The sequence below is a fragment of the Microcoleus sp. AR_TQ3_B6 genome, from assembly GCF_036702785.1.
Lineage (GTDB): Bacteria > Cyanobacteriota > Cyanobacteriia > Cyanobacteriales > Microcoleaceae > Microcoleus.
This window is the reverse complement of sequence record NZ_JAUBVJ010000070.1, coordinates 1-43,869: the sequence shown is the minus strand read 5'-3', so window position 1 is coordinate 43,869 and position 43,869 is coordinate 1. Positions and strand designations below refer to the sequence as shown.

At 46.3% G+C, this 43,869-nt stretch carries 31 protein-coding genes and 1 pseudogene; 21 read left to right on the top strand and 11 right to left on the bottom strand.

Annotated features, from left to right (window positions below):
* Positions 1–73: 73 nt before the first annotated feature.
* Both QUB56_RS26775 and QUB56_RS26770 read right to left on the bottom strand, forming a co-directional pair.
* Positions 74–1,039, bottom strand: a complete 966-nt coding sequence (locus tag QUB56_RS26775; protein ID WP_332959305.1) for a DMT family transporter — start codon at positions 1,037–1,039, stop codon at positions 74–76.
* A 97-nt stretch (positions 1,040–1,136) separates the two neighbouring features.
* On the bottom strand, positions 1,137–2,081 hold the full coding sequence (locus QUB56_RS26770) for a DMT family transporter (RefSeq protein WP_332959303.1): 945 nt from the start codon (positions 2,079–2,081) through the stop codon (positions 1,137–1,139).
* A 229-nt stretch (positions 2,082–2,310) separates the two neighbouring features.
* Here QUB56_RS26770 and QUB56_RS26765 point away from each other — a divergent pair, with 229 nt between their 5' ends.
* Positions 2,311–3,933: a mechanosensitive ion channel family protein gene (locus QUB56_RS26765; RefSeq protein WP_332959302.1), complete on the top strand. Its 1,623-nt coding sequence runs from the start codon at positions 2,311–2,313 to the stop codon at positions 3,931–3,933.
* Positions 3,934–4,000: 67 nt separating this feature from the next.
* Here QUB56_RS26765 and QUB56_RS26760 read toward each other — a convergent pair whose 3' ends face one another.
* From QUB56_RS26760 to QUB56_RS26750, 3 genes are all read right to left on the bottom strand, one after another.
* A complete protein-coding gene (locus tag QUB56_RS26760) occupies positions 4,001–4,276 on the bottom strand; it encodes a transposase (protein ID WP_332959301.1) in 276 nt (91 codons plus the stop codon).
* A gap of 281 nt (positions 4,277–4,557) precedes the next feature.
* Positions 4,558–4,683, bottom strand: coding sequence for a transposase (locus QUB56_RS26755; protein ID WP_332959299.1), 126 nt, complete (start codon positions 4,681–4,683; stop codon positions 4,558–4,560).
* Positions 4,649–5,170 (bottom strand): hypothetical protein, encoded by a 522-nt coding sequence (locus tag QUB56_RS26750; protein ID WP_332959298.1) that lies wholly within the window; start codon positions 5,168–5,170, stop codon positions 4,649–4,651. Before QUB56_RS26750 ends, QUB56_RS26755 begins: the two co-directional genes overlap by 35 nt.
* 1,018 nt (positions 5,171–6,188) lie before the next feature.
* On the opposite strand from QUB56_RS26750, the gene QUB56_RS26745 reads away from it, so the two are divergent.
* The 17 genes and pseudogenes from QUB56_RS26745 to QUB56_RS26670 all read left to right on the top strand — a co-directional run bounded on the left by QUB56_RS26745 (position 6,189) and on the right by QUB56_RS26670 (position 30,619).
* Positions 6,189–8,252: a histidine phosphatase family protein gene (locus tag QUB56_RS26745; RefSeq protein WP_332959297.1), complete on the top strand. Its 2,064-nt coding sequence runs from the start codon at positions 6,189–6,191 to the stop codon at positions 8,250–8,252.
* Positions 8,253–8,957: 705 nt separating this feature from the next.
* Complete coding sequence (locus QUB56_RS26740; RefSeq protein WP_332959295.1) at positions 8,958–10,355, top strand: hypothetical protein; 1,398 nt, start codon at positions 8,958–8,960, stop codon at positions 10,353–10,355.
* A 56-nt stretch (positions 10,356–10,411) separates the two neighbouring features.
* Positions 10,412–11,413: a DMT family transporter gene (locus QUB56_RS26735; protein WP_332959294.1), complete on the top strand. Its 1,002-nt coding sequence runs from the start codon at positions 10,412–10,414 to the stop codon at positions 11,411–11,413.
* A 710-nt stretch (positions 11,414–12,123) separates the two neighbouring features.
* Positions 12,124–13,635 (top strand): arginase family protein, encoded by a 1,512-nt coding sequence (locus tag QUB56_RS26730; RefSeq protein WP_332959293.1) that lies wholly within the window; start codon positions 12,124–12,126, stop codon positions 13,633–13,635.
* Positions 13,592–15,382 carry an urea transporter gene (locus tag QUB56_RS26725; protein ID WP_332959292.1) on the top strand — a complete coding sequence of 597 codons (1,791 nt, stop codon included), beginning with the start codon at positions 13,592–13,594 and terminating at the stop codon, positions 15,380–15,382. The genes QUB56_RS26730 and QUB56_RS26725 overlap by 44 nt, the downstream gene beginning before the upstream one ends.
* A gap of 69 nt (positions 15,383–15,451) precedes the next feature.
* Positions 15,452–16,516 carry a DMT family transporter gene (locus QUB56_RS26720; RefSeq protein ID WP_332959290.1) on the top strand — a complete coding sequence of 355 codons (1,065 nt, stop codon included), beginning with the start codon at positions 15,452–15,454 and terminating at the stop codon, positions 16,514–16,516.
* Positions 16,517–16,682: 166 nt separating this feature from the next.
* On the top strand, positions 16,683–17,702 hold the full coding sequence (locus tag QUB56_RS26715) for a mechanosensitive ion channel domain-containing protein (protein ID WP_332959289.1): 1,020 nt from the start codon (positions 16,683–16,685) through the stop codon (positions 17,700–17,702).
* Positions 17,698–17,970: a hypothetical protein gene (locus QUB56_RS26710; RefSeq protein WP_332959306.1), complete on the top strand. Its 273-nt coding sequence runs from the start codon at positions 17,698–17,700 to the stop codon at positions 17,968–17,970. Before QUB56_RS26715 ends, QUB56_RS26710 begins: the two co-directional genes overlap by 5 nt.
* Before the next feature lie 265 nt (positions 17,971–18,235).
* Entirely contained in the window at positions 18,236–18,553 is a 318-nt protein-coding gene (locus QUB56_RS26705) for a hypothetical protein (RefSeq protein WP_332959287.1), read from the top strand.
* Between the two features lie 129 nt (positions 18,554–18,682).
* Complete coding sequence (locus QUB56_RS26700) at positions 18,683–20,602, top strand: pentapeptide repeat-containing protein (RefSeq protein ID WP_332959286.1); 1,920 nt, start codon at positions 18,683–18,685, stop codon at positions 20,600–20,602.
* Positions 20,603–20,976: 374 nt separating this feature from the next.
* Positions 20,977–21,114 (top strand): hypothetical protein, encoded by a 138-nt coding sequence (locus QUB56_RS26695; RefSeq protein ID WP_332959285.1) that lies wholly within the window; start codon positions 20,977–20,979, stop codon positions 21,112–21,114.
* A 325-nt stretch (positions 21,115–21,439) separates the two neighbouring features.
* Entirely contained in the window at positions 21,440–21,733 is a 294-nt protein-coding gene (locus tag QUB56_RS26690; RefSeq protein WP_006632553.1) for a hypothetical protein, read from the top strand.
* Complete coding sequence (locus QUB56_RS26685) at positions 21,720–22,859, top strand: DUF6745 domain-containing protein (RefSeq protein ID WP_445243402.1); 1,140 nt, start codon at positions 21,720–21,722, stop codon at positions 22,857–22,859. Before QUB56_RS26690 ends, QUB56_RS26685 begins: the two co-directional genes overlap by 14 nt.
* A gap of 274 nt (positions 22,860–23,133) precedes the next feature.
* Positions 23,134–26,055: a leucine-rich repeat domain-containing protein gene (locus QUB56_RS26680; RefSeq protein WP_332959282.1), complete on the top strand. Its 2,922-nt coding sequence runs from the start codon at positions 23,134–23,136 to the stop codon at positions 26,053–26,055.
* A 38-nt stretch (positions 26,056–26,093) separates the two neighbouring features.
* Positions 26,094–27,662: pseudogene (locus tag QUB56_RS37420) on the top strand (leucine-rich repeat domain-containing protein); the annotation flags it as partial.
* 9 nt (positions 27,663–27,671) lie between these two features.
* On the top strand, positions 27,672–28,733 hold the full coding sequence (locus QUB56_RS37415) for a DUF6745 domain-containing protein (RefSeq protein ID WP_445243401.1): 1,062 nt from the start codon (positions 27,672–27,674) through the stop codon (positions 28,731–28,733).
* A gap of 38 nt (positions 28,734–28,771) precedes the next feature.
* The gene (locus QUB56_RS26670) at positions 28,772–30,619 is read left to right on the top strand and encodes a leucine-rich repeat domain-containing protein (RefSeq protein WP_332959278.1); all 1,848 of its coding nucleotides are present in this window, start codon (positions 28,772–28,774) and stop codon (positions 30,617–30,619) included.
* Positions 30,620–31,217: 598 nt separating this feature from the next.
* On the opposite strand, the gene QUB56_RS26665 is transcribed toward QUB56_RS26670, so the two are convergent.
* From QUB56_RS26665 to QUB56_RS26650, 4 genes are all read right to left on the bottom strand, one after another.
* Positions 31,218–32,063 carry a nitrate ABC transporter ATP-binding protein gene (locus QUB56_RS26665; protein WP_332959276.1) on the bottom strand — a complete coding sequence of 282 codons (846 nt, stop codon included), beginning with the start codon at positions 32,061–32,063 and terminating at the stop codon, positions 31,218–31,220.
* A 167-nt stretch (positions 32,064–32,230) separates the two neighbouring features.
* The gene (locus tag QUB56_RS26660) at positions 32,231–34,231 is read right to left on the bottom strand and encodes a nitrate ABC transporter ATP-binding protein (RefSeq protein ID WP_332959274.1); all 2,001 of its coding nucleotides are present in this window, start codon (positions 34,229–34,231) and stop codon (positions 32,231–32,233) included.
* 255 nt (positions 34,232–34,486) lie between these two features.
* Positions 34,487–35,332 carry a nitrate ABC transporter permease gene (ntrB, locus tag QUB56_RS26655; protein ID WP_332959272.1) on the bottom strand — a complete coding sequence of 282 codons (846 nt, stop codon included), beginning with the start codon at positions 35,330–35,332 and terminating at the stop codon, positions 34,487–34,489.
* Positions 35,333–35,396: 64 nt separating this feature from the next.
* Positions 35,397–36,782, bottom strand: coding sequence for a CmpA/NrtA family ABC transporter substrate-binding protein (locus QUB56_RS26650; RefSeq protein ID WP_332959270.1), 1,386 nt, complete (start codon positions 36,780–36,782; stop codon positions 35,397–35,399).
* A gap of 810 nt (positions 36,783–37,592) precedes the next feature.
* Between QUB56_RS26650 and QUB56_RS26645 the strand changes: the two genes are divergently transcribed.
* Together QUB56_RS26645 and QUB56_RS26640 are read left to right on the top strand one after the other, a co-directional pair.
* Positions 37,593–38,012: a hypothetical protein gene (locus QUB56_RS26645; protein WP_332959268.1), complete on the top strand. Its 420-nt coding sequence runs from the start codon at positions 37,593–37,595 to the stop codon at positions 38,010–38,012.
* 271 nt (positions 38,013–38,283) lie between these two features.
* The gene (locus QUB56_RS26640; RefSeq protein WP_332959267.1) at positions 38,284–39,873 is read left to right on the top strand and encodes a leucine-rich repeat domain-containing protein; all 1,590 of its coding nucleotides are present in this window, start codon (positions 38,284–38,286) and stop codon (positions 39,871–39,873) included.
* Positions 39,874–39,954: 81 nt separating this feature from the next.
* On the opposite strand, the gene QUB56_RS26635 is transcribed toward QUB56_RS26640, so the two are convergent.
* The gene (locus tag QUB56_RS26635) at positions 39,955–42,720 is read right to left on the bottom strand and encodes an HAD-IC family P-type ATPase (protein ID WP_332959266.1); all 2,766 of its coding nucleotides are present in this window, start codon (positions 42,718–42,720) and stop codon (positions 39,955–39,957) included.
* Positions 42,721–43,042: 322 nt separating this feature from the next.
* On the opposite strand from QUB56_RS26635, the gene QUB56_RS26630 reads away from it, so the two are divergent.
* Positions 43,043–43,294, top strand: coding sequence for a hypothetical protein (locus QUB56_RS26630; protein WP_332959264.1), 252 nt, complete (start codon positions 43,043–43,045; stop codon positions 43,292–43,294).
* Between the two features lie 213 nt (positions 43,295–43,507).
* Here the strand turns inward: QUB56_RS26630 and QUB56_RS26625 are convergent.
* Positions 43,508–43,869: methyl-accepting chemotaxis protein (locus tag QUB56_RS26625; RefSeq protein WP_332959263.1), on the bottom strand; the 362-nt coding region annotated here is incomplete at its 5' end.

The following is a 43,869-nucleotide window of genomic DNA, read 5'->3' as shown; positions in this document are numbered from 1 at the left end:
GATGTTAGACAGGCGAAGGCCTGCAATTGCTGTCTGAGCTTAGAATCCCCCGTGCTTCAGCCGGGGGAGTATGTCAAGTTAATTCGCGGGTTTCTTTAACGGCAGATTGACTCGATTGAGCTACATAGATACCGCATAAAATCACGACAAACGCCATCAAGTCAATGAAAGTCAAGCGTTCAGAGAAAATTACCCAAGCCAAGATTGAGGCAAGGACTGGCTCGAAAAGCAGCGTGACGGCGACGAACCCTGACGACAGCCTGCTGAGGCTGTAAGCCAAAAGTCCTTGACCCAACACTTGGCACAAGATGGCTTGCAAAATTACGAAAAACCACCCCATCCAGGAATGGGGAAACAATGTTTCTTCGGCGAGTGCGAGGACGGGAAACGCAAACATAGTCGTGAATGCGCAGCGCCACAGCAATAAGGTTGCCGTGGTAAATCGTTCTCGCAGCAGTTCTAGCAGTATCAGATACGCAGCAAAACAAATCCCCGATAGCAAGGCGACGGCATTGCCTTGTACTTGGTTGGTGGCAAAGTGCACGTCATCCAATCCCATAGCGATCGCTCCCGCCACTGCCACGACCATGCCAATGATGAATCTGCTATTATAGCGCCTACCTAATAACAACCACCCCCCCAAACCGACAAAGAGTGGGTTCAAACCACAAAATAACGTAACGTTGGCAACGTTGGTTTGAGTCAGCGACAAAGACCACAGCAGGAAGTAGGTCGCTCCGAAAGTTCCCAATGCTACCAATAGCCCGAATTCTCGTCTCGTAAAAGGCTTCTGTTCTACGGGTTGGCGCTCGGATTTTTGGCGGTCCAAAGCCTCAACTGTGCTCAACAAGCCAAAGACGATGGCAGCGATCCAGCCGCGATGGAATGCTACGGCATTTGAACCTATTTCTCGTTCGCACAGTTTGACGAGGATTGGTGCTAAAGATAGGGGGATCAGGCTGGCAAATAATGAAGCAGTTGCGATCCAAGCAGGTGTTCTGGACGACGGTTGCTGTGCTAATTCCAGTTTGGCTGTCATACTTTCTTTTTAGCAAATGTGTTGACATCGAGTTGTGCTGATTTTTTGAGTCAAGTCTTTTTCAGTTGCTTACCGTTGAAACAAACAGTAATGGTGACTACCCGCTCTCTAGGCGATTTTGTGGGAGACGAACAGCAGCTTGGCTAGATACGGCTACGTATAGACCGATGAGAACTAGGGCAAAACCTACCCAATTCGAGAAACTTAACTTTTCCCAAAATATTGCCCAAGCCAAAATGCTGCTAAATACTGGCTCTAACAAATGTACTAAGGAGACAACCACTGAGGACAAGCCAGCAACGCTATATGTTAAAAGTCCCTGACCTAAAACTTGGCAGACGAGGGCGAGAAAAATGACGAACAGCCATCCATTCACTGAAGAAGGAAAAACCCGCTCTTGAGCGAACACAAGCATGGGCAAGATGGATAGGGTAGCGATCGCACAAACCCACAACTGAATTGTGATGGGGTCAAATTTGGTTCTCAGTTGTTCTACCACCAGCAGATATGCACCCATGAAAACCGCAGAGACGATGGCAGCTATGCCTCCTGTTACCTCACCAGTTGCCATGTGTATCTGCTCGATTTCAATGGCGATCGCTCCGCCAATGGCGACGACCATCCCAATCAGAAATTGGCGGTTAAAGCCTTGACCGAATAACAACCAAGCTCCTAAGGTGGTAAATATCGGGGTAAGATTATGTAGGATTGTCGAGACAGCGACGCTGGTTTGAGTCAGCGACCAAGCTACAAAGGCTAAGGTGGCAGCAAAAAAAATCCCAGCACCCACCAATAGCAAAAGCTCCTGACAGGTGTATGAATGCTGTGGAACGGGTTTGTCACCAGAAAGTCTCTGCCGTATTACCTTGTATGCTTGGGACAGCCCGAAGACGACACTACCTAGCCAAAAGCGATTAAATATTGTAGCATTGGGGCTGAGTTCAGATTCACTCCATCTAATGAAGATAGAGCCAAAAGATATGGCGACTACACCGACAAATAATGAGGCGATCGCCATCGTCGTTTTATTGGATTCATTCATCAGGGGTGAAACAAATATAAAACAGAAAAATCTATGATTTGCTCTGAAGCAACTGTGCTTCCTGGCGATCGAGAAGTCTTCTCTAGTAAATCCCGGAGCTAAATGCTTGTTTTAGTTTTTTTATATTTTTATTTTTGAAATATCGTCCCTTTATTAATTAACACTTATTTAAAACTATGTCAAGCACCATTTTTTACATACTTTACGGCTCTATGGAGTCGGTTTCCAAATGACGACGACCCGCAGTTATACGTTTCTGTTAGCCATTTTTTCGGCTCCAGGATGGGGTGCTTTTTTGCTTAACTTCGGCATTCTTGGTGTTGTCGTTATTGTTCTCTACCTACTGTTTGGTATTTTGCGGGGGGTTTTCCGTCAGTTTACCTCCGACCTGGCCTTAGTTGCACTCAACGTCTCACAAACGCCGCTGACACTCATTGTGCTGACGATCGGTTTCAAGTTGGCATTGCAGACGCTATCTATCACTCCTACAATTTACATTAGTTGGTTCCAACGAGGCTTGACCGCTTTTATTGTCCTTCTCGCCGCCTTTTGGGCGGTTCAATTGCTCACCGAGGTTGTGACCTATGGTTTTAGGCAGTATGCCGCACGCTCGGAGGCAATGTGGGATGATGTTCTGACTCCCATCCTACAAAATGTTCTCCCTTTAATTGTTTACTTAGTGGGTGGACTGCTGTTTCTCCAGGCATTCGGTGTTGACATCCAAGGTGTGTTAGTTGCAATCGGAGGAATCAGTTTTATCTTGGGGTTTGCGCTAAAAGACATTCTGGCAAACTTCTTCAGTGGGTTAGTCTTGCTCATCGATACACCGTTTCGCTTTGGGGATGTGATAGAGCTAGCCAACGGTAAAAGAGGCGTGATCAAACACATTGGGCTGCGATTAACCGAACTGTATCTCATTGACACGCACTCACTGATTTACATTCCCAATGCCGCGTTTGAAGGGCAGAACATTATTAACCTCAGCCGTCCGACCAATCATTACTACTACACGATCTCCATTCCCATCAAAGCAGATGTTGCCCCGGCCCTAGCCATCTCCATGATGGAAAAAGTCGTGCTGGGACACCCGGATACTATGGGCGAAATAAACAAGAAGTTAGAATTAGTTGACGAGTTTTATGGGTACTCTTTACCAGGGGTAAAAGCGCAACAGAAGCGAGAGACGGGACGGCAACGCTTGTTAGCTGAATCTGAGGTGAATACTGTACTAGCTGAGATTGAAATGGGTTTGGCGCACCTAGCCGATCTCATCTCCCAATTAGAAAAGAGCGGATTAGATGTAGAGGAGCGGCGAACAGTGCAAGCCTACTATGTGGAACTTTGTCAAAAGATTGGACTGGAATCAAAAAAGTCCGATCGACATGACCGTCGCAGACGCTTGCTCAGTGAAGCTACGGGAACAGTATCCGAGAGTACGTTGATTGGGCTGATCCGCCGTTGGTATAAGTACTGGTTGAAAGACCCTGACCTATTTCAAGAAGACCAGCAAACGTTGAAGCAAGAGTGGGAACAGAAGATTGATTTGTTGAAGATCAAAGTCAACAAGCTGTTCTGGGCAATTAGTAATCCCAAAGGGTTAGATACGCGATTAGACGATCTGGTAGAACGTTTTCGCGAATGGTTGCGAGAAAACTTCAAGAGTTCACGCAATGAATGGCAAGACCCCAAAATCTGGATCGATGACCTGAAGGGAGATTACACGCGAGACACGCTGGTGCGGTTCTATGTCGATGACATCAAGTTGGAACATTGTGAACGGGGACAGCGGATTCTTAGCGAAATGCGGCGCGAGATCGTCTGGCATTTGCGTCAGTCATATTTGTCTAATTGATTATGAGATTGTTGTTGACACTCCCCGGCCTTGAAGGCGCGGAGATTCTTGGATCAATCAGTCGAACTTATCTCTGTTTTGCTGCCATCAAAGAGTAGAGATCGGTCTGTCCCCAAGCGTTGATTTCGGTGTGCCCCACCGTATTTAAATTCAAATTAATTCCTGCTTGCTTCAACCCTTTAACCAAAATATTGCGAGCTGCGTTGTAGTCACGATCTAACGTCGCACCGCAATCGCAAATATGGGTTCTGGTTGATAGCGTTTTCTTGACAGTATTGCCACAACTTGAACAATCTTCCGAGGTGTATTGAGGTGGAACAGCAATTACTGTTTTGCCGTACACATTTCCAAAATACTCTAACCATTGAGCAAATTGTGACCACGCTAATCGCTAATCGACTTAGCAAGTTTATGGTTTTTGACCATATTCCGTACTTGAAGGTCGACCTAGGCTACAAAATCGCGCTTATTTTACCGCGCCGGGCGTCGTCTTTATAACGAAGTCTTTACGCTGCCGACTAACCTTCAGGTGTTTTCTTCCTAACTTGTCGATCGCTTTTTTTCGATTGCCAGAGCTTTTCTTCTTCCCTTGAAACTCGCTTTTGCAATCTCTTCAAAGCTTTTTCACTTTGAAAGGAGGTGGCGAGGGTTCGCGACTGTTTCACCATCGCTATCGGTATAGAAATGGTTCAATCCCACGTCTATTCCAATAGCTTTACCAGTCGGAATAAGTTCCTCTTTTCGCTCCACATTGATGCAAAGTTGTGCGTAGTATCCGTCGGCACGACGCACCACTCTGATTCGCTCGCATTTCATCGGGTGCATAGAAATGCAAATCCCGACTACCGACTAATTTGAACTTTCCAGCAGCAAAGCTGTCCTTAAATGTCAAACATCTTTTGTCGGCAGAAAGTAGCCATCCTGATGTTTTGTATTCGACAGAGCGAGTATTTTTCTTAAACTTTGGGTAGCCTTTTTTGCCTGGTGTTTTTGCTTTGCAATTAGCGAAAAAACGTTGGATAGCAAAAATGGCACGTTCGGCAGAAGCCTGACGTGCCATTGAGTTAAGCTTGCCTGCCCATTCAAACTCTTTTGCCATAATGGCGCATTGTTTGTACAGATCAATTAGCTTAACTCCTTGATTGTCTATCCAATATCTAAGAGTTTTGTTTCGGACAAATTGAGCTGTTCTGATCATCTCGTCGATGACCCGATATTGCTCGGCTTTGCCTTTCAACTTAAACTCTAGAACTATCATGACAAAATCTTATCACTTTTGCGAAAGCTTTTAGTTACAAAATACGTATATTTAACAATTATTTGCAATAAGTGGAAATTAAAGCCGGCCACTGAAGAAGGGGCTTTAGACCCAATTTTTTGGTAAATTAACAAAGCATCTGAGTATATCAGCCGATCGGATATTCCGTCTCTACGGTATTCTCAAGCCAGCTTCACGCTCAGCAGGGGTGAGAGCAACATTGCAGAAGCTGTTAGACCAAGGCGCGAGCTCTCCTAAACTCATCCTTAATCTGCAGCCCATCTCAAGAATCTGTTGGTTTGGGAGGGCAAGAGCGAGCTGGACTTTCTTTATCGAAAAATATTGCGCCCGATCGGTTGGAGATTTGGGTAGTCTTCATGTTGTCTTTTGTGCGATCGATCCTGCGTTAAGTAGTGTTGCTAAAATCCGAGCATTCTCATTGCTGTCAACAAATGACGAGTTGGGGACGAGTTTAGGTTTGACCTCGTTTAATGCCTGTCAGTTCTTCGATTTTACCGGCAGATTCTTTAATTGTGCTGGGGAATTTCTTCAAAGTATGATTTTAATTGAGCTCGGTGGACTTGCCGAGCGCTTTGAGGACGATAAGAAAGTTAATTGCTTTAACTTTTCAATTCTTCTAAGCTGAGAGAAACTAGACTAATTTAATTTTTTTCTTATGGTGATTTTCCCAGAATATTGGCGGGACAAAAAGCACAGTTTATGACCGTGCAAAGTATAAGTAGATGAGTATGAAAATACACAAAGTCAAAAGCGAGGGAAACGAAGTGAAGCGAAGCAATCGAGCGTAACCCCGCTCGATTTACATTCTGTTACATGAAGTGGTGTATTTGCACCCACCTACTTACGATCGGAACGGTCTACGATCGCGGTTTCGTGGTAGAGTGCTTTTGGTTGTTAACTCGTGTGACTTAAAAGTCTGAAAATTCAATCGTCGAAAAGAATCTAAATCCTGTTTAAGGCGTAGTGAAACTAAATAATGAACACTCGAAACTTAGATGACCAGGTAGAAAGTAGCGAAAATGGATCGATCGAAGTTACAAGTAAATTCCACGATGCAGCCACAACAACTTCTGCAGCTTCACCAAAAGAATTCAATGCAGAACAGCTAGGACGTGTCTACTTTATTCGGCACGGCGAAAGTACCAGTAACGAACGCAACATTTTTGCAGGAGTTCTGGATGTTGACCTCACATCCTTTGGCCGATTGCAGGCGCGCCGTGCAGGTGTTGACCTGAAAAAAAAAGGTACAAAGTTTGACGCAGTATATGTCTCCCACATGAGACGCGCACGGCAAACCTGTGAAATAGCCCTTGCTGAAAGTCAAGCACTAAAGTCGCCAAATACCCCCGTTGAGATAGACCATCGAATTAGCGAAAAATCCTTTGGCATTTTTGCGGGTCGCAACCTAAATTTGCTGCGTCTAGCACTGGGCTACGAAGGGTTCGAGGAAATGTTGCACTCGCACAACGAAGCACCTCCGGCTGGCGAAAAGATTGCCCAAGTTTACTCTCGCGCTGCCCGTTTCTACGAGGACAAGGTTGTACCGCACTTGGAACGCGGTGAAACAGTTCTAGTAGTGTGCCACCAATATGTGTTGGAGCCTCTAGCACTTTATTTAAGCGGTCTGCCGCCGACAGCTTATAAACACCTGAAACTTCCCAACGGTAAAGCTCTCAGCGGTGTGGATCTCGTCAAGTTTCGCGACAAGGAATCTGGTGGTGCCGCTTCTGTGCGGAAAGAGATCAACGATCTTTCAATTATGTGGGCGATTTTGATCTATGCCGCCGCCTTCTTGCTGGGAAGCTTGGCAAGGGCAATCAGCACCTCAGAAGCAGGGATTCCGTCAGTCCTATTTCGAACAATAATCGTTGCGTGTCTTGCCGCCTCAACGTTTTATACCTACCTAGACATTGACTTTGCAGCGAGTAAACGCAAAGTAACCTCTACTGTGAAGTATCTAGTTTACGGGTGGATGGCAGTGCGATGGGCAGTTGGGCTATTTTTAATATTTTCGGGATTTTTGTATCAGAGCGAAGCGGATCTGTACAAAATTTTGTGGGTGCTGTTTTGGATGGTTCCCCCAGCCCTTACTTCCCCTGTTTTATCCGTGCTTTGGGGCGGTAATCTTTATCCGTCGGCTTTATTGTCAAGAACGCTATCAATCGTTGCTCCACTGGCGCTTCTGGCTACATTGAAGGTTGCCAATTTACCCATTAATGTTGACAGCCTGATATTTTTCGGCGTCATTCTAATTTTAGGTCTGGCAATACCGGGTGCGATCGCCCAGTTGTGGCGCGACAAATCCCCGGTTGAATCAAACCACCACAGTAAAAACTGGAAATTCATCGGAGTGCTTGCTGTCGCATTCATGGCTTTGGCAACAGGCTTTCAGTTTACTCCATCAACCTTCATTTCGGATCTATTTTCTTCAACCGCTCCGAACCGCTCCCTAGCCTGTCTGCAACAACTAGCAATTGCAACTTTAGTGTTTGTCTCAATGCGCCTAGTAGCTACATTAACCTCAGTATTTACAAAAGGCAAGCTAAGTAAGGCAGAAGCTCGGGATGCTTATATCCTGCTTGTGAATCCCAACTTTTTCCTTTGGGCGGCTCTTTTCATCGGAGTTAGTGCAACTGCAAATCCCGAAGCCGTAAGATATGCAATTTTTTGGGCAGCGCTGGGGTTCTTCTGCATACCGCTCATCGAACAGATCTTGTTCATGAATTCCTTTGGCAATGACATACTGAGAGAAACACTGCGTTCTTCGAGAGTGGCAACAGAAGATATCAAAAAGCTTTTCCTGCAATTGGATACGGATGCAAGTAAGTCGCTCGATCGATCGGAGATTATGGAGCTGTTAGGGCTAATCGAAGATATGACAACAGGCGAACGTAGCTCTGAAGAAGTCAGAAGCTACATCACTGATTATCTTTTTAATACTCTTGACTCCGATAAAAATGGCAGTGTTGATTTAGCAGAGTTAGAAGAGTACATATCAACCTATGGGTTGGTTGCTAACCTTAACGTTGCTCAAATCTAAACTTTGGCTCAATAAGCCATAACATCTTTCCTTAGGGTAGGGGTAGTCAAGGCACAAAACTTAGGAAATTTGCACAACCGAAAACCAACTCTAAGCTGCGGAGCATCTAAATTGAATGCTTAGAGGTGTTCTCCTGCCCGTTCCACAAAAATTGTAAAAAAATTGACTGTCAAATTAGATGCACAGCAGCTTACCCTTTTATTTACATCTACCGAGGAAACGCTCTCTGGCAAAAATCGCACGCTTCACCCGAAGTCCTATCGCTGGAATATTAGCCTAGCCATCGGAAACCGGGCCCCAAATGCTGGATCGCATTTGATATAGCTAACCGAAGACGATCGGCGCTTAGTCGCCACCGATTAACTACAAGATTATGAAAATACACAAGTAGTCAAAAGCGAGGGAAACGAAGTGAAGCTAAGCAATCGAGCGTAACCCCGCTCGCTTTACATTCTGTTACATAAAGAAGTGTATTTGCGCCTACCTACTTACTTGTTTAACCTGGATGATTATGGTAATATTTATTATGAAGGGGAACACTATATTGATATCTATGTGCTTGTAATTTTCCGGTCAAGGGTGGGATCTGCTGTTAAATCAACAGCTATCGCTCTGACTAACTGGTTAAAATCTCAAGAACATGGAATAAAGACATAATTGAACTAATCAACTTATTACTTGAGGATTATAAATTGTAGATGTCAAATGGTAGAAGCTATCAAATTTAACAATAATCAAACCACCACAACCGATTGGCGACTCACTCCGGGCTACTTGCATGAAGGCAGATCGGATTTTGAATCCGCACATATTTTGTTAGGTCATTTTTTAGCCGATAGAACCTCAGAAGACCCGCTTTTGGAAAAAGAACTATTTGCCAGCGACGGCATTTTTGAGTGGGGACAGGCCAAGCCTTTAGAAAAAGTGATTAATTCACGGTCAGACTTGGATTTTCTACTGTTGCATCCCAATTTGTTACGCAACTGTATTACTATCATTGAACCTTGGGAACACGTAGGCGTTAACGCTAAGGGCGAAGATGTTCGGGCTTCCAAAAATGTCGCTTACATTGCTCAGAAAGTTGCCGATATGGACTCAGTATTACTACCTCTTTGGTCCACAGGAGTCCTCGAACCAGAAATAGTTGTTCCCGCAATTAACTCTGGTTATGCAGTGCTAGTCGAAGGCGGCGATCCATCAACCTACGATGCCTCCACCTGGACAAGTCCGGCCTGTCCGCGAGAGGATATGTTTGCATTAGTGGACAAACTATTGATCTCGCGATCGCCCACCAGTGCTGCTGCAATATTCATTTGTGTGGGACACCAGTTAGCTGCGGAATCTCATATACGGCTCATCCGTCGTGCAGTTAAAGAAGTTTTGGACACGACATCTCTGGATCGCGATCGCTCAGGCATGGGTCTGAGATCGTTGCAAGAAGTCTGCCAGCGCATCGAAGCAATGGGCAAGATACTCCAAGTCAAAAAGCGTGATGGACGAGTTGTTGCCAATGGCTGGAATGATGAGCATTTTGCTGTGACGCGCAATGAATTAAAAGAAGTAGGCGATCGTGTGTTGTTGCCTTATCAGTCTCCCGACGGCGATGCCTTGGGTATTCCTTGGGAACTCATTCATGCCCACGATGTAACTGCTGATGCACATGAAGGTGTGATTGATACAACGATTCAATACGAGCGTGAAGTATCAATTTCAATGTTTGATTCGGATGAAGTCAACGAAGAAGCAATATTGTTTGCAAACTGGGCTTACCGCAGTATTCATGACGCTATTGTTCCCGATCGGCATATCATCGCTGGTAGCTCTCTGAGTTGGCTAATACAACTGCCAGACTCCATTGAAATTCTTTGTTCAACAGCAGAGGAAGATGGTGAAATAGTTACCGAATGTTCTGCAACCTGCATTAACTACAAAGACTTTGAAAGTAAGAAAATTAGACGCTCGTTTACTTGCCAGTTCCATCCAGAACTGCTCTCGGATTTGCGTGCGATCGGTAACAGTGAAGCTCCCTCCTATTCAACTTTAAAAAATGATGATGGTGTCCGCTTATTTGTGCGGCTGCTGTATGCGGGAATGCAAGAGTAATGCTATTAGCTTGCGCCACCTTTTGCGTGGCGCAATTACTACTTTGAGGAGTGAAGATGACCATTGAACTGAAACCATCACAGCCACAGATAGAGCAGGCACCAAGTGCGATCGCGCAAGAACTCCAAGGCAGTATCGGACTAATTTCGTTATTTCTGGCAATCCTTGCCTTATCCTTTGCCGCCATCTTCATCAGATTGAGCGAACGGGAACTCGGTCCGGTGGCGACGATATTCAATCGCTTCTGGGTAGCCACTGTCATTTTAGGATTGGGGAAGGTGTTCCAGACCTTGAGGGAAAGACACTCCCACGACTCCTTGGTCCAAAAGCAGCATTACACAGTCAGCGATTTAGTCTTGTTGCTAGTAATGAGTTGTTTTTTCTCAGCCACATTAATAACCTGGGCTTGGTCGCTCACCCAGACAAGTGTCGCTAACTCTAATCTGCTGCATAACATAACCCCGCTGTTCACGACTCTGATGGGATGGCTGTTTCTGAGTCAATGTTTTGAGGGCAAATTCCTCATTGGCATGGTAATCGCCATCAGCGGATCGATCTTAATTGGACTGGGCGATTTGCAGCTAGCGAGTGATAACTTCACAGGTGACTCGCTTGCCATGCTATCTGCCGTCTTTTCTGCCGCCAATCTGTTAACTGTAGAAAAACTTCGAGCCAAGTTTTCAGCAACAACCATACTCCTGTGGTGTTCCTTCTTGGGGGCATTGTTAACTTTCCCCATCGTTTTGCTAACGGAAGATGTACTTTTTCCCTATTCCTGGGCTGGGTGGTTGGCAATAATTGCCCAAGCATTAATCTGCCAAATTTTGGGTCAAAGCCTTCAGGCTTATAACCTCAAAGGATTTTCTTCTGGGTTCGTTGCCGTGTTCTTGTTGCTCGATCCAGTGATTACTGCCATACTTGCTTGGATAATCTTTGCTGAAAACTTAACTCCTCTGAACTGGTTGGCGTTTTCTGTAGTTTTGGTAGGTATATACCTGGCCAAATCTAGCCAAGGTGCTGAAAAATTAACGATTCCGGAAAATAAAAATTATTTTTGACTGATGTAATACTTTTCCTACACTTTAATCTTTCACCCTTGATTATTCAAAATCTATAACTTTAGGATACTGAAGGTAATTTGCAGCCTAAACGCAGAGGTAAACCACAATATCTTTCCGAGAACCGCTATATAGCAATCCTCGCATCAGTTTCTATAACGGACAGGCTAAACGCCTCTTAATCAATGTCACTCTTGCTCTGCCTCGCGAAAATCGAGGCTCTTCCTCCGGATCTGCGTTACCAGGCTCTGCCCATTGGTGACAACTTAGGAAGTTGTCACCAATGGGCCCTAGCAAAGACCGATATCTCAATGAGCGGTACAGGCGCTCGGAAATTGTCAATCGCGTCAAGGTCTTTATCCGTTAAGAGCGATCGCGCCCCTTGGAACCAACCTAAGCTTTCAGTTGGGAAATTAATTTACCAAACATACCAATTTAGTATATTGACAAAATGAACTAATTCTGATTAAGGCAACTTTCAGCAATATAACTTTACACAAAGATACTAACTTTATCTATTTCACATTCAGCCAAACAACTAGACAATACCCAGAAGACTTACTGAACCACATCTAGAAAAAATAAAAATATAGCGGTTCTTGGGTAGATGAGGTACGCAATTCTACTTAAAAAGCTTGACAGCACAGGGCTTCGGGGTACTACATCTTTCAGATCGAGTCGAGATTATTTATTAAATGGAGCATAGAGACATGATAAACACCATAAACATTGCTGAGGAACGGCTAGCCGAATTTGAGCGCGTCTTCAATTTGTTTGATGCAAATGCTGATGGTTCGCTAACACGCCAAGAAATCACAGAAGCCCTGGAAGTGCTTGGTCAGGGCATTTCCTTGGCCGATCGCGCCAACCTGCTCGATCGATGCGATAAAGCAGGAGTTGTGACGCGGGGTTCCTTTATCGAATGGATGGCAAGTCGCGAAGATTTGGATATTGCAGCGGACCTACGGCAGATCTTCAATTTGATCGATACCGACAAGAGTGGCAAGCTGTCGGCTGAGGAATTGATCGAGATCGTTCGCTGTTTCAACACAGCAGCAACCAACGCCGAAATCGAAGCAGCCATCAAAAAGGCAGATATAGACGGCGACGGCGAGATTGATTTCGAGGAGTTCATCGCCAGTCAGTCCCTGTGGTCAGACCTCAAAATCACCATCGGTGCATTGCGTAGCTTCAAGAAAATCCTGGTGCAGTATGCCAAGGTTGCTGAGATCTCCTCGATCGTACTCGTTGAGGTAGATTCCGAACTGGGTGCGGGAACGAGGGGTTCATCAATGGGCATTAATGCACTTAAGACGGCAGCACTCCAGAAACAGGCAGCTCGGATGCATGCTGAAAATGGCATTTTGAGCATGGATAGCCTGCGGGTGCAAACCGAAAATAGTGCGCTCTTCCGCGCTCAGAAACACAAGCACGCTAAATACATTGACTCGGCATACAAAGTATTCGCACGTGCCACTGATTTAGTGGCCGAAGCCTTGCAGAAAGGTTTATTTCCCGTAGTTCTTGGTGGAGATCACTCGACCGCTGCTAGCACTATTGCCGGGATTAAAAAGGCGTTTCCCGATCGCCGACTTGGCGTAGTCTGGATTGACGCTCACGCCGACATCCATTCGCCATTCACCTCGCCCTCGGGAAATATGCACGGGATGCCGCTAGGAATAGCCCTTGCCCATGATAACTTGGCGAAACAGATCAACGATGTAGACCCAGAAACGGCCCAACTGTGGCGGATGTGTCAGGCTCTCGGTTTGCCGGACGGCCCAAACCTGGACATCAACGACCTCGTGTACGTCGCGGTTCGAGATACCGAGGAGGCGGAAGATCACCTGATAGAAACCCACAATATCCTCAATATTACTGCAGAGCAGATGCGGGAAATTGGCCCAGAAGCCGTGGCACAACGTTGCCTCCAGAAGCTGGCGGAGGTTGACTTAATCTACGTCAGCTTCGACGTAGATAGTATGGATTCTGCGATTTCAATGGGGACTGGGACACCGGTTACAGGTGGCATCTTGGTTGAAGAAGCCCGCATTTTCAACGAGACTCTTGTTAAAGATCCTCGCGTCTGCTGTTGGGAAATCTGCGAAATCAACCCCGTGATCGATACCCTGAACTCTATGGCTGAGAACTCCCTAGGCATCTTCCAAGGTGTGGTGGATGCGATCGCTTCTCGCCTGGAAAAAACGTCGAAGCAAAGCTGAGCTCCGCTTTGCCTGCTTTCGTGAAATGTCCGCTGCACGCACCCGTGCAGCGCCTGCATTTAGTAGCAAAAAATTAGGTAAAACAAGTATGGCGGATCACCCTTCGGTAGGACTCAAAGGCGATGAGGCATCACCCCTGCACGAACTAATTTCCCAGATATTAGTGTCAGACGAGTCATCCCAGGGGGGCGAGGCTAGCAGACTGCCGATGTTGGGAACGATGCAACAGCTAAACCAGCGTCTGGTCAATCAACCCGGATTGGATTTTATTAACTACACGCTGCGCGGGATCGGGCAGGTGATCTTTCTCAACAATCCCCTCAGCGGACTGCTGATTCTGGCGGCGCTGTTTATCCAGTCACCCTGGGTTGGCACCATGGGGCTGGTGGCAGTCGTGGCATCGACGCTGACAGCGATCGGGCTGAGACTGGATCGAGACAGCATTCGCAACGGTCTGTTCGGCTACAACGGCCTGTTGGTCGGGGCGGCGCTGGCAACCTTTGGTATGTCGGGCAACGGAGCCTGGAACCCAGCGTGGGCGATCGCCGCGATCGTTTTCTCGGCGATGACAACCATTGTCATGAAGACGGTGGGCATCTGGTTTGTCACCAAGTTCAAAGTTCCCCTGTTGACCCTACCGTTTAACATTGCCACCCTGCTATTCTTAAGCGCGGTGTTATTTTTGCCCCAGCCCTACTTCAACTTGGGAGCACCAGCACCGTCAGCAACTACATCCAACGCACTCGACTGGTTTCGGATTGCCCAGTCGCTGCCGATCGGCTTTGGACAGGTGTTCCTTGCAGACAAGCTCGCCTCCGGCATCCTGGTTTTGCTCGCAGTTGCGCTCTGTACGCCCCTTGGAGCAGCAGTGGGTCTGCTCGGCTGCATTTTAGGAGTTCTCGCGGGCGGGCTCCTCGGGGTTCTTCCAGAGAAACTGTACGCAGGATTGTGGGGCTACAACGCTGTCCTTTGTGCGATGGCAATTGGTGGCGTGTTCTATGCACCAACAGTCCGCAGTATTCTCATCGGTGCAGCGTGCGCCTTCCTTGGTGCGATCGCAGGCGGTGTCCTCGGTGCCATTTTTGCGCCTCTAGGTCTGCCAGTCCTGACCTTGCCCTTCTGTATCGTGACAATCGGTTTCTTCTTAGTTTTGCAGCGAAGTCTCCCATCGCTGGTTCCAGTTGCACTACACGCCGTGACCAGTCCCGAGGAGCATTCGCAAAGATACCTCGCCGCCAAGCACATCATTAATAACTTTCGCCGCCAGCTAGAAGCCGCGATGGTCGGCAAGCGTCGCAATTTCTTCCTAGAGAAAGCTTCTGCATCAATTAAGGGCGACCTGCGTTATCTGTTTGATGCTATTGATACAAATCGCAACGGTGAAATATCCGCAGGGGAATTGACAATGCATTTGCGCCAAGCAGGTCTGGGTCAGTTTGAAGGCGATCTGGCGTATCTCTTCAAATGTATGGATGTAGACGGCAGTGGTAGTATTGATTTCGAGGAGTTTGGGGAACTAATGCTCCGACACCGATGCTTGATTTCCAAATACACAGAATTCGTCACCTACTTTCTGCCAATAGATGCCAACCAAGACGATTCCATAAGCATTGATGAGATAAAGGTCGTCATGGCGAGCGTAGGTGAAGCGTCCCTGTCAGTCGATGAAGTTGCATTTTTGCAAGCCCGGACATCTGGACACCCGATGACCTGGAATCAGTTTATCGAGGTGCTGCTGGTGACTTGAGCCTCGCTTCCGATTTTTATTATTAAGCTGTGGCTGAAGCACAGAGATTGAACCAACTATAAAAACTCGATGACAAGCATTCGTAAATTCCAGCATACCCAGGGCATCATACTGCTTGTTGCCGTAACCATTTTCTGGGGGACAACCTTCCCCCTAGTTAAGGAAACAATCGTTAGCCTTTCCCCAGCAACGCTGATCGCGATTCGTTGCGCCTTGGCAGGACTAGCTTTTGCTGTGCATTTGCGTGACTTGAACAGGCGATCGCTCCGCGATGGGGCAATATTGGGACTGCTGCTGTTTGCCTCTTTAGCAACCCAGGCGATCGCCCTTGAGACTATCTCTGCCAACCGATCGGCATTCATAGCTAGCCTGAACGTAATTTTAGTCCCCCTCTTGGGACAGCTACTCGGTCAGCGCGTACTCGTGACGACTTTCCTCGCCGCCGGACTTGCTTTGGGTGGTGTTGGGGTAATGTCCTGGGAGAATGGAGTCTTAAGCGTCGGCGATCTCTGGATGGTAGGTGACGTTCTCTGTTATACGGCCTACATCATGACGCTTGAAGTCGTCACCCCACGCCACCCACCCTTGTTACTCACCGCAGTCCAAATCTTCATAGTAGGAGTGCTGGCAACCGTCTGGGCAGCCCCCGAATTAATTGGACAGTTGGAAGCGCTGTCAACGAACTTTAGCAACTTGATTCCGATTGTCTACCTAGCTTTAGTTACCGCCGCCACCACTTGGCTACCCGCGATCGCTCAGAACTCGGTTTCTGCCCAAGAGACGGCGATCATCTACACCTTCGAGCCTGCGTTTGCAGCAGTATTTTCCTTTTGGCTGCTAGGCGAGAAGCTTGGAGTACGCGGTTGGCTGGGCGCAGGGATGGTTCTAGCTGCAATGATTCTCAGCCAGATTCCCACGAGCAATTTCCCAGTCAAAATCCTACCTCTTTCTCCAGAACAAGTAAAGACTCAAGAAGAGGTGAGTGAGTCCTATCAAATGTTGGAGTTAGAGCCTTCAGTGCCATTTGACTTAATTAATAGTGAGTCCTGTGAAATGTTGAAGTTAGAGCCTTCATTTCGATTACAGTTAATTAAGGTAGCCGCTCAAATAGCAGAGGAGAAAAACAAACAATGATGATGCAATCAAATTTAATTAGAGCGAGGTCTTTAGCGAGCTGGAAATCCTTGGGAAACAAATTAAGGAAAAGCTACTTGATTCACACATAACTGTTGCACAAATACCGCTGAGTAAAATAGTCCTCGTCATCGCTATCATCACGCTCACACAACTGTTGAGAGGATTGTTCTTTTCAATTGCTATCAAAAGAATCAAGCATTTTACTAGCGGAACGGACACCACACTCGACGATGAGTTAGTCGAGATTCTAGAGCAACCATCAGGGTGGCTAATTTTCATAGCTGGACTTTGGATAGTGCAGGTAATTTTGGCAGAGAATCTCAAACCTCAAGTGAGCGAGATGCTAGCTAAGATCCTCAATCTGAGTGCTATTGTTGCCGTTGCATATATTGTTTACCGCACCTCTCCACTGTTAGGAGAGATACTGAGAAAACTGACGCTGAACACCAAAACCGAACTAGACGACTTGCTCGTACCCTACGTGCCTCGTCTGTTTCAGACGGCGGCAATCGCTGTTGTAGTGTTAAAGGCGAGTGAGTTGTTGTTAGGAGCGTCTGCAAATGCGCTCATTGGTCTATTAGGTGGAGCGGGAATCACGTTCGGTTTATTGCTTAAGGACATTATCTATGACTGGTTTTGTACCATCGTTATTTACACGGATAATCTATATCGACCTGGTGACTGGATGATGGTGGAGGGAATAGATGGTATTGTTCAAGTTTTAGAGATTGGCATCAGAACTACAAAGCTTCGTCTAGCAAAATGGGATTCTATCCAAAAGATACCCAATTCCAAAATGATTACGGGAATTGTCGAGAATTGGTCGCAAAATCCTGGCAGCGAACAGTCATTTGGTATTAATTTAATTCTCAAAATTGACGGTATTTCGGCGGAAAAAACCGCTATAATTTGTGAATCTCTTCGGGAGCTGCCTAAGTCTATTAATTCCTTACATGACGAAGGTTTGATTTGGCTGGATCGACTGGAACAGAATGCCCGTGTGATTAATATTCGAGTCTTTAGTAACAATATTGATTTCTACGAAAACAGTTGCGAACAATTAAATATAGATATATTGTCACTCTTGGAAAAAGAGGGGATAAATACCCTGCATCTGGAATTTAGAACATATCTCGAAAGCTATAAGCAGACTTGGGAAAAAACTGGTAAATCAATAAATTGACGTTGCCCAAGACACTAACAAGTTATTTGACATTAATTTGTATCTGACAGGTGCCCAGCAAAAGTCTGATATGAAATCCAGCACCCTATTTGTGGCAATGGATTTGATGTATTCTCAGACGCAGGTTAATTTGATTGCAGGTTTAAAGATCCGTACACAAACGGGTCGTCCAGACTGGGAGGAGATTTTTCAAGATGTAGCGCAGCCAGACGCGCCCAATAAAGTTGACGTATATTTCTGCGGTTCTCCTGGCTCTCGCTACAATTGAGGAATCTCTGCCATAAATACGGGTTTGGCTATACGAAAGAAAATTTCTAGCAAAACTTCTCCCAGTTGATTTATGATCTTCTGCGAGAGTCATAAGTTTAGGACTTACACATAAACCGAGATCCTTTGACGTAAAATCGGCTTTATGGCTATTTCTCCCAGTCGAAAAACCCGGTTTATTTGAACTTTTGCGTAATTCCTGAACTTGCTCTCCGTCATCTCCTAAAAAACCTTACTTGAATCTAGAAAAACGAGGAAAATATCCAATGAATTTAGACAAGTTTGTACTAGCACAAAATATGGCATTTCTAATAGCCATTCCCCCAAAAAGTAATTTGGCGAAATTGCTCTCTTTTTGCTTGGCGACAAAGGTTAGAAAAAAGATGACCGGCACAGAACTCTTAAAAATAACCTCTGAGCTAATGGAAAACCCATCTAATTTGCCCTATTGGACTCAAGAGGTGATGGGACTCGATTTAGATTACAGCAGTGAAGAGTGGAAAGCTTTAGGAGAAATGGGCATAAACGATGCAGGAGAGTTTATGGCTATGGTGTCTCAAGAATTGGAAAATTTGACTTTGTAATATCTGGTTATGGCGTCAGCAAAGAAACTCTCTTCCAACACTCTATCAAAAGCATTCATCAGACCCCGATAGTTAAAAAACCCTGTCTAAAGACAAGGGCTCGTCAACTTTCTAGAGAGAAACAAAAATATGTCCTTAAATGTGGAACTTTTAGAGCAAAGTTTCGATAAAATCAAACCTGTTGCTGATGAATTTGCCACTAGCTTCTACGAAAACCTGTTTAAACTTTATCCAGGAGTGAAACCGCTGTTTGCCAATACCGATATGGCAAAGCAACAGAAAAAGCTGCTTAATGCTCTGGTTTTGGTAGTAGAAAATCTCCGTTCTCCAGAGGCTTTAGGGCCAGTTCTCAACTCACTGGGAGGCAGACACGTCAGTTATGGAGCGATCGCCAATTCTTACCCGGCAGTTGGACAAGCACTACTAATGACCTTTGAGGAGTATCTTCAGGAAGATTGGACTATTGAAGTCAAACAAGCATGGATCGATGCCTACGGATCGATTACTGCTTTGATGTTAAAAGGCGCAGGTGTAGAAACTACACTTGAAGAAGTTCAATTAGAAGCAGAGATCATTCCCGAAAAAAAGGTGACTGTAACAGCTAACGACCAACTAGAATCACTTCCCGAAAAAGAGCCAGAGTTAGCCGTAGATGTACTGGAAAGCAGTTTCGAGAAAATCAAACCTCGTGCTGATGAATTTGCCGCTAGCTTCTACGAAAACCTCTTCCTCGCTCACCCTGAATTTAAACCGCTGTTTGCCAATATCGATATGGAAAAGCAACAGAAAAAGCTCCTAAATTCTTTGGTATTGGTAGTAGAAAATCTCCGCTCTCCAGAAGCTTTAGGGCCAGTTCTCAAGGCCTTGGGAGGCAGACACATCGGCTATGGAGTAATTCCCAAATATTATGGTCCAGTTGGAGACGCACTGCTGATGTCTTTTGAGCAGTATCTCCAAGAAGATTGGACTCCCGAAGTAAAGCTGGCGTGGACAAATGCCTACAGAGCAATTACTGGTTTGATGTTAAAAGACTCAGGTGCAGATTCTGCACCAAAGGTTGTCGCAGATCGAAAAGAGATCACCCCCAATCAGCCACAAGAATCACAGACACAATTACTGAACGAATCTAAGCCGATCGCGCCACCAACCGAGGCACGGAAAAAGCCTTTAGTATCAATTCAGTTGGATGGTGAAATTATCCAAAAAACGCTCTTGAAAATAACTGATAGTTATCAGAAATTTCAAGAGCTATCACTCATTCAGCGATTGGGTGAAGTTCTCAAAGGAATTTTAGAAAAATTCATTGATAATTTTTGGGCACAACCTGCCTGGTTAGTGGCTTGTGTTTCAGCCGTTCTGTTCATCATAATTTATGTGGCGGCAGACGATAATTCTCTGATAGGAGAGATTTTGCAGAGTGTTGATGCTCTTAGTATGGTCGTTGCTTTAATTTTATTCATTAAGGAAGCACCCGATCGCCGGAAGCAATTTCATTACCAAGCTTGGAGTATAGTTGATGCAGCACACGGCGTAAAAGTTAGCTATGCAAGAATTCTGGCACTCCAAGATTTGAATGAAGATGGTGTTTCTCTCAGAGGTCTAGATGCTATTGGTGCAGACTTAGTAGCTATTAATCTCTATCGGGCAAATCTAAGTGAAACGAAATTGAGTGAAGCCGATCTCAGTAATGCCAATCTGAGCCACGCTAACCTCAATAATGCTCACCTCAGTCAGGCTAAATTGAGTGGTGCTAATCTCAGTGATGCCAACCTGAGTTTTGCTCGCTTGAGTCAGGTTAATCTCAGTAGTGCCAACCTCAGCGGCGCTAATTTAATTTGTGCGGACTTGAGTAACGCAAATATGAGCGGCGTCAATTTGACGAATGCTAGTTTGAGTGGTGCTAATCTGAATAGTGCCTACCTAAGTGGTGCAAATCTAAAAGGTGCTAAAGTTAGCATTTCTGATCTGAGTGGTGCTTTGCTCGCAGGTGCTATTATGCCTGATGGGTCGAAGTATAAGTCTCTGGAAGAGGGGGTCACAAATAAATAAATTGATGCCAACTTTTTTATGACTTTGAGGTCTGCTTTTCTACTAAAAGGGTGACGGTTCCTTGGGGATAAAAGCTTGGGCTTAGTGAAATGCGATCGCTACTAATGGTGAGAGATTGCTTTTTAATTTCTGAGACATACAATGTCTGCTCAAGAAATTGTTGCCTTGCTCAACGAACTGGTAACAGGCTTTGATGAAATGACATAAAAATACGGTAGGTCTGCGAGCGCTGCCCTGTCCTATGCTATGGTTTCTATTGCATTATCTGTAATTTGGGTGGAATTGGGCAAATTCAAAAATTACGCCTTAAACCGCTGCATTTAGGCGGAAAACTCCTTTAATTTATTTGCTCAAAACTGACAAACCAATAAGCAATGCTCATTGTATGGCCACGAGTTTTGCTAGTCCTCCTAGGCATTGCCATCTGTACCCCAATTGGGGCAGTGGTGGGATTGCTGGGTTGCGCCATCTACCTGCTAGCGGGTTTGCTGGAGCCTCGGGCGCGCTATTGACCAATTGCTCTAGACATGATGTTGTAACTGATTCCATAAATTAACCACAATATTTGTAGGGGCGGGTTTCACTAAGAATCTTTCATTCACCTCGACAATATCTATAAACCCGCCCTCACCCAGGCGGCTCGAAACTCGCGTCTATTTATAGCATTCCTGTTTGCGATCGCACTTTCACCCTCCCAAGATAACGCCTGTGAGTGCAGCAAAGAGTTATGGAATTTGGTTTGTGGCTCTTGACAGCCGTGTATTACATATGTAGTATTGAATTGCGGTAGAAAAGCTCGATCGACCGACACTAGCAAACAAAATTGAGAAAAAACTTATGCAACCTATCCGACAAGGCGACGTAATTCTCACCCCGGTACCGAAAATCGAAGGAGAAAAAAAACCTCACCTAACTCTCGCCGAAGGTGAAGTCACGGGACATTCTCACCAGATTATTGAGGGACAAGCTGAACTTTACGAAAAAGACGGCACTTTGTACTTGCGGGTGCTTTCACCGACAGCTTTATTGAGTCACGAAGAACACCACGCCATCGCAATTCCCGAAGGGAATTGGATGGTGCGAATTCAGCGCGAATATGAGCCCCAAGGCTGGCGGTATGTCGCAGACTAAGGTTAAAAAACTGACGCCAGAACAAGCAGCTTTGATTCCTGTTTATCGCCAAAAGTGGAGAGCGATCTCGCTTTCCACTGGCCCGATAAATCGCTCGCAAGCGGAGGAAACAGTTAAATCGGCTTACAGTGCGATCGGCCTAAAAGCACCGGAAATCATTTTTGTCGATCGCCCCTACGAAGCTGCCGATCTAATCGTCAGTCGATTGGACAATCCCAGCAGCCAACTGCGGAGTCAATTCGAGACAAAACTACGCAGCCAGTTAGAAAAACAACTGCGGGGCTATTTGCGAGGCCAACTAGAAAGTGAACTCCAAAACCAACTGCAAACTCAACTAGAAGCTGGACTTTATACTCAACTGCAAACGCAATTGTGGGAGGCGCAGCGCAATTATTTAGCGGGCGCAATAGCAAGCCAATTGCCACCGGAACAGGTGATCGATGAGCGGAGTGGAGAAATCCACTGGCAAACATTAGGAAAACCACTCAGTAATTGCATTCAACCAGAATTGTGGGCTGCTTATGGCAGTTTGTTTGATTTCTGCATTTCGGTTCTTAATTTACCTCATTCCTACGGCAGAAATTGGATTATTTTTCAATCGATTGTCCGGGATTGCGGCTGGATTTATCCCTATGACAAAGTTTGCATTGTCTGTGAAAAGCCGATCGCACTTTCCGTTGACAGCAACCACCGCTTGCACGCCGAAGGAACACCAGCGGTACAATTTGCCGACGGTTTTTCGATTTACGCCTATCACGGCGTGATTTTGCCCGAAGGGTACGGTAGGCTGCACCCGCACCAGTGGCAGTCTAAGTGGGTGTTGAAGGAACAGAATGCAGAAGTTCGGCGCGCGTTAATTCAGGGAATTACTTACGATCGCATTTGTCAAGAATTAGAGGTGACCGAATTAGATAGTTGGCAGGAATATACTCTATTAAGCATCGAGTTTGACGATGATTTTGATTGGGTGGGTAATGCCAAGCCAGTTTATTTGTTAAAAATGACTTGTCCGAGTACGGGACACATTCACGCTTTGCGAGTGTCGCCTGATGTGCGATCGGCTCTTGAGGCAATTCGTTGGGTAAATTGGGATATCACCCCAGAGGAATTTAGCGTGCAAACTTAAATATTTTTCTTTACCTACAGGTCCGCCAGCCCGCCAGTCCGAAAGTCCGCTAGGGGTTTAAACCCCACAGCGAGTAGCTAAAGTCCGTTAAAACGGACTGCTAATATTAACACATCCAATAAATTAACACCAAATATTCTCTAACAACGCGCTCTCACTCCTTAATTTCAATCGGTTTAAACCGACTGAAATTAAGGAGTGATGCCTGGGTTTAAACCCCGGTCGGACTATCATGAAGCACAGAAACTTTTCCATAATAGAATCGGAATTTACTATGTCAGAATCACAACCCAACCAACCAATTAATTTTAGTAGCTTTGCCGACTGGTGCAAGCACAAAGATAGTCTTTCAGAATCGGCAAGGCATACAGTTGAGGTGTTGTTAGAACAGGCTGGTCATTCTGCCTGCAATGAAGCCGATGTGGTACTTTCAAACCTCACTGAACTGTATCTCGAAGACAATCAAATTACCGACATCACTCCACTCTCAGGACTCACCAACCTGACCTACCTAAATCTTGAAGACAATCAAATTACCGACATCACTCCACTGTCAGGACTCACCAACCTGACCTACCTAAATCTCGAAGACAATCAAATTACCGACATCACTCCACTGTCGAGACTCACCAACCTGACCGTACTGTATCTGGGCAGCAATCAAATTACCGATATAACTGGGCTGTGGGAACCCACCAACCTCACTGAACTGTTTCTCGAAGACCATCAAATTACCGACATCACTCCACTGTCAGGACTCACCAACCTGACCTACCTACATCTCAGCAGCCATCAAATTACCGACATCACTCCACTGTCAGGACTCACCAACCTGACCTACCTAAATCTCGAAGACAATCAAATTACTGAAATCACCTCGCTGTCGAGACTCACCAACCTGACCGTACTGTATCTGGGCAGCAATCAAATTACCGATATAACTGGGCTGTGGGAACTCACCAACCTCACTGAACTGTATCTTGAATATAATCAAATTACCGACATCACTCCACTCTCAGGACTCACCAACCTGACCTACCTACATCTGAGCAGCTATCAAATTACCGACATCACTCCACTGTCAGGACTCACCAACCTGACCTACCTAAATCTCCGCAACTATCAAATTACCGACATCACTCCACTGTCAGGACTCACCAACCTGGCCTACCTAAATCTCGAAGACAATCAAATTACCGATATAACCGGGCTGTGGGAACTCACCAACCTCACAAAACTGTCTCTCAACATGAATCAAATTACCGATATCACCTCGCTGTCAGGACTCACCAACCTGACCCAACTATATATCAGCGACAATCAAATTACCGACATCACTGGGCTGTCATCACTCACCAATGTGACAGAACTATCTATCAGCAACAATCAAATTACCGACATCACTTCGCTATCGGCACTCACCAACCTGACTGACCTGGCTCTCTACCTGAATCAAATTACCGACATCACTGCACTGTCGGGATTTACCAACCTGACCAAACTATCTATAAGCAGCAATCAAATTACCGACATCACTGGGCTGTCGGGACTCACCAACCTGACATCTCTGAATCTCAACGACAATCAAATTACCGATATCACTCCGCTATCGGGACTTACCAACCTAACCATACTCGATCTCGACCACAATCAAATTACCGATATAACTGGGCTGTCGGTACTCACCAACCTGACCGAACTATCTATCGCCGACAATCAAATTACAGACATCACTGGGCTGTCGGCACTCACCAACCTCCTCTCACTATCTCTCAACGACAATCAAATTATCGATATCACTCCGCTGTCGGGACTGATCAACCTCACCGAACTGTTTCTCAACAGCAATCAAATTACCGACATGGCTGGGCTATCCGCACTTACCAATCTGACCCAACTGATTCTCCCATACAATCAAATTACCGATATCACTCCGCTGTTGGGACTCACCAACCTAACCAGACTTTATCTCAGTGGCAATCAAATTAGCGATATCACTCCGCTGTCGGGACTCACTAACCTGACCGAACTATTGATCGACAACAATCAAATTACCGATTTTACTCCGCTGTTGGGACTCACCAACCTAACCAGACTCGATCTCAGGGACAATCCAATTACCTACTTAAATTGGTCCCTCGAATTTCCACAAAAGTACCTGACGCTCTTTACGGCACCAATTCATCATGAAAAAGCTACTGAAGCCGTGAAAAAACTATATGCAGCTATCGATATAGAACCACCTAAAGTTTTTATTTCCAGCAGTCTGCCAGCTACTATAACACTACTAAAAAAACTACAAAATGACTGTATAGCACAACATCAAATATCGCCAATATCGACTGGCAATTCAGGATGGGGCAAGTCGTTGTTAAATGAGTTATATCAATCGGTAGATGTAGGAACTTTGAGTCCGGTGTTGTGGGATGCTCTATTGTATCAAATAATACTAGAGCCGGATGCCGATCGCATACTCGTGTCACAATTTCAGGAATTAGTAGAAAATTTTTTAGAATCTCTCGGAGTTGATTCCCTCTCAGATTATAACTATCTACAGCCACTCACCCCTATGGATTTGGTTAAGGAAATCCATTTGACTGAACTTGTTATCTCGAAATTTGGTATTACTCTCGACTTGAAAGCACAAGAACTACTTCACTGCAAGCAACAGTTGTTCGAGGAATGCGGATGGATCTTGCCGTTTGAGAAAATTTGCATAATTTGCGATCGCCCCCTGCACATCCGCTTTGACGCTGAAAATCGGCTACACGCTGAAGGAGAACCGGCGATCGCATTTGCCGACGGCTACAGTTTATACTTTCACCACGGCGTTAAATTACCCGAAGAATACGGAAAAGTACACCCAGATTTGTGGCAAGCAGAATGGCTTTTATCTGAAGAAAATGCCGAACTTCGTCGATTGTTAATTCAGAGAATTGGTTACGAGCGCATTTGTCAAGAATTAGAGGTGACAGAATTAGATAGTTGGCAGGAATACACTTTATTAAGCATCGACTTTGACGATGATTTTGATGACGAGGGTAATGCAAATCCGATTTATTTGTTAAAAATGACTTGTCGGAGCACGGGATTTATTCACGCGTTGCGAGTGCCGCCCGATCTAGAATCAGCTCAAGAAGCAATTCGCTGGATAAATTGGGGAATCGATCCAGAGGAGTTTAGCGTACAAACATAAAAAACTGACATCTTACCAAACTGGAATCAAAATTTACAATGCCAGAACAACAAGCAAACCAACCAATTAATCTCAGTAGCTTTGCCGACTGGTGCAAGCACAAAAATCGTCTGACAAGAGAGGCAAGGCATACTGTTGAGATGCTGTTAGAAATTGCTGGCACTTCTGACTGCGATGAAGCCCAGAAGGTACTTTTAAACCTCACTGAACTCCATCTCAACGAGAATCAAATTACCGATATAAATCCGCTGTCGGCACTCTCCAACCTGACCGAACTGTCTCTCGGCAAAAATCAAATTACCGACATCACTGGGCTGTCGGCACTCACCAACCTGACATCGCTGGGTCTTGGCGACAATCAAATTACCGATATCACCTCGCTGTCGGCACTCACCAAACTGACCGAACTGAGTCTGGAATACAATCAAATTACCGATATCACCTCGCTGTCGGCACTCACCAACCTGACCGAACTGAGTCTGGAATGCAATCAAATTAGCGATATCACCTCGCTGTCGGCACTCACTAACCTGACCGAACTGAGTCTGGAATACAATCAAATTAGTGAGATCACCTCGCTGTCGGCACTCACCAACCTGACCGAACTGAGTCTGGAATGCAATCAAATTAGCGATATCACCTCGCTGTCGGCACTCACTAACCTGACCGAACTGAGTCTGGAATACAATCAAATTACCGATATCACCTCGCTGTCGGCACTCACCAACCTGACATCGCTGGGTCTTAGCAAAAATAAAATTATTGATATCACCTCGCTGTCGGCACTCACCAATCTGACCGAACTGAATCTCTACATCAATAAAATTACCGATATCACTGGACTGTCGGCACTCACCAACCTGACCGAACTGAATCTGGGCAACAATCAAATTAGTGACATCACTTCGCTGTCGGCACTCACCAACCTGACCGAACTGAATCTCTACAGCAATCAAATTACCGATATTAGTCCGCTGTCGGCACTCACCAACCTGACAAAACTTTATCTCTACGACAATCAAATTACCGATATCACCAGGCTATCGGCACTCACCAACCTGACCGAACTGTCTCTCTATAACTATCAAATTACCGATATCACCTGGCTATCGGCACTCACCAACCTGACCCAACTGAATCTCGGCAACAATCAAATTACCGATATCACCTCGCTGGCGGCACTCACCAACCTGACATGGCTGCGTCTTGGTGACAATCAAATTACCGATATCACCTCGCTGTCGGCACTCACCAACCTGACCGACTTGGATCTGGATTCCAATCAAATTACCGATATCACCTCGCTGTCGGGACTCACCAACCTGACCAAATTGCATCTGGACTCTAATCAAATTACCGATATCACCTCGCTGTCGGGACTCTCCAACCTGACCGAATTGAGTCTCTACAACAATCGAATTACCGATATCCCTAGACTGTCGGGACTCACCAACCTCACCGACCTGGATGTTGGCGACAATCAAATTACCGATATCACCTCGCTGTCGGCACTCACCAACCTGACCGACTTGCATCTGGACTTCAATCAAATTACCCATATCACCTCGCTGGCGGCACTCACCAACCTGACATGGCTGCGTCTTGGTGACAATCAAATTACCTACCTCAATCTGTCGAGCGAACTTAGACAGAAGTACCTGACGCTCTCTACCACGCCAATTGATGCTCAAAAAGCTACAGAAACGGTGAAAAAAATCTATGCAGCTATTGGTCGAGAAGCACCCCAAGTTATTGTTTGCAGCAGTCCACAGGTAGCTTCTATAAAACTACCCAAACAACTCAAAATCTCCTGGATATCGCAACTTCAAAAATGGGAAATAGGGGTTGAGAGTATAGTAAGGAGAAACAGATTGTTGGATGAGTTATTTCAATGGGTGGACGTAGGATGTTCGGGTCAGGTGTGGCGGCATGCTCTGGGGCATGAAAGAAGACTAGAGCAGTCGGCCGATAACATACTCGACTCAGAATTTCACGACTTAGTAGAAAATTACAGAGAATCGCTGGGAGGTGATATCATGGCCGAGCCTTACTATGTAAGCCCACTAACCCCTACGGATATGGTGGAGGAAATCCATTGGACTGAATTTTTGATAGCGAAATTTGGTGTTACTCTCGACCAAAAAGCACAAGAACTATTTCGTTGCAAGCAACAGTTGTTCGAGGATTGCGGGTGGATATTCCCGTTTGAGAACATTTGCTTAGTTTGCGATCGCCCCCTGCACCTTCGCTTTGACGCTGAAAATCGGCCACACGCTGAAGGAGAACCGGCGATCGCATTTGCGGACGGCTACAGTTTATACTTTCACCACGGTGTTAAATTACCGGAAAAATACGGAAAAGTACACTCCGATTTGTGGCAAGCAGAATGGCTTTTATCCGAATCAAATGCCGAACTGCGTCGAGTATTAATTGAGAGAATTGGTTACGATCGCATTTGCCAACAATTGCAAGCAGTAGAATTAGATAGTTGGCAAGAATACACGCTATTAAAAATCGATAACGCCGATGTCGAGCCGATTTATTTGTTAAAAATGACTTGTCCGAGCACGGGATTTATTCACGTTTTGCGAGTGCCGCCCGATCTAGAATCAGCTCAAGAAGCAATTCGCTGGGTAAATTGGGGAATCAATCCAGAGGAGTTTAGCGTACAAACATGAAAAACTGACATTTTACCAAACTTGAATCAAAATTTACTATGCCAGAACAACAAGCCAACCAACCACTTAATTTCAGTAGCTTTGCCGATTGGTGCTTGCACAAAGATAGTCTTTCAGAATCGGCCAGGCATACAGTTGAGATGCTGTTAAAACAGGCTGGCACTTGTGACTGCAATGAAGCCAATCGGGTACTTTCAAACCTTACTGAACTGCATCTCCCGTCCAATAAAATTACCGACATAACTCCGCTATCGGGATTCACCAACCTAACCAGACTGCATCTCGAAAACAATCAAATTACCGACATAACTCCGCTGTCGGGACTCAACAACCTGACAAGCCTGCATCTCGAAACCAATTCAATTACCGATCTCACTGGCCTGTCACCACTCCTCAACCTGAGAAGCCTGCATCTCTCCAACAATCCAATTACCGACATCACTGGGCTGTCGGAACTTACAAATCTGACCAGACTGTTTCTCTCCAACACTCCAGTTACCGACATCACTGGACTGTCGGCACTCACCAATATGTTCATACTGAATCTCCACAACAATCAAATTACGGACATCACTCCGGTTTCGCGACTCACCAAGCTGACCAGACTGATTATCTCCAGCAATCAAATTACCGATATCACTCCGCTGTCGGCACTCACCAACCAGCCCGAAATTTATCTCTACAACAATCCAATTACCGACTTAAATCTGCCGAGGGAACTTACACAAAAGTACCTTACCCTCAAGACTGCGCCAATTGATTCTAAAAAAGCTACAAAAGCCGTGAAAAAAATCTATGCAGCTATTGGTGTGGAAGCACCAGAAGTTATTGTTTGCAGCAGTCCACAGGTCGCTTCTCTCGAACTCTTCAAACGACTTAATATTGACAGTGTATCACGAGATCAAATATGGGAAATAGCGGTGACAACTTTAGTAAGGGAAAAATCTTTGTTAGAGCAAATTTTTGAAGAGTTGGACGAAGGAGATCAAATATCGGAAATAGCGGTGACAAATTTAGTATGGGGAAAATCTTTGTTGCACAAATTTTTTCAATGGTTGGACGTAGGATTTTCGGGTTGGGCGTTGTGGAATGCTCTGTCGAATGCAATAATACTAGATCCAAATGGCGATCGCATTCTGGTGTCAGAATTTCAGCAATTGCGAAAAAATGACCTAAAATCGCTGGGAGAGGATTTCCCCTCATATTTTAACGATCGAGAACTAGAACCACTAACCCCTACAACTCTGGTGAAGGAAATTCATTTGACTGAATTTTTGAGCTCGAAATTTGGTGTCACTCTCGACTTGAAAGCACAAGAACTACTTCGCTGCAAGCAAGAGTTGTTCGAGGAGTGCGGGTGGATCTTGCCGTTTGAGAATATTTGCGTAGTTTGCGATCGCCCCCTGCACCTTCGCTTTGACGCTGAAAATCGGCTGCACGCTGAAGGAGAACCGGCGATCGCATTTGCCGACGGCTACAGTTTATACTTTCACCACGGCGTTAAATTACCCGAAAACTACGGAAAAGTACACCCCGATCGCTGGCAAGCAGAATGGCTTTTATCTGAAGAAAATGCCGAACTTCGTCGATTGTTAATTCAGAGAATTGGTTACGCTCGCATTTGTCAAGAATTAGCGACGACAGAATTAGATAGTTGGCAGGAATACACGCTGTTAAGCATCGAGTTTAACGATGATTTTGATCGGGAGGGTAATGCAAACCCAGTTTATTTGTTAAAAATGACTTGTCCGAGCACGGGACACATTCACGCTTTGCGAGTGCCGCCTGATGTGCGATCCTCTTCGAGGGCTTCGCTAACGGCTAAAGAAGCAATTCGCTGGGTAAATTGGAATATTGACCCAGAGGAGTTTTCCGTGCAAACCTGAGTAATACCCCTTTAAAAAAGTCTTGCTAAAATCATCAGTCTTATACCAATTATTAAAAGTCACAGACTCCAGCGCCGGACTTAGGATCGGCCGTTTCGCTACCCGAGTATCTGTACTTCACTCAACTGAAAACCGCTATATTGACAAAAACATTAATTCATCCAACACGAATCAACTTCCCGGAGTGTGCCAGTTCAAAGGGTGGAATGCACACACCCTCGATCGCCCACAAACGGTTAATAACATGAAGAAGAAGCCCACCCTCGGATCGAAGGCGGGCTCTGTTCATGCCAGCTTACCGACAGCTAGGCAATTGGGTCTCTTCGCTGGTAGACGTAAAAGCTGGGAAAAAGATCCGAACCTCCGAAAAAACTTCTCGCCCACCATAAAGCCTCAGCTTACCCAACCGGATCGGGAAAATTGCGCCTGCTGCGATGTTCCCCTGAGATAGGGGAACACTGGGGCTTAAACTTTTCAAGAGACTTCTGCAAAAAAGCTCGTCTTGGGCCGGCAGGATGCCTAACCCCTACTGCAGACAAGAATTAAACTTCTTGGATATGTCTGATATCCTCCTGTTTAACTTTGATTTCCCAACCGATTAGGCATCGTGATCGTGTGCAAAGCGACGGAACAGGAAATCTAGGGCGTAGTTCCGCAAATTGTAGTATTCCGGATCTTCCATCATTTGAACCCGATCGCGCGGACGCGGAAAAGGAATCTCCAGAACCTCGCCAATTGTCGCCGACGGGCCGTTAGTCATCATCACGAGTCGATCGGCCAAAAACAGCGCTTCGTCAATATCGTGAGTAATCATCAACACCGTACAGCGGTGATCGTTCCAGATTTTCAGCAACTCTTCTTGCAATTCCTCCTTAGTAATTGCGTCCAGAGCACCAAAAGGTTCGTCTAAAATCAGCACTTTCGGGCGAATTGCCAAAGCGCGGGCGATCGAAACCCGCTGCTTCATCCCCCCCGAAATTTGCGGCGGTCTTTTCTCAGCAGCTTCTGTCAATCCCACCATCGCCAAATGCTCTTTGACGATCGCATTTTTTTCGAGTTTCGACTTATTCGGAAATACAGCATGAACCGCCAAATAAACATTTTCAAACACCGTCCGCCAAGGCAGCAAAGCGTAACCCTGAAACACCACCATGCGATCGGGGCCCGGCTTCGTAATCCGCTGCCCGTTAATCGACACGGTGCCCTGGCTCGGATGGCTAAAACCCGACACCATATTTAACAGTGTTGATTTGCCGCAGCCCGAGTGCCCGATCAGAGTAATAAACTCTCCCTCAGCTACATTCAGATTGACATTTTCTAAAGCCCTGTAACCGTTTGGATATTCTTTGTAAACATTGTCCATCACCAAAAAAGGCTGGCGGCGATCGTTCTTAGACTTGATTTGGGTTTTGGTATTCGTCTGGTTGAGAGAAGTATTAATCATAGGTTTGGGAAATTGTGAGTGGGTGATTGGCGAAGAAAGAAGGAAGAGACAAGAGGGAAGAAGGAAGAGGGAATTACTAACTAGCACTTAGAAGTTAACAACTAACAACTAACAACCAACAACTAACAATTAGCAATTACCCTGTTTTTATCCAACTATAAACCGCTTTAAGCAGCTCTGCGACCGGAATCGAGTACAACTTCAGCCATCGTGAAATCGCGTTTAATCGCCAGATTGTTGAGATAGCCGATCGGATCCTCAGCATTAAACACCGAGCCGTCAAACAAGCTGAGAGAACCGCGAGTGTAAGTAATATCAGCCATCCCCAGCTCTCGAGCCGCCGTGCTGAACGCACCGACTCGCACCACCCGTTCCAGAATTTCCACCCAGTTGCGCGGGAACACAGTATCGCCCCAGCGTGCCATCTGCACCATGTGCCAGAGTTGTTCGGTGCGGCTTGGGCGATTTACCCCCTCTCCAGAAAACAAGTGGTGGGCGTATTCCCGCATCGGAGTATCGAGGTTGCAAGCAAAAGATTTCGGATCGCCTAGCTGGATGTAACTCTTATCAGTAGCGACGTACTCCCTTCCCGCGACAATTTCCGCCACCTCGGCAGCGTGATTTGGCTCGGCGCAATAGTGGCAAGCTTCGAGCAAAGCTTTGACTAGAGCAATGTGAGTGTTGGGATAAGCATTTGCCCAGTCTTCCCGAACTCCGAGAATTTTCGCGGGGTGTCCGGGCCACAGTTCCAAATCTGTCGCCACCGTAAAGCCGACTCCTTCTATCGATGCCCGCAAGTTCCAAGGTTCGCCGACGCAGAAACCGTCAATAGTGCCGCCCTGCAAGTCAACGATCATCTGAGCCGGTGGGATATTTTTCAGCAACACATCGCGATCCGGGTCAATGCCACCGGAAGCCAGCCAGTAACGCAGTAACAGGTTGTGCATCGAAGAAGGGTGCACGATCGCCATACGGTGCGTTTGCGCGGGCGTTCTCTGGAGCATTTTTTTAAAGTCTGCCAGAGTGTAGATCCCTTGGTCGTAAAAGCGCCTCGCGAGGGTAATTCCGTTGCCATTGCGGCTCATAGTGAGGGCTGTAACCGTCGGAATCGGCTTCTCTTGGTGGCCCCCCAAGCTCAACCACATCGCCATCCCCGAGGGCATTTGGGCTGCGTCTAAGTAACCTGCGGCGATGCCGTCTACGATGCCGCGCCAGCTTGTTTCCCGCACGAGGTGGACTTCATCGAGGCCGTGCTTGGCAAAAAAGCCTTTTTCTTTGGCGACAGCGAGGGGAGCACAGGCTGCCAGCGGAATAAAGCCGAGTTCGAGGTTGACTTTTTCCAGACCGTGGCGGGCGATCGCGGGTACTTTCCGCGCCCGCAGTTTTTTGACGCGCTTCTGCTGGTTGAGGAAGTAAATCATTTCGCTACGTAGAGCGTAGTAGCTGGGGTGTGAGACGACTTCCATCCGTTTGCGGGGGCGGGGGATGTCTACTTCGAGAATCCCGCCAATCTTCGATTCTGGGCCGTTGGTGAGCATGACGATGCGATCGCTCAGCAACACTGCCTCATCCACATCGTGGGTTACCATCAGGGCGCTGATTTCGTACTCTTGGCAAATTTCCATCAACTTTTCTTGCAAGTTGCCGCGAGTCAAAGCATCCAAAGCGCCGAAGGGTTCGTCTAAGAGTAACAGTTTGGGGCGCAGGGCCAGAGCACGGGCGATCGCCACGCGCTGTTTTTGTCCGCCCGACAGCAGTGCGGGTTGCTTGTCGGCGTGGGGCGTCAAGCCCACCATGTCGATGTGTTTTTGAATGATTTCCAGGCGTTCGGCCTTGGGTAAGCCGCTCATCACCGAATCTACAGCTAGAGTAATGTTTTCTCTAACCGTCCGCCAAGGTAGCAGCGAATAGTTTTGGAATACTACCATGCGATCGGGGCCTGGCTGGGTGATTCTTTGTCCGTCGATCGTCACCAATCCTTCTGTGGGTAGGTCCAAACCTGCCACCATATTTAGTAGCGTAGATTTACCGCAGCCGGAGTGTCCGATTAAGGAGATAAATTCTCCTTTTTTAATTTCTAAGTCGATGCCTTTGAGGGCTATGTATGTGCCGCCGTCTGTTAAATTAAATACTTTTCCGACTTGTTCTACTGCAATCAAAACAGACATGATTTCCTTGCCTTTTTTGTAGGTTTATTATTTCGAGACCTGCTAATTAACTTCCCATGCAGAGCCTACAAGTAGATTGGAGGGAGAGAGTGGAAGTATAAATAATGTGAGCCCGTTACCCGTAGAATATTATCTACTGCTTCCCTCTTCTTCCCTCTTCTTCCTTCGTGTCCTAGCGCTTGCGCGCCGCTTCGCTAACGCGTCTTCGGGGTTAAATAATCCCAATTCTTCCGGCGTCAAAGAAGTAACTCAAAACTACTTTCCTTGAGGGGGAGCAATTTTTTGCTGCAACCAAGCCATCATGCGATCGAGCAACAAACCAACAGCCCCAATGTAGAACACCGCTAACAGAATTTCGCTAATGTAGTTTTGTTGGTAAGCATTCCAAATAAAGAAGCCGATACCCGTAATCCCAGACATCACAATTTCCGCAGCAATAATCGCCAGCCAAGCCAAACCGATCGCAATTCTCAATCCTGTGAAGATATAAGGAAGCGCCGACGGAAACAAAATATTCATGTAATATTCCTGACGAGAAAGCTGCAGCACTTTCGCCACGTTGTTGTAATCGTCGGGAATTTGGCGAACACCTTCAGCCGTGTTGATTAAAATCGGCCAAACTGAAGTGATAAAAATCACGAACAAAGCAGCAGGTTCGTTTTGTTGCAGTGCAGCCAGGGCAATGGGCACCCAAGCCAAAGGCGCCACCATCCGCAAAAACTGGAAAATCGGATCTAAAGCCTTGTTCAAGAAGGGATTCGTACCTACCACAACTCCCAGGGTAATTCCCACAGCGGCCGCGAGAGTGTAGCCTTTTGCCACCCGTTCCAAACTAGCCAAAGTCTGCCAAAATAAGCCGACTCCGTAGGTTTTGGAGTTCATAAAAGGATACATCAACAAGATCCGCGTCCGTTCCTCAGTCCAAACGCTGATCGGTCCGGGCAATTTGATAATTCCCGAACTCGACAGGAACTGCCAAACCAACATAAATCCAATTATTCCTAAAATTGGCGGCAATATATTTGGGGAATTTTTCTTCCAAAACTCGCCAAATGCTGCTTGGGCATCGACTCCGCCTCTCCGATTTGTGCTGACAGCCATCTTGTTAATCTCCTATATTTCTGCTGTATTTTTCCCGACTCAATTATGCGAAGCTAAGACCCCATCACGCTTTTTTAATTGCCAAACTATTAATGTAAGCTTCTGGATTTTCCGGGTTAAATTCTTTGCCGTCAAAGAACTTCTCAATGCCGCGGGACGTATTTTTCGGAATGTCAGCCTCCGAAACTCCGGCTAATTTAGCTGCCGCTTTCCACAAATCTTCTCGGTTGACTTTATCGATGATTGTCTTAGAATCTGCCAAGGTTTTTGTTGGCAAGAAACCCCAGCGCACGCTTTCCGTTAAGAACCACAAATCGTGACTCTTGTAGGGATAGGAAACGTTGCCGATGTCGTCTTTCCAGTACAGCGGACTAATCTTGAAGTCGTTGATGTCTGGTTTGCCGTCGCCCAGGACATACTTGCCTTCATAGGGAGGCATCAAAACCGCGGGAGATACGTCAAAGAAGTTTTTGCCAGAAACAATGGCGACCAATTCGGCTCGATGTTCGGGCTTGTCGCACCACTGCTGGGCCTCAATTAGTCCTGCGAGTAAAGCTTCGGTGGCTTTCGGGTGTTTGTCTACCCAGTCGCTGCGAATTGCTAGATATTCCTCTGGGTGATCTTTCCAGATTTCGGCGGTGAGGGCGGACATGAAGCCGATGTTTTCTTTGACAATCCGCAGCGGCCAGGGGTCGCCGGTGCTGAAACCGTCCATGCTTCCGGTTTTCATGTTGGCCACGGTTTGGGCGGCCGGTACTGTTAGCAGTTCGACATCTGCGTCGGGATTGATGCCGTTAGCTGCCAGCCAGTAACGAATCCACAAGTCTTGATTAACTTTGGGAAAAGTGTAGGCTGCTTTGAAGGGCGTGCCTGCTTGTTTGAGACCTTTGATGTAGTCTTGGGCCGCTTGATCTAGTTTAAGTCCGATCCCTTTGCCTTGGTGTTTGGCCGCGATCGCAATTCCATTTCCCTGAGTGTTCAACTGGGCCAGAACATACATCGGGATTTGGACGCTGTTTTTGGTAATCAGGCCTTTACTAATTTGATAAGGCATCGGCATTTGCCACTGACCGCCGTCTATGCCGCCGCCTGCCGATCCAATTTCTAGGTTATCTCTGGCCGAGCCCCAGTTGGCTTGTTTAGCAACTGTTACCTCAGTCATGCCGTATTTGGCAAAAAAGCCTTTTTCTTGGGCAATGATTAAAGGTGCTGCTTCGACGATCGGGATATATCCCAATGTAATTTTAGTGCTTTCAATTCCTTCGACTCTTTTCTCGTTGGCAACAGCCATTACTGAGGTAGCCGCGGGTATTGCGCCGCCACCGCCTGCCGTTGCACCAGGTTCTGGGGGATTTCCCAAACAGCCTTTGAGCAGTATTGAACTGACTGCAGATGCACCTGCTGTAACGATAAATTTACGCCGAGAAAATTGCTCTGAAAATTTTGTCATAGTCTAGCCTCGCTGCTATTGATTATCTTCTGTAACGACATCACTGAAGTTTCTCAAGGCGCTTTTTTTCTGTTCGCTCATGGAATTTAGCGAACTGTTTTGAGCGCTCCTTGGCAGGAGAGAGCTAAAGATTTATCTAGCATAAGTCTTTAAACTATCCCTGCTGATTTGACTTTTTTGATTAATATCGATATTTCGATCGGCCCAGTTGTGTGAACTCACTTTTTGGGTGCGGCACGTTTTCTTGGCTTGATAATTAACTCTACCGTACTCTTGGGCAAATTATAAAACAATTATTAAATTCATTTGATAAGTAAATCTTTTCGGAGCGCGCTATCGATAACGAACCGTTGGTCAGGGCGAACTGGCTTGCTTATCACAACTCGTTCAAACCAAGACTTGCTGGGCAAGGGTTGTAGCGAATGGCGATCGGGGAACCTTCAAGTCTATTGTCAATAAGCGGCAAACATCTGAGCCACCGTACATTTAGTTTGTTAATATATGTCTACTTTTTTCAGGTTGCGGTTAATTGTATCTTAAAATACAGAAATGATTAATGTTTTACGGTAAGTAAATTTTCGGTTTAATGGGTAGTGGTAAGGTGAGTAATACCAATTTTTCCTGATGCTGCATAGAATTCTAGTCCCCAGCCCTCGAACCAAGGGGGAGCAAGAATTCTTTCGTCCCCCTTGGTTGGGAGGATTGAGGGCGAGCGGAAGATGTGCAACTTCACATTAAATTGGTATAAGAGGGCAATTAACTTTTTTTTGCCAATATAGTTACCACCTAACCCACCCTAAAAATTAATTTATGAATTTGACAAAAGGTGCAGCAGTAAGACTAACAATTCTCTTTGTTTGTCTCGGAATAGGTGGTGCTTATTCATGGCAAATTATGTTAACCCCGGCTTCTTTAAAACAAGCTGAATCCCAAGCTAAATTATTAGAGCAAATCTATGTAAATGGCAATTATATTGAAGCAGTTCTCTGGTTTTGCTTTGCGATTGGTTTCGCGGTTAATGCCGGAAAAACATCAGGAAAAACCAGAATTAATCGCCTGATTACTACCCTAATTTTTTTGTTGTTTGGTGGCTCAGATATTGTCGAAGTACAAACCGGCGCGTGGTGGAGTCCTTGGTGGTTATTTGCTTGGAAAGCTTCTTGCGTTTTATCTATGGCGATCTTATTTTGGGTTTATTTACGCGATCGCCCCCTTGCTAATAAACCATAAATAACTGGTTCCCTGACAGAGCCAGGGAACCGATGTCCAGAGTCCCAGCTCGCTCTTCTAGCAGGAAAATAGGAGGCTCTTCCTCGCCTATCTGCGTTACCAGGCTCTGCCTGGTAACGAGTAGAACAGGATTTACACAGCACAGCAAGATGTGATTCAAGGGTTAACAGATTTTCATTGGTGTAAAATAGGCGCTTAATTGTAAGTGATTTACCAGACTAGATATTAAATGCAAAAACTTTACAGTTGGGCAAATTAGAGGTACAAGATTATGACACTTATAGTTGCACAGAAACATATAAATTTACAAAAGTCGATCGCAGTTACTTGTAGCGCGATCGCCCTAGCATTATGTGGAAGTGGACTGTCTGCTGATGCCGCCGAAACGCGATCGGGAAACAGTAGACGAACATTTGCGGATTGGTGTCGCGAAAAAGATTCTTTGAGTCCTGAAGCTAAACATACTGTTGAGGTGCTGTTGGGGCAAGCGGGGACTACTGAGTGCGATGCGGCCGATCGGACACTTTCGAGCCTCACGGAGCTCGACCTCGAAAACTATCAAATCAGCGATATCAAAGCGCTAGCATCCTTGACTAACCTGACTTTGCTCGACCTCAACTACAATCAAATCAGCGATATCAAACCGCTAGCATCCTTGACTAAGCTGACTGCGCTCGACCTCGCCGACAATCCAATCAGTGACATCAAACCGCTAGTATCTTTGACTAACCTGACTTGGCTGGGTCTCGACCGCAATGAAATCAACGACATCAAACCATTGCAATCCTTGACTAAACTGACTCGGCTGGCTCTCGACAACAATGAAATCAACGACATCAAACCATTGCAATCCTTGACTAAACTGACTCTGCTGCGTCTGAGCAGCAATCAAATCAACGACATCAAACCATTGCAATCCTTGACTAACCTGACTCGGCTCGATCTCACCAGCAATGAAATCAACGACATCAAACCGCTAGCATCTTTGACTAACCTGCCTCGGCTCGATCTCACCAGCAATGAAATCAACGACATCAAACCGCTAGCATCTTTGACTAACCTGACTTGGCTGGGTCTCACCCGCAATAAAATCAGCGACATCAAACCGCTAGTATCTTTGACTAACCTGACTCGGCTGGAGCTCTACCACAATAAAATCAGCGACATCAAACCGCTAGCATCTTTGACTAACCTGACTGAGCTGGGTCTCTCCGGCAATAAAATCAGCGACATCAAACCGCTAGCATCCTTGACTAACCTGACTTGGCTCTCCCTCGGCGGCTTTCCAATCAGCGACATCAAACCGCTAGCATCCTTGACTAACCTGACTTGGCTCTCCCTCGAAAAGAATCAAATCACCGACATCAAACTGTTAGCATCCTTGACTAAACTAACTGGGTTGAAGCTCGACAAGAATCAAATCAACGACATCAAACCGCTAGAATCTTTGACTAACCTGACACAGCTCTCCCTCGAAAACAATCAAATCAACGACATCAAACCGCTAGCATCTTTGACTGACCTGAGGTGGCTCAACCTCAGCGGCAATCTTCTGGGTGACATCAAGCCGCTAGAATCCTTGACTAAACTGGGATATCTCTGGCTCGACATTAATCAAATCAACGACATCAAACCATTGCAATCCTTGACTAACCTGACTGCGCTCGGTCTCTACGACAATCCAATCAGCGACATCAAACCGCTAGCATCTTTGACTAACGTGCTTGAGCTCTATCTCGGCGGAAATCCGATCGCTCCCGAAACTTGCCCTCTCAAGCAAGAGTCTATCTGTAAGTGGGAACGCACAAATAATTGGGTCCGCAGAGTGATATTAAATCCTAAAACTTTACAGAGACTGTAAAACAAAGAAACCCGGTTTCTTGAAGAAACCGGGTTTCTGAACAACCGAAATTACTAATGGTGGCCGTACCTACAAGTTCGATTAGTTGGGCGGGTCAAAGCGGTTGACGGAGAGAGCAACACCGATCATTGGCAGGGCTACGCCGAAGCAAATCAGCCACTGATCCAGATTCATCGGAGCCGTGTCAAATATGCGATTGACAAACGGAGAGTTAGCAAAGATAATCTGCAAAATTACCGCCACAACAATTCCCACACCGAGGGCGGGAGCGCCGCTAACTTCTTCCTTAGAACCGCTAAACTTAGCAATCAAAGAAGGCAACAACTGGCTGAGACTCAACAGGTAAAAAATTCTCCCCATTACCAAAGCTTGAATCGCCATCGTGCGGGCCAGTGCCAAAGTTCCCCAATCCGCTTGGCGCACCCATTCAAACATTCCGAAAATCAGAGTCCAGTTGTAAAGAGAAATAGCGACGATCCGCTTGATCCGATTTCCGGTGAGAAAAGGTTCGTTTACCGGTCGGGGCTGCTGTTTCATGACTCCCGCTGACTTGGGCTCGAAAGCCAGAGGCACTGTCATGGTGATCGAGTTGAGCATATTCAGCCAGAGAATTTGTAGCGACAAAATCGGCAATTCTCGACCTAGGAGCGTGCTGAGCAAAATTGTCATCGATTCTCCGCCGTTGACTGGGAGAATGAAGCTGATTGCTTTGAGCAGATTTTTGTAAACAGATCGCCCTTCTTCGACAGCAGATTCGATCGACGCAAAGTTATCATCAGTCAAAATCATGTCGGCGGCTTCCTTAGAAACCTCCGTACCGCTACCCATCGCAATCCCGATATCGGCTTGTTTGAGGGCGGGCGCGTCGTTAACGCCGTCTCCCGTCATCGCCACGATTTCGCCTTGAAGTTGCAAAGCTTCTACGAGGCGGAGTTTTTGTTCTGGGGCGACGCGGGCAAAAACTGAGCCGGCTTCTACGGCTTCGCCGAGTTCCTGCTTGCTCATGGAGGCCAGTTGAGCGCCGGTGTAGGCTACAAGTTCTCTGTGGTGCTTGGTTTTGCGGAATCCCATGCGCCGGGCGATCGCCTTGGCTGTAGCGATGTGGTCGCCGGTAATCATTTTGACTTGGATGCCGGCGGTTTGACAAGCTTGGACGGCTGCGATCGCTTCTGCCCGCGGCGGGTCAATCATGCCTTGAAGCCCCAAGAAAATCAGCCCTGACTCCAAATCCGAGTGATCGACGGAATTTTGGCTTTGCGGTACTGACTTTTTCGCTAAAGCCAAGACGCGCAAGCCTTGCTTTGCCATTTCATCCACTTGGTGGTGAATTTGTGCGCGATCGACTTCTACCGGATTTCCTTGAGTGTCGAGACTGGAACCGCAGCGGCCGAGAATTGATTCTACGGAACCTTTGACGTACAAAATTTTGCCAGTGGGAGTTCGGTGCAGCGTCGCCATGTATTGAAACTGAGATTCAAAGGGAATTGAATCGAGCCGCTGCATTGACTTTTCTAAAATTTGCTGGCTCAAATCAGCTTTTTTGCCCGCAGCAATTAACGCTCCCTCTGTCGGATCTCCGAGGACAATCCAATTATCGTCTTTGAATTCCAGGTGAGAGTCGTTGCAAAGGAGTCCAGCTTGCAAACATTCTTGCAAAGTTGGAGTTTCGCTGACAGTAATTGGCCGTTGGTTGAGCAGAATTTCGCCTTCGGGGCTGTATCCCGTACCCGTAACCGAGTAGGATTCGCCGCCAGAATAGATTTCTTGCACCGTCATTTCGTTTTCCGTCAAGGTGCCGGTTTTGTCGGAACAGATGACGGTAGCGCCGCCGAGGGTTTCCACAGCAGGCAATTTGCGGACGATCGCGTGGCGATTTGCCATCCGGGAAACGCCTACGGCTAGGGTGACGGTGATGACGGCGGGTAAGCCTTCGGGAATTGCGCCGACAATCAGGGCGACTGCGGGTTCCACTGCTTCTTTAAAGGCTGAAACTCCCGCAGGGACTGGCCGCCCCAATCTGACGGCGAAGGTCAAGGTTGCCATTCCCAAGACGAATAACAGCCAGTTTTGACTGAATTGGTTGAATTTGCGGGTTAAGGGGGTGGTGAGGTCGATGTGCCGATCTAATAGTTGGGAGATTTTGCCGGTTTCGGTTTTATTGGCGATCGCAATTACGATGCCGCTACCTTGGCCAAAAGTGACAAAACTGCCGGCATAGGCCATGTTATCCCGTTCTGCTAGTGGCGTTTCTTGTGGCAGAACTAAGTCTCCAGACTGTCCTAATTCTTTTTCGACAGCAACAGATTCCCCGGTGAGTCCCGATTCGTCGATTTGCAAGTCGCGGACTTTCACTAAGCGCAAGTCTGCCGGCACTTTGTCGCCGGAAGTCAGGGTTACTAAGTCGCCGACAACGAGTTCTTTGGAGGGAATTCTTAATTTTTTGCCGCCCCGAATGACTGTGGCTTCGGTGGTGACAGCTTGGGCTAGGGCTTCTATTTTTTTCTCGGCTCCAGCTTCTTGGATGAAACTAATAGTAGCGTTGGTGGTTGTTACGCCCCAAATTACGCTAGCGTTTAGCCATTCTCCGATCAGTGCTTTGATTAAACCTGCACTCAGCAAGATGATCAGGAGGGGTTGGTTAAATTGCAGGATAAATTTTAACCAGGCTGGTTTCCCTGCTTTAACCGTTAGTTCGTTGGGCCCGAATTTCTGTTGGCGATGGTTGGCTTCTGTCGGTTCTAAACCGCTTTCCAGGTTGGTTTCTAAGATTGTTGCAACCTTGGATACTTCTAGGTAGTGCCAATATTGCTCTGCTACGTCTACATCGTTAGCCGCTCTTGATGCCATGATTCTTCCTGAATATTTGGGGTGTTTGACGAGCTTTGAGCGCTCCTTAATAGGCACGCTCAATACGACTCATCGCTCGTTGGAGGGTGAATATATTGAGCGGCTTAATTGTTTGTTGATTGCTTTAACGGGCTGTGAGTTAGATCCATATTACAAGCGATGTGGCCGTTTGTGACAAGAGATTTGGGGAATTTTTTCCGGCGCTAAATCTTGTTTGGGACTTGGTGGCTGAGGTGGGGAAAAGTCGATCGAGTTTCTTGACATTTGGCAAATTTTAGGTGTGCTTGAAGAAAGAGGGAAGAAGGCAGGAGGCAAAAGAAAAATGCTCCCACTCCCCCTCTCTCCTCCTCCCCCGCTCCCCCACGGACGATCGCATAAATGTTACAACCTAGTTAAGCGACCATATTCTGAACTTATGGAAATACTTGTGACGCTGGTGCTCGGTTCGGTGCTGTTAGTCTGGGGAATGCGGTTCGGGTGGGTGTTAGCTCGATCTTCCGTTACTGCGAAGGATTTGTTTAAGGGCAGAAATTCGATCGCCCAAGCGGTAGCGATAGGCAGGAGATCCTTTTGATACCAGTTTAAAAAAAAGAATGCAACTTTCGGCAAGCCGCAAACCCAGATAGTCATCAGTCATGCCAAATCTAAAATCTAAAATCTAAAATCTAAAATCTAAAATGGTATGACTTGGACGCCACAGGTTTGACACGCTTGGACGGCGGCGATCGCAATTGATGACTCTATGCTATCAATTGCTAGTCTGCTAGCCCAAAAGACAGAGCGTCATTTAGACAATTGAATTGAGATTTTGGGCTGCATCGTTCAATTGTTGAGTGCCTAATTTGGTTTGAGAAATACCAGTAGCGGTTTCTTTTGCCGATTGGTTGAGGCTATTCATAGCATCAACTACTTGTTGAATAGCGGCTGCCTGTTGTTCGACCGTTAAAGAAATTTGTTGATTGTTCAATACCACATTGTTAACAGCCTTTGCCACTTCCGAGAAAGCGGCTGAAGTTTCTTGACTGATTTTGGTTCCTTCTTCTACTGTTTTAGTTCCTTCCTTTGTCACCAGTACGGTGGAATCGATCGCATTCTTGATATCAACGACCAGATTGTTAATCTTCTCGGCGGATTTCTTACTTTGATCTG

Excerpts from the sequence above, each read along its gene's own strand:
- QUB56_RS26775 (WP_332959305.1), bottom strand. The coding sequence starts at position 1,039 with ATGACAGCCAAACTGGAATTAGCACAGCAACCGTCGTCCAGAACACCT.
- QUB56_RS26770 (WP_332959303.1), bottom strand. The coding sequence starts at position 2,081 with ATGAATGAATCCAATAAAACGACGATGGCGATCGCCTCATTATTTGTC.
- QUB56_RS26765 (WP_332959302.1), top strand. The coding sequence starts at position 2,311 with ATGACGACGACCCGCAGTTATACGTTTCTGTTAGCCATTTTTTCGGCT.
- QUB56_RS26745 (WP_332959297.1), top strand. The coding sequence starts at position 6,189 with ATGAACACTCGAAACTTAGATGACCAGGTAGAAAGTAGCGAAAATGGA.
- QUB56_RS26740 (WP_332959295.1), top strand. The coding sequence starts at position 8,958 with ATGGTAGAAGCTATCAAATTTAACAATAATCAAACCACCACAACCGAT.
- QUB56_RS26735 (WP_332959294.1), top strand. The coding sequence starts at position 10,412 with ATGACCATTGAACTGAAACCATCACAGCCACAGATAGAGCAGGCACCA.
- QUB56_RS26730 (WP_332959293.1), top strand. The coding sequence starts at position 12,124 with ATGATAAACACCATAAACATTGCTGAGGAACGGCTAGCCGAATTTGAG.
- QUB56_RS26725 (WP_332959292.1), top strand. The coding sequence starts at position 13,592 with ATGCGATCGCTTCTCGCCTGGAAAAAACGTCGAAGCAAAGCTGAGCTC.
- QUB56_RS26720 (WP_332959290.1), top strand. The coding sequence starts at position 15,452 with ATGACAAGCATTCGTAAATTCCAGCATACCCAGGGCATCATACTGCTT.
- QUB56_RS26705 (WP_332959287.1), top strand. The coding sequence starts at position 18,236 with ATGAATTTAGACAAGTTTGTACTAGCACAAAATATGGCATTTCTAATA.
- QUB56_RS26700 (WP_332959286.1), top strand. The coding sequence starts at position 18,683 with ATGTCCTTAAATGTGGAACTTTTAGAGCAAAGTTTCGATAAAATCAAA.
- QUB56_RS26695 (WP_332959285.1), top strand. The coding sequence starts at position 20,977 with ATGCTCATTGTATGGCCACGAGTTTTGCTAGTCCTCCTAGGCATTGCC.
- QUB56_RS26690 (WP_006632553.1), top strand. The coding sequence starts at position 21,440 with ATGCAACCTATCCGACAAGGCGACGTAATTCTCACCCCGGTACCGAAA.
- QUB56_RS26685 (WP_445243402.1), top strand. The coding sequence starts at position 21,720 with ATGTCGCAGACTAAGGTTAAAAAACTGACGCCAGAACAAGCAGCTTTG.
- QUB56_RS26680 (WP_332959282.1), top strand. The coding sequence starts at position 23,134 with ATGTCAGAATCACAACCCAACCAACCAATTAATTTTAGTAGCTTTGCC.
- QUB56_RS26670 (WP_332959278.1), top strand. The coding sequence starts at position 28,772 with ATGCCAGAACAACAAGCCAACCAACCACTTAATTTCAGTAGCTTTGCC.
- QUB56_RS26665 (WP_332959276.1), bottom strand. The coding sequence starts at position 32,063 with ATGATTAATACTTCTCTCAACCAGACGAATACCAAAACCCAAATCAAG.
- QUB56_RS26660 (WP_332959274.1), bottom strand. The coding sequence starts at position 34,231 with ATGTCTGTTTTGATTGCAGTAGAACAAGTCGGAAAAGTATTTAATTTA.
- ntrB (WP_332959272.1), bottom strand. The coding sequence starts at position 35,332 with ATGGCTGTCAGCACAAATCGGAGAGGCGGAGTCGATGCCCAAGCAGCA.
- QUB56_RS26650 (WP_332959270.1), bottom strand. The coding sequence starts at position 36,782 with ATGACAAAATTTTCAGAGCAATTTTCTCGGCGTAAATTTATCGTTACA.
- QUB56_RS26645 (WP_332959268.1), top strand. The coding sequence starts at position 37,593 with ATGAATTTGACAAAAGGTGCAGCAGTAAGACTAACAATTCTCTTTGTT.
- QUB56_RS26640 (WP_332959267.1), top strand. The coding sequence starts at position 38,284 with ATGACACTTATAGTTGCACAGAAACATATAAATTTACAAAAGTCGATC.
- QUB56_RS26635 (WP_332959266.1), bottom strand. The coding sequence starts at position 42,720 with ATGGCATCAAGAGCGGCTAACGATGTAGACGTAGCAGAGCAATATTGG.
- QUB56_RS26630 (WP_332959264.1), top strand. The coding sequence starts at position 43,043 with ATGCTCCCACTCCCCCTCTCTCCTCCTCCCCCGCTCCCCCACGGACGA.